Origin of the sequence: Klebsiella sp. HMSC25G12 (genome assembly GCF_001807705.1) — a bacterium.
In the GTDB taxonomy this organism is placed as follows: Bacteria; Pseudomonadota; Gammaproteobacteria; order Enterobacterales; family Enterobacteriaceae; genus Klebsiella; species Klebsiella variicola.
Genome location: NZ_KV789826.1, coordinates 1 through 53,236, shown reverse-complemented (window position 1 = coordinate 53,236; position 53,236 = coordinate 1). Strand labels below are relative to the sequence as shown.

52 protein-coding genes, 2 pseudogenes and 1 other annotated feature are annotated in these 53,236 nt (G+C 57.3%); of the genes and pseudogenes, 30 read left to right on the top strand and 24 right to left on the bottom strand.

Annotated features, from left to right (window positions below; genetic code table 11):
• Positions 1 to 30 precede the first annotated feature (30 nt).
• From HMPREF3096_RS05500 to HMPREF3096_RS05480, 5 genes and pseudogenes are all read right to left on the bottom strand, one after another.
• Positions 31 to 240 (bottom strand): annotated as a pseudogene (locus HMPREF3096_RS05500) (transposase); the annotation flags it as partial.
• Between the two features lie 128 nt (positions 241 to 368).
• A complete protein-coding gene (gene lspA / locus HMPREF3096_RS05495) occupies positions 369 to 836 on the bottom strand; it encodes a signal peptidase II (RefSeq protein ID WP_028697018.1) in 468 nt (155 codons plus the stop codon).
• A 107-nt stretch (positions 837 to 943) separates the two neighbouring features.
• On the bottom strand, positions 944 to 2,383 hold the full coding sequence (gene lnt / locus HMPREF3096_RS05490) for an apolipoprotein N-acyltransferase (RefSeq protein ID WP_070544326.1): 1,440 nt from the start codon (positions 2,381 to 2,383) through the stop codon (positions 944 to 946).
• Positions 2,384 to 2,677: 294 nt separating this feature from the next.
• Complete coding sequence (locus HMPREF3096_RS05485; protein ID WP_023294897.1) at positions 2,678 to 3,439, bottom strand: ZIP family metal transporter; 762 nt, start codon at positions 3,437 to 3,439, stop codon at positions 2,678 to 2,680.
• Between the two features lie 142 nt (positions 3,440 to 3,581).
• Complete coding sequence (locus HMPREF3096_RS05480; RefSeq protein ID WP_031693306.1) at positions 3,582 to 4,478, bottom strand: cation efflux transmembrane domain-containing protein; 897 nt, start codon at positions 4,476 to 4,478, stop codon at positions 3,582 to 3,584.
• A gap of 98 nt (positions 4,479 to 4,576) precedes the next feature.
• On the opposite strand from HMPREF3096_RS05480, the gene cadR reads away from it, so the two are divergent.
• The 11 genes from cadR to HMPREF3096_RS05425 all read left to right on the top strand — a co-directional run bounded on the left by cadR (position 4,577) and on the right by HMPREF3096_RS05425 (position 15,465).
• Positions 4,577 to 5,011 (top strand): Cd(II)/Pb(II)-responsive transcriptional regulator, encoded by a 435-nt coding sequence (gene cadR, locus HMPREF3096_RS05475; RefSeq protein WP_008175821.1) that lies wholly within the window; start codon positions 4,577 to 4,579, stop codon positions 5,009 to 5,011.
• A gap of 262 nt (positions 5,012 to 5,273) precedes the next feature.
• Entirely contained in the window at positions 5,274 to 5,651 is a 378-nt protein-coding gene (locus HMPREF3096_RS31745) for a hypothetical protein (RefSeq protein ID WP_306464267.1), read from the top strand.
• Positions 5,648 to 6,019, top strand: a complete 372-nt coding sequence (locus HMPREF3096_RS05465) for a hypothetical protein (RefSeq protein ID WP_023294894.1) — start codon at positions 5,648 to 5,650, stop codon at positions 6,017 to 6,019. The genes HMPREF3096_RS31745 and HMPREF3096_RS05465 overlap by 4 nt, the downstream gene beginning before the upstream one ends.
• 738 nt (positions 6,020 to 6,757) lie before the next feature.
• Entirely contained in the window at positions 6,758 to 7,798 is a 1,041-nt protein-coding gene (gene pstS / locus HMPREF3096_RS05460; RefSeq protein WP_012543307.1) for a phosphate ABC transporter substrate-binding protein PstS, read from the top strand.
• A gap of 128 nt (positions 7,799 to 7,926) precedes the next feature.
• The gene (pstC, locus tag HMPREF3096_RS05455) at positions 7,927 to 8,886 is read left to right on the top strand and encodes a phosphate ABC transporter permease PstC (protein WP_004145004.1); all 960 of its coding nucleotides are present in this window, start codon (positions 7,927 to 7,929) and stop codon (positions 8,884 to 8,886) included.
• The gene (pstA, locus tag HMPREF3096_RS05450) at positions 8,886 to 9,776 is read left to right on the top strand and encodes a phosphate ABC transporter permease PstA (RefSeq protein ID WP_008806730.1); all 891 of its coding nucleotides are present in this window, start codon (positions 8,886 to 8,888) and stop codon (positions 9,774 to 9,776) included. Before pstC ends, pstA begins: the two co-directional genes overlap by 1 nt.
• Positions 9,777 to 9,823: 47 nt before the next feature.
• Entirely contained in the window at positions 9,824 to 10,597 is a 774-nt protein-coding gene (pstB, locus tag HMPREF3096_RS05445; RefSeq protein WP_004145006.1) for a phosphate ABC transporter ATP-binding protein PstB, read from the top strand.
• Positions 10,598 to 10,647: 50 nt separating this feature from the next.
• Entirely contained in the window at positions 10,648 to 11,373 is a 726-nt protein-coding gene (gene phoU / locus HMPREF3096_RS05440; protein WP_004145007.1) for a phosphate signaling complex protein PhoU, read from the top strand.
• Between the two features lie 482 nt (positions 11,374 to 11,855).
• Positions 11,856 to 13,490: a carbohydrate porin gene (locus HMPREF3096_RS05435; RefSeq protein ID WP_008806731.1), complete on the top strand. Its 1,635-nt coding sequence runs from the start codon at positions 11,856 to 11,858 to the stop codon at positions 13,488 to 13,490.
• Positions 13,491 to 13,528: 38 nt separating this feature from the next.
• The gene (locus HMPREF3096_RS05430) at positions 13,529 to 14,695 is read left to right on the top strand and encodes an alpha/beta hydrolase-fold protein (RefSeq protein ID WP_012969244.1); all 1,167 of its coding nucleotides are present in this window, start codon (positions 13,529 to 13,531) and stop codon (positions 14,693 to 14,695) included.
• Between the two features lie 50 nt (positions 14,696 to 14,745).
• The gene (locus HMPREF3096_RS05425; protein WP_008806733.1) at positions 14,746 to 15,465 is read left to right on the top strand and encodes a glucosamine-6-phosphate deaminase; all 720 of its coding nucleotides are present in this window, start codon (positions 14,746 to 14,748) and stop codon (positions 15,463 to 15,465) included.
• A gap of 79 nt (positions 15,466 to 15,544) precedes the next feature.
• Here the strand turns inward: HMPREF3096_RS05425 and yieH are convergent, their stop codons facing one another.
• Entirely contained in the window at positions 15,545 to 16,210 is a 666-nt protein-coding gene (yieH, locus tag HMPREF3096_RS05420; protein ID WP_012543308.1) for a 6-phosphogluconate phosphatase, read from the bottom strand.
• A 170-nt stretch (positions 16,211 to 16,380) separates the two neighbouring features.
• Between yieH and HMPREF3096_RS05415 the strand changes: the two genes are divergently transcribed.
• The gene (locus HMPREF3096_RS05415; RefSeq protein WP_048293624.1) at positions 16,381 to 17,718 is read left to right on the top strand and encodes an NCS2 family permease; all 1,338 of its coding nucleotides are present in this window, start codon (positions 16,381 to 16,383) and stop codon (positions 17,716 to 17,718) included.
• A gap of 45 nt (positions 17,719 to 17,763) precedes the next feature.
• On the opposite strand, the gene HMPREF3096_RS05410 is transcribed toward HMPREF3096_RS05415, so the two are convergent.
• From HMPREF3096_RS05410 to rpmH, 10 genes are all read right to left on the bottom strand, one after another.
• Positions 17,764 to 18,330 (bottom strand): NADPH-dependent FMN reductase, encoded by a 567-nt coding sequence (locus HMPREF3096_RS05410; protein ID WP_008806736.1) that lies wholly within the window; start codon positions 18,328 to 18,330, stop codon positions 17,764 to 17,766.
• Between the two features lie 36 nt (positions 18,331 to 18,366).
• Entirely contained in the window at positions 18,367 to 18,936 is a 570-nt protein-coding gene (locus HMPREF3096_RS30345) for a 4'-phosphopantetheinyl transferase family protein (protein WP_162493349.1), read from the bottom strand.
• Between the two features lie 309 nt (positions 18,937 to 19,245).
• Positions 19,246 to 20,205 carry an HTH-type transcriptional regulator YidZ gene (gene yidZ / locus HMPREF3096_RS05400; RefSeq protein ID WP_004151541.1) on the bottom strand — a complete coding sequence of 320 codons (960 nt, stop codon included), beginning with the start codon at positions 20,203 to 20,205 and terminating at the stop codon, positions 19,246 to 19,248.
• Positions 20,180 to 21,358 carry an MFS transporter gene (locus tag HMPREF3096_RS05395; RefSeq protein ID WP_016162022.1) on the bottom strand — a complete coding sequence of 393 codons (1,179 nt, stop codon included), beginning with the start codon at positions 21,356 to 21,358 and terminating at the stop codon, positions 20,180 to 20,182. Before HMPREF3096_RS05395 ends, yidZ begins: the two co-directional genes overlap by 26 nt.
• Before the next feature lie 99 nt (positions 21,359 to 21,457).
• On the bottom strand, positions 21,458 to 21,877 hold the full coding sequence (locus tag HMPREF3096_RS05390) for a GNAT family N-acetyltransferase (RefSeq protein ID WP_012969248.1): 420 nt from the start codon (positions 21,875 to 21,877) through the stop codon (positions 21,458 to 21,460).
• 119 nt (positions 21,878 to 21,996) lie between these two features.
• Positions 21,997 to 23,361, bottom strand: a complete 1,365-nt coding sequence (gene mnmE, locus HMPREF3096_RS05385; protein WP_008806740.1) for a tRNA uridine-5-carboxymethylaminomethyl(34) synthesis GTPase MnmE — start codon at positions 23,359 to 23,361, stop codon at positions 21,997 to 21,999.
• Positions 23,362 to 23,483: 122 nt separating this feature from the next.
• Positions 23,484 to 25,130, bottom strand: coding sequence for a membrane protein insertase YidC (yidC, locus tag HMPREF3096_RS05380; protein WP_008806741.1), 1,647 nt, complete (start codon positions 25,128 to 25,130; stop codon positions 23,484 to 23,486).
• Positions 25,131 to 25,132: 2 nt separating this feature from the next.
• Positions 25,133 to 25,390 (bottom strand): membrane protein insertion efficiency factor YidD, encoded by a 258-nt coding sequence (gene yidD / locus HMPREF3096_RS28740; protein ID WP_004151536.1) that lies wholly within the window; start codon positions 25,388 to 25,390, stop codon positions 25,133 to 25,135.
• A complete protein-coding gene (rnpA, locus tag HMPREF3096_RS28735) occupies positions 25,354 to 25,713 on the bottom strand; it encodes a ribonuclease P protein component (RefSeq protein WP_004151535.1) in 360 nt (119 codons plus the stop codon). The genes yidD and rnpA overlap by 37 nt, the downstream gene beginning before the upstream one ends.
• Before the next feature lie 15 nt (positions 25,714 to 25,728).
• Entirely contained in the window at positions 25,729 to 25,869 is a 141-nt protein-coding gene (rpmH, locus tag HMPREF3096_RS28730) for a 50S ribosomal protein L34 (protein ID WP_000831330.1), read from the bottom strand.
• A 621-nt stretch (positions 25,870 to 26,490) separates the two neighbouring features.
• Here rpmH and dnaA point away from each other — a divergent pair.
• From dnaA to HMPREF3096_RS05335, 8 genes are all read left to right on the top strand, one after another.
• A complete protein-coding gene (dnaA, locus tag HMPREF3096_RS05370; protein ID WP_012540254.1) occupies positions 26,491 to 27,894 on the top strand; it encodes a chromosomal replication initiator protein DnaA in 1,404 nt (467 codons plus the stop codon).
• Between the two features lie 4 nt (positions 27,895 to 27,898).
• Entirely contained in the window at positions 27,899 to 28,999 is a 1,101-nt protein-coding gene (gene dnaN / locus HMPREF3096_RS05365) for a DNA polymerase III subunit beta (protein WP_008806743.1), read from the top strand.
• A gap of 146 nt (positions 29,000 to 29,145) precedes the next feature.
• Positions 29,146 to 30,219, top strand: coding sequence for a DNA replication/repair protein RecF (gene recF, locus HMPREF3096_RS05360; RefSeq protein ID WP_008806744.1), 1,074 nt, complete (start codon positions 29,146 to 29,148; stop codon positions 30,217 to 30,219).
• A 28-nt stretch (positions 30,220 to 30,247) separates the two neighbouring features.
• Positions 30,248 to 32,662, top strand: coding sequence for a DNA topoisomerase (ATP-hydrolyzing) subunit B (gene gyrB / locus HMPREF3096_RS05355; RefSeq protein WP_012540255.1), 2,415 nt, complete (start codon positions 30,248 to 30,250; stop codon positions 32,660 to 32,662).
• A gap of 200 nt (positions 32,663 to 32,862) precedes the next feature.
• Positions 32,863 to 33,675 (top strand): sugar-phosphatase, encoded by an 813-nt coding sequence (gene yidA, locus HMPREF3096_RS05350; protein ID WP_008806746.1) that lies wholly within the window; start codon positions 32,863 to 32,865, stop codon positions 33,673 to 33,675.
• Between the two features lie 149 nt (positions 33,676 to 33,824).
• Positions 33,825 to 34,907, top strand: coding sequence for a hypothetical protein (locus HMPREF3096_RS05345; protein WP_074193343.1), 1,083 nt, complete (start codon positions 33,825 to 33,827; stop codon positions 34,905 to 34,907).
• On the top strand, positions 34,904 to 36,037 hold the full coding sequence (locus HMPREF3096_RS05340; protein ID WP_032731528.1) for a BamA/TamA family outer membrane protein: 1,134 nt from the start codon (positions 34,904 to 34,906) through the stop codon (positions 36,035 to 36,037). The genes HMPREF3096_RS05345 and HMPREF3096_RS05340 overlap by 4 nt, the downstream gene beginning before the upstream one ends.
• A gap of 77 nt (positions 36,038 to 36,114) precedes the next feature.
• The gene (locus HMPREF3096_RS05335) at positions 36,115 to 37,341 is read left to right on the top strand and encodes a DUF3748 domain-containing protein (RefSeq protein WP_008806749.1); all 1,227 of its coding nucleotides are present in this window, start codon (positions 36,115 to 36,117) and stop codon (positions 37,339 to 37,341) included.
• 1 nt (position 37,342) lies between these two features.
• Here the strand turns inward: HMPREF3096_RS05335 and HMPREF3096_RS05330 are convergent, their stop codons facing one another.
• Entirely contained in the window at positions 37,343 to 37,675 is a 333-nt protein-coding gene (locus tag HMPREF3096_RS05330; RefSeq protein WP_004151524.1) for a YceK/YidQ family lipoprotein, read from the bottom strand.
• A gap of 245 nt (positions 37,676 to 37,920) precedes the next feature.
• Positions 37,921 to 37,996 (top strand) — a sequence feature (ROSE (Repression Of Heat Shock gene Expression) occurs in the 5'-region of heat shock genes and acts as an RNA thermometer to modulate expression.).
• On the opposite strand from HMPREF3096_RS05330, the gene ibpA reads away from it, so the two are divergent.
• The 3 genes from ibpA to HMPREF3096_RS05315 all read left to right on the top strand — a co-directional run bounded on the left by ibpA (position 37,990) and on the right by HMPREF3096_RS05315 (position 40,755).
• Complete coding sequence (gene ibpA / locus HMPREF3096_RS05325) at positions 37,990 to 38,403, top strand: small heat shock chaperone IbpA (RefSeq protein WP_004151523.1); 414 nt, start codon at positions 37,990 to 37,992, stop codon at positions 38,401 to 38,403. (Overlaps the previous feature by 7 nt.)
• A 116-nt stretch (positions 38,404 to 38,519) precedes the next feature.
• A complete protein-coding gene (ibpB, locus tag HMPREF3096_RS05320; RefSeq protein ID WP_008806750.1) occupies positions 38,520 to 38,948 on the top strand; it encodes a small heat shock chaperone IbpB in 429 nt (142 codons plus the stop codon).
• Positions 38,949 to 39,093: 145 nt separating this feature from the next.
• Entirely contained in the window at positions 39,094 to 40,755 is a 1,662-nt protein-coding gene (locus tag HMPREF3096_RS05315) for a putative transporter (RefSeq protein WP_032731527.1), read from the top strand.
• Here HMPREF3096_RS05315 and HMPREF3096_RS05310 read toward each other — a convergent pair.
• On the bottom strand, positions 40,723 to 41,469 hold the full coding sequence (locus HMPREF3096_RS05310) for a GntR family transcriptional regulator (protein ID WP_008806752.1): 747 nt from the start codon (positions 41,467 to 41,469) through the stop codon (positions 40,723 to 40,725). The two genes, HMPREF3096_RS05315 and HMPREF3096_RS05310, sit on opposite strands and share 33 nt — an antisense overlap.
• A gap of 298 nt (positions 41,470 to 41,767) precedes the next feature.
• Here HMPREF3096_RS05310 and HMPREF3096_RS05305 point away from each other — a divergent pair, with 298 nt between their 5' ends.
• The 5 genes from HMPREF3096_RS05305 to HMPREF3096_RS05285 all read left to right on the top strand — a co-directional run bounded on the left by HMPREF3096_RS05305 (position 41,768) and on the right by HMPREF3096_RS05285 (position 46,006).
• Entirely contained in the window at positions 41,768 to 43,390 is a 1,623-nt protein-coding gene (locus HMPREF3096_RS05305) for an alpha-glucoside-specific PTS transporter subunit IIBC (protein WP_008806753.1), read from the top strand.
• Positions 43,387 to 44,709: a 6-phospho-alpha-glucosidase gene (locus tag HMPREF3096_RS05300; RefSeq protein WP_008806754.1), complete on the top strand. Its 1,323-nt coding sequence runs from the start codon at positions 43,387 to 43,389 to the stop codon at positions 44,707 to 44,709. Before HMPREF3096_RS05305 ends, HMPREF3096_RS05300 begins: the two co-directional genes overlap by 4 nt.
• Positions 44,710 to 44,809: 100 nt before the next feature.
• Positions 44,810 to 45,157: a YidH family protein gene (locus tag HMPREF3096_RS05295; protein WP_002923305.1), complete on the top strand. Its 348-nt coding sequence runs from the start codon at positions 44,810 to 44,812 to the stop codon at positions 45,155 to 45,157.
• Positions 45,147 to 45,509 carry a DUF202 domain-containing protein gene (locus HMPREF3096_RS05290; protein WP_008806755.1) on the top strand — a complete coding sequence of 121 codons (363 nt, stop codon included), beginning with the start codon at positions 45,147 to 45,149 and terminating at the stop codon, positions 45,507 to 45,509. Before HMPREF3096_RS05295 ends, HMPREF3096_RS05290 begins: the two co-directional genes overlap by 11 nt.
• Positions 45,510 to 45,583: 74 nt before the next feature.
• Positions 45,584 to 46,006, top strand: a complete 423-nt coding sequence (locus tag HMPREF3096_RS05285; RefSeq protein ID WP_032731525.1) for a radical SAM protein — start codon at positions 45,584 to 45,586, stop codon at positions 46,004 to 46,006.
• Between the two features lie 3 nt (positions 46,007 to 46,009).
• Here HMPREF3096_RS05285 and dsdA read toward each other — a convergent pair whose 3' ends face one another.
• On the bottom strand, positions 46,010 to 47,338 hold the full coding sequence (gene dsdA, locus HMPREF3096_RS05280) for a D-serine ammonia-lyase (protein ID WP_070544325.1): 1,329 nt from the start codon (positions 47,336 to 47,338) through the stop codon (positions 46,010 to 46,012).
• A gap of 17 nt (positions 47,339 to 47,355) precedes the next feature.
• Positions 47,356 to 48,693: a D-serine transporter DsdX gene (gene dsdX / locus HMPREF3096_RS05275; RefSeq protein ID WP_012967014.1), complete on the bottom strand. Its 1,338-nt coding sequence runs from the start codon at positions 48,691 to 48,693 to the stop codon at positions 47,356 to 47,358.
• A gap of 91 nt (positions 48,694 to 48,784) precedes the next feature.
• Here dsdX and HMPREF3096_RS30800 point away from each other — a divergent pair.
• Together HMPREF3096_RS30800 and dsdC are read left to right on the top strand one after the other, a co-directional pair.
• Positions 48,785 to 48,904, top strand: a pseudogene (locus HMPREF3096_RS30800) (hypothetical protein); the annotation flags it as partial.
• Between the two features lie 13 nt (positions 48,905 to 48,917).
• A complete protein-coding gene (gene dsdC / locus HMPREF3096_RS05270; protein ID WP_032731523.1) occupies positions 48,918 to 49,841 on the top strand; it encodes a DNA-binding transcriptional regulator DsdC in 924 nt (307 codons plus the stop codon).
• A gap of 119 nt (positions 49,842 to 49,960) precedes the next feature.
• On the opposite strand, the gene emrD is transcribed toward dsdC, so the two are convergent.
• The 4 genes from emrD to tisB all read right to left on the bottom strand — a co-directional run bounded on the left by emrD (position 49,961) and on the right by tisB (position 52,880).
• On the bottom strand, positions 49,961 to 51,145 hold the full coding sequence (gene emrD, locus HMPREF3096_RS05265; protein WP_012540264.1) for a multidrug efflux MFS transporter EmrD: 1,185 nt from the start codon (positions 51,143 to 51,145) through the stop codon (positions 49,961 to 49,963).
• A 175-nt stretch (positions 51,146 to 51,320) separates the two neighbouring features.
• Positions 51,321 to 52,154: a DMT family transporter gene (locus HMPREF3096_RS05260; protein ID WP_012967016.1), complete on the bottom strand. Its 834-nt coding sequence runs from the start codon at positions 52,152 to 52,154 to the stop codon at positions 51,321 to 51,323.
• Positions 52,155 to 52,223: 69 nt separating this feature from the next.
• Positions 52,224 to 52,670, bottom strand: a complete 447-nt coding sequence (locus tag HMPREF3096_RS05255; RefSeq protein WP_012540266.1) for a GNAT family N-acetyltransferase — start codon at positions 52,668 to 52,670, stop codon at positions 52,224 to 52,226.
• 90 nt (positions 52,671 to 52,760) lie between these two features.
• Entirely contained in the window at positions 52,761 to 52,880 is a 120-nt protein-coding gene (gene tisB / locus HMPREF3096_RS05250; RefSeq protein WP_004145059.1) for a type I toxin-antitoxin system toxin TisB, read from the bottom strand.
• Between the last annotated feature and the right edge of the window lie 356 nt (positions 52,881 to 53,236).

Below are 53,236 nucleotides of genomic sequence, written 5' to 3'. Positions count from 1 at the left end.
GGGTGGGTCAATTTTCCATCAGCGCCAACACATGCGCACGACGTGGAACTTATCGACCACGATACGGGCCTGTGGCAGCACCGTCTGGAAGGCGCGGCGGTAGGGCTTCCACATGTCCATGCTGACGATCTCGACCTGGTGGCGGTTGGCCATGCTCATGAGGCGTCTTGTCACCCTCTCTTGCTGACGACCGGGTAGCAGGTCCAGCAGGGTGCGCTCTTCCAGATTGGTTAGGATGCAGCAGAGCCCTTGGCAGCAGTCGTGCATCAGGAACGTACAGCTGGCTCATGAAGGCGTGCCGCCTTATCAAGGCCCAGGACGCGCCTATTCCGGAAGTCAAGCATGCGATAGCGAAGACGCTAGGCGATTCAGCGGCGGCGGCTGCCTGGTTGATGTCGTATTTCCGCCCAAATAAAGAGGGCGACACCGAGGAAGATCCATACGTCCGCTAGGTTGAACGATGGCCAGTGCCACTGGGCATAGTGAAAATCGAGAAAATCCTCTACGTAGCCTAACCGCAAGCGATCTGCGACATTGCCCAACGCGCCGCCGAGGATCGCACTGAGGGCGAGCCGATAACTCAGTACGCGTGGTGAACGCCAAAGCCAGTACACCAGTAATATCGAGATAACCAGGGCCAGTCCGATGAAAAGCGGCTGCTGCCAACCGCCGACATCCGCGAGAAAGCTGAAGGCCGCCCCCGTATTGTGGCGGTGGACCCAATTGAAGAAGGGTGCGGCAGGCACGCTTTCACCATGCGCTAGCATGGTGCTGGCAAGGTACTTGCTCGCCTGATCGACAAACAGTAACAGGAGCGAGAGCCACAGCCAGCGCATCGCCTTTCCCGGCTCGTGGGCTTTCTCTGCGAGCCGACTGCCATAAGTAGACATATCCCCTTCCTCCTGACCCAATCTAGAATTTGCTCGCTGCTAAATAACAAGCGTCATGTACCCAACCGATGATGCCGACGAATTCGACGGAGCAGGAGCAGGCCGAGTCCGAGTGCGGTCAGGCCAAGAACAGGCCAATCCCGCCAGCGTACATAAGGGGGCGCGCCAGTTCGCGGTGTCACTTCGGCGCTGAGGGTGGCCACTTCGAACTGCGGAGCACGCTTGAGCACTTTGCCCTCATGATTGATGGCTGCTGTGATACCGGTGTTCGTGGCTCGAAGAAGGTCACGTCCGGTTTCGATGGCACGCATGCGTGCCATCTGGAAATGCTGGAGGGGGCCGAGCGAGCTGCCGAACCAGGCATCGTTGCTGACATTCACCAGTAACTGCGCTTCGGGCAGAAGCTCAGTGACTTCGGCACCAAAGACCGCCTCGTAGCAGATGAGTGCCCCTACGGGCACCCCTGCTGCATTCAGGACGTGCGCTTCCCGTCCCGGTGTGAAGTCGGACATGGGCGCCCCGAGCACGTCGAGGGCCGACCCCAAAAGATCCCGAAACGGAACATATTCACCGAAGGGCACCAGGTGGCGTTTGTAGTAGAAGCCTGAGGGATCGGAGAGGCTTACCACGGCGTTGTAGGTACGGCCCTCCGCCTCGCGTACCGGGACGCCAATCATTAACGATGTGCCTGCCTGATCGGCTAACGCCTCAAGCTCAGCAAGATATGCTTTGGCCTGGTCATGCCACATCGGGATTGCCGCTTCTGGCCAGATCACGATATCGGCTCCGAGATGCTGCGCGGTAAGCGCCTGATAGCGCTCAAGTGTGATGTCCCGGTATCTCGGGTCCCATTTCTTGTCTTGCGCGATGTTTCCTTGCAAGAGGACGACATCGATCGGGTCAGCGGCTGGCTGCGTCCATTCACGATCCAGCAGTTGCAAGCCGGCGAGGGTAGCGACTAACACGGCACCGACTACCGCAGCACGGCGCAGGCTTGGCCCCTGGACAACCCAGGCAAGCCCGCCAGCGAGAAGTGCCACCAGTAAACTCACGCCAAGCACGCCAAAGACGGGAGCGATAGTGGCAAGTATGGTGTCGGTCTGGCTGTAGCCAATGAAGAGCCAGGGAAAGCCGGTCAAGAACCAGGTGCGCATCCATTCACTCAGCACCCATGCCGCAGGTAGCCCTAGCCAGAGTGCCATTGCATCCATCTCAGGGCGCAGGCAGCGCACGAGGTACGCGACGCCCCATGGAAAGAGGGCGAGCAGCGAGACAAAGGCCGCCGTGACTAACACCGCCACCACGGGGCCATTGCCGTACTGGCTAATGCTGATAAAGACCCAGGAGACACCCACGCCGAAGTAGCCAAGGCCAAAGAGGTAGGCCGACCACAGCGCCTGACGCCTTGAAGACTGCGCGGTCAGGACAAAAAATGTTGCCAGAGCGATCACCGCAAGCCATGCCCAGCCCACAGGGGCAAAGGCAAGCGGCATGGCGCCTCCAGCAAGTAGAGCCATCCCCCCTGTCAGAAGCGGCTTATAGCGCACGCCCGTGTATAGGCTAGAGGGTAGCGCGCACTTATCACCCAATGCTCTCTCGCCTCCGAATCCAGGATCAACCCTGTGGCTCATGCTTTCTTGCTCCGCTTAATCAAGCTGCGTCAATTCATTCGGCCGGCTGGCCAGGGTGGCAAAGTGAATGTTTCTGGACTCGACTAGGTGCGCCGTAAGCTGGGAGCTGCTTCGTATTCGGCCAGCACGACAGTGGCTGTGTTGGGGAGCAGTACGTTAGCTTTGCGATACCACCCCTTCCAAGCCCGCTGATACCAGAACGAACAGGACGAAGCCGCCTATGAAAGCCAGCGGTGAGATGTGCGTATCGTCACCGCTCTCGTGAGCCTCGGAGACCATATCTTCGATGGCAGCGACCGTGAGAAGGCCTGCCGTGAACGTCAGTGCCGCTAGCTTAAATGCCTCCGTCTGGTTCCTGAGTACGAAGTAAGCAAAGACGGCTGCCGAGAGCACAGGAATCGCGAAGGAAGCAGAGAGCAGTATCCGCTTGCTACGAGGGATTCCTTTATCTTTCATGGTGGCGATCGTCGCAAAGCCCTCAGGAACATCGGCGAGAACCTGACCCGCCGCCAGGATTATCGCGACCGACGGTGAGACCGCCGACCCCGCCCCGATCAGGAGGCCATCGCTGAACAGGTCGATGGATACGGCGATATAGATCATCCAGACACTCGTCTGACCGCCTTCTCCCTGCTGGCCTTGTCGCTTCTGGAGACTCTCAACGAGCTTCTCGATACCTACGTAAGCAATGCCGCCCAGCGCGAAAGCGAGGGCGATTACCCAGGCTGAGAGGTTCTCTAGCACGCGCGGCATGATTTCAACCGCCACCACCGCAATGACGAGGCCGGCAGCGCCGTGAAGGGCGTAATTGAGACGGCGCCCGGTAGTTCGGGAGGCCTCCGCAGCGAGCCCACCACTAAAATTGCCTAAGGCGGGCAACAGCGCCAGGCCGAGTACCAGCCAGATACTATCCATCATCTTCCTTCCTTGGTTGATTCCTAGATACGCTACCTTGCTGGCTCCGAGCCTTCGCGCTATATGCTGTCGTTCAGGCCTAGCGCGCTTGTACAGCCACTTCGATCAAGTGTCCCAGGCATCGATAGCTGCGTACCGTGCAGCCTCACCCCTTGAGCGCCAGGATGCGCCGAGCGCCGTTGAGGACGATCAGGCCCACGATGGTACCGATAATCAGGTCAGGGTAGCTGGACCCCGTCCAGGCGACCAAGGCACCGGCGGCGATGACGCCCATGTTGATCACCACATCATTGGCCGAGAATATCCAGCTTGCCTTCATATGCGCGCCGCCTTCGCGGTGCTTGGATATCAACAGCAGGCAACCGGTATTGGCGATCAACGCGACGAAGGCGATCGCCATCATCATCAGCGATTCAGGCTCACTACCGAAAACAAAGCGTCGCACCACCTCGACGAGTACGCCGATAGCCAAAATCAGTTGCAGTACCCCTGCCAGATGCGCGGCACGTACCTGCATTTTCGCACTGCGCCCTACGGCATAGAGAGCCAGGCCATAGACGGCTGCATCGGCAAACATATCCAGGGAATCAGCGATCAGGCCGGTAGACTGGGCGATCAGGCCAGCAGTCATTTCCACCACGAACATGATCGCATTGATACCGAGCAACACGCGCAGAGTGCCTGACTCCTGCGTAGCAGAGACTGCCGAGCTCTTAGCGGCCTTGATCGTCTCTGGGTCGGCAATGACGGTTTCCTGAAGAGAGGCGCCTAGCCCCAAGGTCGCCAGTTTCGCGGTAATGGGCTCAGCCTCGCCGTCATGCACGACCTCCAATCGGCGGTTCGACAAGTCGAAGGACAGCGTTCGAATCTCATCAAAGCCGTTCAGCGCCAAGCGGATCATCCGTTCTTCTGAGGGACAATCCATCTTCGGCACAGCATACACGCTGACCCATTCCCCTGACGCTTCGGAGGAGACCGGCATATCGGTATCCGCTGCAGGCGTTGCATCGCAGCTACATGGGCCACCACAGGCTTTACTCACGATACGGCTCCAGTTAACCAACATAGATTGCTAGTATTAAAAACTATATAGCTACTATAAGGTCAATGGGACAGATGATCCGTTGAGGAGTAAGCCTGATGCGCATTGGTCAGTTAGCCCAGATAGCGGGTATCGACACGCAGACGATCCGCTTCTATGAGCAGCAGGGCCTGTTGCCGCCGCCAGAACGGCAGGAGAATGGTTACCGTGTCTATACCGAGAAGCATGGCGAGTGGCTTGCCTTTATCCGCCGCTGCCGAATTCTGGACCTGTCACTGACAGAGATTCGCGAGCTACAGAGCTATCAGGACGACCCTCGCCAGCCCTGTACCGCCGTCAACGCCATGCTCGATGACCACATCTCTCATGTGCGGTCGCAGATAACTGCTCTGCAAGCGCTTGAGCAACAACTCGTTTCACTGAGGGCGAGTTGCAACGAGGGTCGGGAGATCAATGCCTGCGGCATCCTGACGGGGATCAGCGAGGAGAGCAAACAACAGCTGTATAGGGCTAGCTCAGGCCGTAAGGACTGAGCAGAGACATGCCGGACCTTGCAGTGACATTGTGAATGCATGGTGTGTTGATCGCGAAGCCTCACTGCGTATCTCGGCATGCGAACCTGGGCGTTGCTGCAAACTTGCAGGGGCCGTGAAGAAGAGTCGTCATCAACCAGGTAATCCGCTGAGCTGATGGTTGGTTCCGTCATCATGATATGAGCCAATCAACCAAAAAATCCGGATACCCGCCAGGTCAAGCAAGCCGCGCCGCTCCAGATTCGGCGGCTGGTCGAGCTCGATGACTGGTTGGCTGCAGCGATCGCTGCGGCGCATGCCCGGGGCGATGGAGCGGCAGCGCTTCGCCACCAACGGGACCGAGCGCTGGTGCTGCTCGGATTCTGGCGTGGCTTTCGCGGCGATGAACTGCTGCGGCTGCTGGCGAACTCACGAGCGCACCGCGCTGGCCAGCGCGTCGCCGGAAGCTCTATGCGCCCATCTGCCTCTACTGGAAAACCAGGTCAGCAACGTCTGGTCGATGGGTAAGGATGGCCGCTCCTACTGGCCCATCAAGCGCCAGGCCGCCACGGCGGATCGCATTGCCAACCACAAGGGACGCAATCCGCAAGAGCGCGCCTCCCTGAAAAAGCGTCTGCTGCGCAAGTGGATGAGCAAATGAACCTGTCCACCATCGAGGCGCTGGCTATCGCTTGGGCGCGAATCGCTGAAGAAGCAGAACTCCCAGCCGGCTACGAGGGCACGGCGACGCCAGAGGCGCATCGGGCCTGCGAGGTGATCCAGGAGCGGATTCGAGAGCACGTCGTCGCCACCAATGACATGCGGCTGTTCGGCCTGCTGCACCTGCTTGGGCAGGCGTCGCTGCGCATGGAGCAAGCGCTGTGGCCGGAAGAATATGCGCGGATGACCCGCGAGGTCGAGGAAGCTCTCCGAGAGGCCGACGACCCCAACGCCAAGTCGTACACCCACGAAGAAGTCATGCGGGCGATGCAGGAACTCATCGACCAAGCGCGAGACAAGCCATGTTGATCGGCTGACGGAAATTTCTGGGTTTCCGGCTTACAACCCCTCAACGAAGGATTTCGCATGATCCGTTTTTTTTGGCGATCACGCTCGGCCTGATGGTTGGCTGCTCGTCGAGTTCAAGTGCGATCTGATCAGTGAGCGGTAGCGCAAGTGGATCGCCTCAGCCAAGCAGCGTTGTTGCCGGCGGCCGGAAGAAAGCCTTGAACTAGTAGCGGAAAGGATGAAACTTTATTTTTACGATTCTCAGCATTTTCCAAGGTTGAGCGAAAATTAGGATGATACTTTAATGATTCCGGCCTCCATCCCCACAAAACGCTTGCAGATGGCAGAATTGAAATAAGTCATTGTTTTAAATGGATTTTTGCAGGAATTGCTACGTTGCAGGGTCCTGTAGTTAGGATGACACTTTATTTTCCTCCCACAGGGCTGCCGGCGGCGGCCCTTTTTATTTTCACCTGCTGTTTATTACCGAACTTGCGCGAAATATTTTGGCTGGCGGTAGGTGACAAACGAACGTTTTGCGGTCCGATTTCGCTGTCATAAAAAGAAAATTATTCTGTCATTGCACGGTCATGATTACAGATAACTATCTGAGTTATATATTTATTATTTGCTGTAAAATCCCTTCTTTCGGCCTGTCATAAAACTGTCATAATTCGTACATTTTACTGTCACCTCTTTGACCTATTTTGCTCACCATAGCCTCGAAACAATGATTTACGAATCCCAGCAGGAGACATTATGAACGTTATGCGTACCACCGTCGCAACAGTTGTCGCCGCGACCTTATCGATGAGCGCTTTCTCTGCCTTCGCAGCAGCAAGCCTGACTGGCGCAGGCGCAACTTTCCCTGCGCCGGTGTATGCCAAATGGGCTGACACCTATCAGAAAGAAACCGGCAATAAAGTGAACTACCAGGGTATTGGTTCCTCTGGTGGCGTTAAGCAGATTATTGCCAACACCGTTGATTTCGGTGCTTCTGATGCTCCGCTGGCTGATGACAAACTGACCCAGGAAGGTCTGTTCCAGTTCCCGACCGTGATTGGCGGCGTGGTACTGGCGGTTAACCTGCCTGGCGTGAAATCCGGCGAACTGGTGCTGGATGGCAAAACCCTCGGTGATATCTACCTGGGTAAAATTAAAAAATGGGATGACGCAGCGATCGCTAAACTCAACCCGGGCCTGAAGCTGCCGTCGCAGAACATCGCCGTGGTCCGCCGCGCCGATGGTTCCGGTACCTCCTTCGTCTTCACCAGCTACCTGTCCAAAGTGAATGAAGAGTGGAAATCGAAAATCGGCGCCGGCTCTACCGTTAACTGGCCAACCGGCCTGGGCGGTAAAGGCAACGACGGTATCGCCGCCTTTGTTCAGCGTCTGCCGGGCTCGATTGGTTACGTTGAATACGCTTACGCCAAGCAAAACAACCTCGCGTATACCAAGCTGGTCTCTGCCGACGGCAAGCCGGTTAGCCCGACTGAAGACAACTTCGCTAACGCCGCAAAAGGCGTTGACTGGAGCAAGTCTTTCGCTCAGGACCTGACCAACCAGAAAGGCGAAAATGCATGGCCGATCACCTCAACCACCTTCATCCTGGTGCATAAGGCGACCAACAAGCCGGAACAGACCGCTGAAGTGCTGAAGTTCTTCGACTGGGCGTATAAAAACGGCGGGAAAGAAGCGAATGCGCTGGATTACGCGACGCTGCCGGAAAGCGTGGTAGAGCAGGTTCGCGCGGCATGGAAAACCAACGTCAAAGACAGCAGCGGTAAAGCGCTGTACTAACAGTAGATTTTTGACGAAGATGGCGGGGGCGTTCAGGCGCTGCCCGCCCTACGGTTCAGACTGTAGGCCCGGGAGCGAACGCCACCGGGCATTTATTCGAACAAGTTTTAATACGTAAAGAGTAATCTATGGCTGCAACCAAGCCTGCATTTACCCCTCCGGGGAAAAAGGGTGACATGATTTTCAGTGCGCTGGTAAAACTGGCTGCGCTGATTGTGCTATTGATGCTGGGCGGCATCATCGTTTCCCTGATCATCTCTTCCTGGCCGAGCATTCAAAAGTTTGGCTTTGCTTTTTTGTGGACCAAAGAGTGGGATGCGCCCAACGAAATCTTCGGCGCGCTGGTACCGATTTACGGAACCCTGGTGACCTCCTTTATCGCGCTGCTGATCGCCGTCCCAGTGAGCTTTGGCATCGCGCTGTTTCTGACCGAACTGTCCCCCGCCTGGCTCAAGCGTCCGCTGGGCATTGCGATTGAGCTGCTGGCGGCAATCCCGAGTATCGTGTACGGCATGTGGGGCCTGTTTATTTTCGCCCCGCTGTTTGCGACTTACTTCCAGGAGCCGGTCGGTAACGTCCTGTCGACCATCCCGTTCGTCGGCGCGCTGTTTGCCGGCCCGGCGTTTGGTATCGGTATTCTCGCCGCTGGCGTCATTCTGGCCATCATGATCATCCCTTATATCGCCGCGGTCATGCGTGATGTTTTCGAACAGACGCCGGTGATGATGAAAGAGTCGGCCTATGGCATCGGCTGCACCACCTGGGAGGTGATCTGGCGCATTGTCTTACCGTTCACCAAGAATGGGGTGATCGGCGGGGTGATGCTCGGTCTGGGCCGCGCGCTGGGTGAAACCATGGCGGTAACTTTTATTATCGGCAACACCTACCAGCTCGACAGCATCTCGTTGTATATGCCAGGGAATAGTATTACCTCCGCGCTGGCTAATGAGTTCGCCGAAGCGGAAACCGGCCTGCACGTGGCGGCGCTGATGGAGCTGGGCCTGATCCTGTTCGTTATCACCTTTATCGTTCTGGCCGCGTCTAAGTTCATGATTATGCGCCTCGCGAAGAATGAGGGGGCACGCTAATGGCGACCATTGAATTGCAAACCTCTACCGAGCTGGCGGAGTCCCGTCGCAAGATGCAGGCCAAACGTCGTATGAAGAACCGTATCGCTCTGGCGCTGTCGATGGCGACCATGGCGTTTGGTTTGTTCTGGCTTATCTGGATCCTGATGGCGACGATAACCCGCGGTTTCGATGGCATGAGTCTGGCGCTCTTCACCGAAATGACGCCGCCGCCGAATACGGCGGGCGGTGGCCTGGCTAACGCCCTCGCCGGCAGCGGCCTGCTGATCCTGTGGGCAACCGTCTTTGGTACGCCGCTGGGTATCCTTGCCGGAATTTATCTGGCGGAGTATGGCCGCAAATCGGTGCTGGCGGAAATCATCCGTTTTATCAACGATATTCTGCTTTCCGCGCCGTCTATCGTGGTCGGCCTGTTTGTCTACACCATCGTGGTGGCGCAGATGCAGCACTTCTCGGGCTGGGCGGGCGTTATCGCACTGGCGCTGCTGCAGGTGCCTATCGTTATTCGTACCACCGAAAACATGCTGAAGCTGGTGCCGGATAGCCTGCGTGAAGCGGCCTATGCGCTGGGGACGCCGAAGTGGAAGATGATCTCGGCGATCACCCTGAAAGCGTCCGTCTCAGGGATTATGACCGGGATCCTGCTGGCTATCGCCCGTATCGCCGGGGAAACGGCGCCGCTGCTGTTCACTGCGCTGTCCAACCAGTTCTGGAGCACCGACATGATGCAGCCGATTGCTAACCTGCCGGTGACCATTTTCAAATTTGCCATGAGTCCGTTTGCGGAGTGGCAGCAACTGGCATGGGCCGGGGTATTGATTATCACCCTGTGCGTCTTGCTGCTGAACATCCTGGCGCGCGTTATCTTCGCCAAGAAGAAACACGGTTAATTTTTTGCGGCGCAGCGACTGCTGCGCTGAATGAGGAAGAGATAGAGATGAGTATGGTGAATACAGCTCCGGGTAAGATTTCAGTTCGTAACCTGAACTTCTACTACGGCAAATTCCATGCCCTGAAGAACATCAACCTGGATATCACCAAAAACCAGGTGACGGCGTTTATCGGTCCGTCAGGCTGTGGTAAATCCACCCTGCTGCGCACGTTCAACAAAATGTTCGAACTGTATCCGGAGCAGCGTGCGGAAGGCGAGATCCTGCTGGATGGCGACAACATTCTGACCAACACCCAGGATATCGCCCTGCTGCGCGCTAAGGTTGGCATGGTGTTCCAGAAACCAACGCCGTTCCCGATGTCCATTTATGACAATATCGCCTTCGGCGTGCGCCTGTTTGAAAAGCTGTCCCGTGCCGATATGGACGAGCGCGTGCAGTGGGCGCTGACCAAAGCCGCATTATGGAACGAAACCAAAGATAAACTGCACCAGAGCGGGTATTCTCTCTCCGGTGGCCAGCAACAGCGCCTGTGCATCGCGCGCGGTATCGCGATCCGCCCGGAAGTGCTGCTGCTTGATGAGCCGTGCTCCGCGCTGGACCCGATCTCCACCGGGCGTATCGAAGAGCTGATCACCGAGCTGAAACAGGACTACACCGTCGTTATCGTGACTCACAACATGCAGCAGGCTGCGCGTTGCTCCGACCATACGGCATTTATGTATCTTGGCGAGCTGATTGAGTTCAGCAACACGGACGACCTGTTCACCAAGCCCGCAAAGAAACAAACTGAAGATTATATTACTGGCCGCTACGGTTGATTTGCCCTTGTGCTTTCAGGCTCTCACCAGTTGGGCAATCAGGAGACACCATGGACAACCTAAATCTTAACAAACATATTTCCGGCCAGTTCAACGCTGAACTGGAGTATATCCGCACCCAGGTGATGACCATGGGTGGGCTGGTGGAGCAACAGCTTTCTGATGCGATCACCGCCATGCATAACCAGGACAGCGATCTGGCGAAACGCGTCATCGACGGCGACAAGCAGGTCAACATGATGGAAGTGGCGATCGACGAGGCCTGCGTGCGCATCATCGCCAAGCGCCAGCCGACCGCCAGCGACCTGCGCCTGGTGATGGCGATCATCAAGACTATCGCTGAGCTGGAACGCATCGGCGACGTGGCGGATAAAATCTGCCGCACCGCGCTGGAGAAGTTTTCCCAGCAGCACCAGCCGCTGCTGGTGAGCCTCGAATCGCTGGGCCGTCACACGGTGCAGATGCTGCATGACGTACTGGATGCGTTTGCGCGTATGGATCTCGACGAAGCGGTACGTATCTATCGCGAAGATAAGAAAGTCGACCAGGAGTATGAAGGCATTGTGCGCCAGCTGATGACCTACATGATGGAAGACTCGCGCACTATCCCCAGCGTCCTGACCGCGCTGTTCTGCGCGCGCTCCATCGAGCGTATTGGCGACCGCTGCCAGAATATCTGCGAATATATTTTCTACTTCGTCAAAGGTCAGGATTTCCGTCACGTTGGCGGCGATGAGCTGGATAAACTGCTCGCCGGCAAAGATCCGAAAGAGTAATAATCATTCTGTCTAATTCTGGTAAATGGCTTTATCAGAATTAGATATGATTTATCTCGTGGCAGCGAGATTGCTGAGATTATCGTCACAATTAACAATCTGCCCGTTTGAGTTATTCATTTTATCGCGTAACAATCAACGCCCACTCCTGAGCTTAAACGCTCAGGGTGGTTTAAACGGATTGTGACTGCGACAGCAGGCAAAACCTGATATTTCCCCTACGGCGGCGGTATCAGGTTTTTTTGTTTTATGCGGGCCGATAATGGCTGAATGAGGGTTGCTACCGCGATGTGCGGGCAAAACCTGAAGAGGATTATCTGTTAAGGCAGATGGTCTTCTTCAGGTTTTTTTTTGCTTTTGTCTAACTGCAAAAATAACAGCCGCCGCGACCTCAAACGGTATGGATAGGGCTATTAGAACCTGCGCGGGATGGTTGTTGCTGTCGTGTTTTATTTACGCCAATGCTTATATAAAGGAATATTATGATGAGAAAAAACAGGATCGCTTCGGCGATAGTCTTGCTGGCGCCTCTTTGTTATTCCACCACTCTGATAGCAAGCCCGTTGACGGTGGAGCAACGACTTGAGCTGCTGGAGAAAGCGCTCAAAGACACGCAAAAAGAGCTCAAAAAATATCAGGACCAGGAGAGAAAAAGAGACCAGATTTGGGCCTCATGGTCTCCTCCTGCGGAAGGTCAGAAGCGTAAGACAGGGGTGGCGGCCGCCGGTCCGAAAACGGCGGTTAAACCGGATGCGGTGCTGGTTAAAAATCAACAACCTGCCACGGATGGCGCGCCAGCCTACAGCGCGATGACGCTGAAAGATTTTAGCACGTTCGTGAAAGATGAAATTGGCTTCAGCTATAACGGCTACTTCCGTTCCGGCTGGGGCACCGCCTCGCACGGCTCGCCAAAATCGTGGGCGATCGGTTCGCTTGGCCGCCTGGGCAATGAATATTCCGGCTGGTTCGATCTGCAGCTGAAGCAGCGGGTGTTTCAGGAAGGTGATAAACGCGTTGATGCCATCGTGATGCTCGACGGGAACGTCGGCCAGCAGTACTCCTCAGGCTGGTTTGGTGACAATGCCGGCGGCGAAAACTACATCCAGTTCTCGGATATGTACGTTAACACCAAAGGGTTCCTGCCGTTTGCCCCGGAAGCCGATTTCTGGGTCGGCAAACACGGGGCGCCAAAAATCGAAATCCAGATGCTGGACTGGAAAACGCAGAGAACCGATGCGGCGGCCGGCGTGGGGCTGGAAAACTGGCAGGTGGGCGCCGGGAAATTCGATATCGCATTGGTCCGCGAAGATGTCGATGATTACGATCGTTCTTTGAGCAATAAGCAGCAAATTAACACCAATACTCTGGACGTTCGCTACAAAGAGATTCCGCTGTGGGATAAAGCCAGCCTGATGGTCAGCGGACGCTATGTCGCCGCGAATCAAAGTTCCTCAGAGAAATATAAAGAGGGCAATGAAGGTTATTATCCGTGGAAAGATACCTGGATGGCAGGCACTTCGTTAACACAGAAATGGGCAAACGGCGGCTTTAATGAATTCTCTTTCTTACTGGCGAATAATTCTATTGCCAGCAGCTTCTCGCGCTATGCCGGATCCAGCCCCTATACCACCTTTAACGGCCGCTATTATGGCGATCATACCAATGGCACCGCCGTGCGCTTAACCTCGCAGGGGGAAACCTATTTACGCGATGACGTTATTATGGCGAATGCCATCGTCTACTCCTTTGGTAACGATGTCTATAGCTACGAAACCGGGGCCCACTCCGATTTTGAATCCATTCGCACGGTCCTGCGACCGGCTTATATCTGGGATAAATATAACCAGACCGGCGTTGAGCTAGGATACTTCAAACAGCAAAACAAAGATGTTACCGGCAAGAAATATAACGAGTCCGGCTACAAGACCACGCTGTTCCATACCTTCAAAGTCAATACCAGTATGCTGACCTCGCGCCCGGAAATTCGCTTCTATGCCACCTATATTAAAGCGAAGGATATCGACCTGGATAAGGCAGCGAATAATACCACCAGCATTTTTGAAGACGGTAAAAACGATCAGTTTGCCGTGGGGGCGCAGGCGGAAATCTGGTGGTAAGACGATAACAGAACGGACACAACGGAAGAGGACTAACGATGAAACGACATGCAATGTATTTCGCACTGGCGCTGGCGGGCGCGGCATTTACCCTCCAGGCGGCGCCATTACCCGCGATGCCGGATCCCACCCTGCCGGTGAGCCACTTTATTACCCAGGTTAACGCGGATAAGAGTATCACTTATCGCCTGTTTGCTCCTGATGCCCGGCGGGTGTCGGTAGTGACCGGCGCCACGCCGGACTCCTTTGTCTCACACGACATGACCAAAGAGGCTCAGGGGGTGTGGACATGGAAAAGTGAGCCGATGAAACCCAATCTCTATGAATACTATTTCGATGTGGATGGCTTCCGCTCGGTGGATACCGGCAGCCGCTATCAGAAGCCGCAGCGCCAGGTGAATACCAGTTTGATTCTGGTACCTGGTAGTATTCTCGACGATCGGGCGGTCGCGCATGGCGATCTGCGCACCCTCACCTATCACTCGAAGGCACTGAACGCCGAACGTCGTCTCTATGTCTGGACGCCGCCGGGCTATAGCGGAACCGGCGATCCGCTGCCGGTGCTCTATTTCTATCATGGCTTTGGCGACAGCGGTCTGTCGGCCATCGATCAGGGGCGTATCCCGCAGATCATGGATAACCTGCTGGCGGAGGGCAAAATCAAGCCGATGCTGGTGGTGGTCCCGGATACCGAAACCGATACCCCGGAAGCGATAGCGGAAAACTTTCCGCCGCAGGAGCGGCGCAAAAACTTCTATCCGCTCAATGCGCAGGCGGCGGATAACGAGTTGATGCAGGATATCATTCCGCTGATCGATACCCGGTTTAACGTGCGTAAAGATGCCGACGGCCGGGCGCTGGCTGGCCTGTCACAGGGCGGTTATCAGGCGCTGGTTTCCGGAATGAACCATCTGGATAGCTTTGGCTGGCTCGCCACCTTTAGCGGCGTCACGACCACGACAGTGCCGAATGCCGGCGTGGAAGCGCAGCTGAAGCAGCCTGACGCGATCAATAAGCAGCTGCGCAACTTTACCGTGGTCGTCGGGGAAAAAGATTCCGTCACCGGCAACGATATCGCGGGTCTGAAACGCGAGCTGGAAAAACAGAAGATCAACTTCGACTATCACTCGTATCCTGGCCTGAACCATGAAATGGACGTCTGGCGCCCGGCCTACGCCGAGTTTGTGCAGAAACTGTTTAAATAACCGTTAGGGGGGCCTTCAGCCCCCGTTTTGTGCTTGTGAAGGACGACAAGATGAAAATGATTGTGACCGAAGATTATGAAGAGATGAGCCTGGTCGCCAGCCATCATGTTCTGGGCTATATCACGGCACCGCGGCGGGTGAATCTCGCCGTGACGGCCGGCAGCACGCCAAAGCGGATGTATGAGCATCTAACCGCCGCCGTGAAAGGCAAAGCATTCTATGATCGGGTGCACTATTACAACTTCGATGAGATCCCCTTTCGCGGCCAGTCGCGAGAAGGCGTCACGATATCTAATCTGCGCCAGCTGTTTTTTACCCCGGCGCAGATCAAAGAAGAGAACATTCACAAGCTGACGCTGGACAACGCCGCTCAGCACGATCGCCAGCTGGAAGAGGCTGGCGGCCTTGATCTGATGGTGCTGGGGCTGGGGGCTGACGGCCATTTTTGCGGCAACCTGCCGAATACCACCCGCTTTCATGATCAGACGGTCGAAGTGCCGATTCATGGGGAAATGATTGGTATTGTCGCTAACGGCGAGATGGGCGGGGATTTTTCCGTCGTGCCCGATAGCTATGTCACCATGGGGCCGAGAAGCGTGATGGCGGCAAAAAATCTGCTGTTGATCGTGAGCGGCGCGGCGAAGGCGCAAGCCCTTAAGCAGGTGGTTGAAGGCCCGGTCAGCGAGCAGGTGCCGGCGTCGGTGCTCAAATTACACCCTTCACTGGTGATTATTGCCGATAAAGCGGCAGTCACTGAATTGCAGCCATAACCAGTCGCTGATTCTATTCCCCGCTTGCACAGACGCTTAGCGGGGCTACATCGATGCCAACGTGCCGCTCACCAGGCCCTTAACGCGTGATATCCCAGCCGCGCGCTTGCCACAATGCCGGCAGCTCTGCCAGATCGGTAAAGGTCGTCACTTTGGGATGATCGATCGGCTGGTTATGCGGATCGGCGCAGAAATAAAACACCTCCATGCCGGCGGCAATCCCCGACTGAGCACCGGCGCTGGAGTCATCCACCAGGATACAGTTTTCGGCTTTTACCTGCATGGCCTCTGCCGCATGAAACATCAGCGCCGGGTCAGGCTTCCAGCGCTGAATATCATAGCCGCTGTACAAGCGGTCAGCGAAATGGTGCAGCAGGCCGGTGCGGCCAAGAGAGTGCTGCATTTTACTGACCGGACCATTGGAGACCACGCACATCGGGACGCTTACCGCATCCAGCAGCGCCTGGGCTCCGGCAATCACCTCCAGTTCGCTATCAAACAGGCGAGCGACCTCCGCACGGTAAATTGGCTCCAGCGTCGCTTTTTGCAGGTTAACGCCATGCTCAACGTTGATGGTGTCGATAATTTCGTACAGCTTCACCCCTTTGAAGCGCTTAAAAATCTCGGCAAGGTCCAGCGTAATGCCGAATTCCTGGAACATGTGAACGTAGGCGCGGGAGCAAATCACCTCACTGTCGACCAGTGTGCCGTCACAGTCAAAAAATACTGCTTCTGGTTGAGTCATAGTCTTTCCGTATTAACAAGTTTAACGTTTTCGTCATGCCCAATGCCGCGACGCAATCGTTGCCGTATAAGCAAAATAAATGAAAAAAATTACCATACAACTGCGCCGGGTGCCCTGTTTTGGTATAGGATAGCCTCGAATTTTCCCTCCTTTACGTTCGGAAACCGATAATGAGTCAACAACAAACCAGCCAGTCTTCTGGCCAGGGTCTGCTGGAGCGCGTATTTAAACTGCGCGAGCACGGCACCACAGTGCGCACGGAAGCGATCGCCGGTTTCACCACGTTCCTGACGATGGTGTATATCGTTTTTGTTAACCCACAAATTCTTGGCGTAGCGGGCATGGATACCAGCGCCGTGTTTGTGACCACCTGTCTGATTGCTGCGTTCGGCAGTATCCTGATGGGCCTGTTCGCGAACCTGCCGGTGGCTCTTGCGCCGGCGATGGGTCTGAACGCCTTCTTCGCCTTTGTGGTGGTGCAGGCGATGGGCCTGCCGTGGCAGGTAGGCATGGGCGCGATTTTCTGGGGCGCCGTCGGTCTGCTGCTGCTGACGGTTTTCCGTGTACGCTACTGGATGATCGCCAATATTCCGGTGAGCCTGCGCGTCGGTATCACCAGCGGTATCGGCCTGTTTATCGGCATGATGGGTCTGAAAAATGCCGGGGTTATCGTCGCTAATCCGGAAACGCTGGTCAGCATTGGTCATCTGACCTCCCACAGTGTGCTGCTGGGCATACTGGGCTTCTTTATCATCGCGATTCTGGCATCACGTAACATTCATGCCGCGGTCCTGGTGTCTATTGTGGTCACCACCCTGCTGGGCTGGATGCTGGGCGATGTGCACTACACCGGCATCGTCTCCGCGCCGCCGAGCGTGACGTCGGTGATTGGTCATGTCGATCTGGCGGGCTCCCTGAACCTGGGCCTGGCCGGCGTGATCTTCTCGTTTATGCTGGTCAACCTGTTTGACTCCTCCGGGACGCTGATTGGCGTCACCGATAAAGCGGGTCTGGCTGATGCACAGGGTAAATTCCCGCGCATGAAGCAAGCGCTGTTTGTCGACAGCGTCTCGTCCGTTGCCGGTTCCTTTATTGGTACCTCTTCGGTGACCGCCTATATCGAATCCTCCTCCGGCGTTTCCGTGGGCGGACGCACCGGCCTGACCGCCGTTGTCGTTGGGATCCTGTTCCTGCTGGTTATCTTCCTGTCACCGTTGGCAGGGATGGTTCCGGCCTATGCCGCCGCCGGCGCGCTGATTTACGTTGGCGTACTGATGACCTCAAGCCTGGCGCGCGTGAAGTGGGATGACCTGACGGAAGCGGTACCGGCGTTTATCACCGCGGTGATGATGCCGTTTAGCTTCTCAATCACCGAAGGTATCGCCTTAGGCTTTATCTCTTACTGCGTGATGAAGATCGGTACCGGCCGTCTGCGCGAGCTCAGCCCGTGCGTGATTATCGTCTCGCTGCTGTTCGTGCTGAAAATTGTCTTTATCGATGCACATTAATCCGCACGCATGATGAAAAAGCCCGGCATCGCTGCCGGGCTTTTTTTATGCTTTAACCCGCCGAATATAGTCGCCAAAGGCGGTCAGCTGGCCACGCAGATGGTCGAGGGTGCTCTGATCGACTACTTCACCCGACTGCGGATCCACTTTGTTCTGGATGACGCCGCCCATAAATTCCGGTTTATTCATTACCATCGCATCAAGGAAGACCAGAATCTGGCGCAAATGATACTGGCAGCGCGCACCGCCGATGGCGCCCATTGAGCTGGTCTGAATCAGTACCGGTTTGCCGGACAGCGGCTGCTCGGGCAGGCGTGACAGCCAGTCGATAGCGTTTTTCAGGCCGCCAGGCACGGAATAGTTATACTCGGGAGTGACGATCACCACGCCATCCGCTTCGCGGATCTGTTGCGCAATATCCTGCACGCGCTGTGGGAACCCCTCTTCCTCCTGCATATCAGCATCGTACAGCGGGATATCACCGATCGACGGCAGCGCGGAGATATCCATGCCCGCTGGCGCGATGCCGGGCAGGGTGCGCGCGACCATTCCATTAAACGACCCTTTGCGCAGGCTGCCGAGTAACGTAACCACTTTTAAGGTATCTGACATGATTGCTCCTTTGTATCATGATGCCGGCAAAACCGGTCAATTGAGGGATAAGGTTTTTTCCATCGGTAAGCTGGTAAAACGCATCAGACGGGCCGACGGTTCGCGTGCGCGCTGCTGAGCATCCGGCAGGCTGCGCCATTCGCCCCCCTTAGCATCATATTCCCAGACCTTCAGCGAGCCGATATTTGGGCTGGCGGCAATCGACCACACCAGCAGCGATTCGGCATCACAGACGGCTTCGATCGGCTGGCTACCGGCGGTGCGCAGGCGGCCAGAACCCGGCAGCAGCTGCGTTGATGCTTCGCCGGTCAGTTTCAACACGCTTCGCCGCAGGGCCACCAGCTGGCTACGCGCTTCATCCGGGTCATGCTGAATGTTAATCCACAGATTTTCATTGTTACTGAAATTGTGCCGGTCGGCGTCGTGACCACGCACCGTGCGCTGCAGTTCCATGTCGAGGCCACAATCCCCCTCGGTGGTCAGCGCGACGCCAACAATATTGCCAGTATAAGAGATAGAGAAGCGAGGAAGATGACGATCGCTAAAAACCGGTCGGCCATTGGCTTCATTGATGATTTCAGGCAGCTCGCTGATACCGTAAAGCATAAACAGCAGTTCGGCGAGTAGCGAACGCGAAGCGCGAAAGCGAGCCTGGCGGTATTCAGGGAGTAGGCGTGCGGATTGATGACAGGCCGCTGACAAACGTGTCGATAGCGGCTCCCCGGTACTAAGTATCCCTCTTGCAAAATGCGTTGCCATACGTCGCTCCGTGAGTAATGGTCTGGATAAAATTGCGGGCGCTATTATCGCCTGGTATTAACAGGTTTTAATGCCGAAATCCCCCCTTGAAAAGGGAATTTGTTTGAATTTTACAAATTCTTGCGCAAATAAGGGGCGATAGACACGAAACAAGGCTTACAGCGTACCGGAATAGAGTGCTTTCAGCGTATCTCTAAGCCAGACGAGCTTCGGGTTGTAGCTGTTGCGCTTATGCCATAGCAGGGTGAAGGGAACGCGCAGCTTTTCCAGATGCTGCGCCTCCAGCGGTAGCGGCCGGGAGACTAGCGGCAGCTGGTGCTGCTGATTATAGTGCTGGCAGTAGCGCGGCGCGGTAGCCAGCATGGTGTGTTGCGGTTGAGCGGCCATAAAAAGCGATTGTTCAAACCCTGGCACGGTCAGCGCCACGTTACGCTTATACCCCAGCTCCTGCAGCACATCGTCCAGCGCCCAGGTATCGCGTTGTTCCCAGCAGATAGTGATATGCGGATAGCGTAAGAATGCCGCCAGATCCCACTCTTCCCTGAGCGCTGGATGATCGGCGCGCAGCCAGACCTGCGGCAGGTCGGTGAACAGTACCTCAAAATCGATATACCACGGCAGCAGGCTCAGCAGCTCCCGCGACTGTGGATGGCTTTCACGCCCGCAGAAGCCGATATCCACCTCGCCGCGAATGATGGCGTCCAGCGAGTCGTAGTCCCAGTTGCGCAAACGAATCAATGCCTGCGGATAGCGCTGATAGATGCGCTGGGAGAGGGTATTAAACAGGATCATCAGCAGCGGCGTTTCCGCCGCCAGCTCGAATTTGAGGCCGCTGGGCATGGTGTGGTGTGGTTTATCGAGGATCTGGTTGCCCATCTGCATCCAGTCCGCCAGATCCTGCTCCATGCTGCTGACCAGCGGCGTAGGCGCCAGACCCAGCGGGGTTTTCACAAACAGCGGGTCGTCAAACCAGGCGCGCAGTTTGGCCAGCGACTTGCTCACCGCTGACGGCGAAACGTTCATCCGCTTCGCCGTACGGGTAACGCTGAGCTCCTGGGTCAGGAGCTGCAGGCAGAGGAGTAAATTAAGATCAAGACTCGACAGCGGCTTCTTCATCGTATTGCGCAACCCGCGGCGGGGTGACGACCAGTAATAAAACAAGGCTCACTATGCTACAGGCAATGAGTATCCCGATCAGCATATTCATTGCGCTGAGTCCGATGATGGCGGCGAGCCAAATCCACAGCGATGAACCGCACACCTGCGCGATGCCGAGGACCGAACTGGCGACGCCCGCGCGCAGTGTGAACGGCCCCAGCGCCTGGCTCATTGCGACGCCGAATCCAACGGAGAAGCCGGCGCAAATCATGCCCAACCCGATCAGGGTGAGGGTCTGGCGGGTGGCGAGGCTCAGCGCCAGGCCTGCCGCCAGGAACAGTACCTGCGAAGTCAGCATTAAGGTGCGGGGGGTAAACAGCGACAGGGCGAACGGCGTCGAGAAGGAGACCGCCATGCTGATCATCGCCATCAGGGCCATCGCCATTGAGTAAGTTCCCCGATCGAACCCCATCTCTTCCATCATCAGAACCGGAGAGACGTTCACGTAGGTCAGGATCGCCGTCACGCTGAGGGTGGTAATGAGAATGCGGCTGAGAAAAAAGCGGTTCAGCAGCGACTCACTGCCGCCATGCTGCGGTGTCGCAGTCTGCGGAGGTGCCGTCGGGCGCGTCTCGCGCAGGATAAAGACCGACAGCAAACCGACCATGACGCCCATGCCGGTCATGGTGTAGAACAGGCTCTGCCACGGATATTTCAGCATAATCAGGTGGCCAAGCACCGGCGCCAGGACGGGGATAATGCAGGTAATGCCGTTGAGCAACGACAGCACCTTGGCGCGGCGGCGATCGTCCAGCGTATCGCGCAGGATAGCGAAAGCCACCACGTAGCAGCTGCCGGCGCCGATCCCCTGGATAAAGCGTCCAACGAGGAAGTGGCTGCTGGCGTGCGCCTGGGCGCAGAGCAGGGAGGCGACAACAAAGATCACCGCGCCCACAATGGCGACAGGCTTACGTCCTGACCGGTCGGCGATGCGACCAGCAAACAGCATCGCGGAAGCCATACCGGCCAGATAGACTGAAAAGGCAATATGTAATTGCGCCTCGCTGGCCCCCAGGTCCTGAGCAATACGCGGCAGGCCGACCAGATACATATCGATGCCGGAGGGATAGAGCAGAACCAGGGCGAAACTGCAGAGAAGAAAGCGTGTCATGGGATCCTCGCGATGTGAATGGCGTTCAGCATAGTGAGGAACGCGCCACAAGACGAGTTGCCATTTGGACAACGCTCTTTTCCTGGCAGGAAACGCGAGTTAACGACTCCGGGTACGCCAGACGCGGGCCATCCCTTCGCTTTCCGGCCGAACGCTTTCAAAGCCGAACTTCGCATACAGCTCCGGCACATCCGCCACCAGCGTAACGTAGGCCCCGTCAAAGGCGTTAGCGTCCAGCCAGGCGATCAGCTTCTCCATCACCAGCCGGCCAAGGCCTTTTCCCTGATGAGCCGGATCGACGGCGACGTCGACAATATCGAAATTAATCGCGCCGTCGCCGACGATGCGTCCCATCGCGATCGGCGTCTCCTGCCAGAGGATATGTACGCCGTAACAGCTATGCGGCAGCCCGGCTCTGGCGCCTTCCAGGGGGCGTGGCGACATGCCTGCCGCCACCCGCAGGTGGCAAAACGCTTCGGCGGAGGGCACCTTCTCGATCACGGTATATTCAACGGTCATGCTTTAGTCTCGTGGTAAAAGGGGAGATAAAAGTAGAGAACGTTGCGCCGCAAAGGGCAAGAAAAAACCCGCATTAACGCGGCGTTAATGCGGGTGAGTGAACGTTTACGGACTAAACGTTATTTGCCGATACAGAAGCTGGAGAAGATGCGGCCCAGCAGGTCGTCGGAGGTGAACTCCCCGGTGATCTCGCTCAGCGCCTGCTGCGCGAGGCGCAGCTCTTCCGCCAGCAGCTCCCCGGCCCAGGCGCCCAGCAGCTGGGCTTTGCCCTGCTGCAGATGGTTCGCCGCCTCTTCCAGCGCCTGCAGGTGACGGCGGCGGGCGAGGAAGCCGCCTTCCATGCTGGTATCAAAGCCCATGCTCTGCTTAAGGTGGTTCCGCAGCACCTCCACGCCTTCGCCGGTTCGCGCCGACAGGCGGATCAGTGAGTGGCCATTGACTTCGCTGAGACCCAGCGCTTCGCCAGTGACGTCGGCTTTATTGCGCACCACGGTAATCGGCAGTTTAGCGGGCAGGCGCTCGATAAAGTCTGGCCAGATCTCCGCCGGATCAACGGCGCTGGTGGTGGTGCCGTCGACCATAAACAGCACCCGATCCGCCTGCTCAATCTCCTGCCAGGCGCGCTCGATGCCGATACGCTCCACTTCGTCACTGGCGTCGCGCAGGCCCGCGGTATCGATGATATGCAGCGGCATGCCGTCGATATGGATATGCTCGCGCAGCACGTCGCGGGTGGTGCCCGCAATGTCGGTGACGATCGCCGCTTCGCGGCCCGCCAGGGCGTTGAGCAGGCTCGATTTACCGGCATTAGGTCGCCCGGCGATCACCACTTTCATCCCTTCGCGCAGCAGACTGCCCTGGCGAGCTTCCGCGCGGACGGCGTCGAGGTCGGCCATCACGCCGTTCAGCTGGGCTTCAATTTTGCCGTCGGAGAGGAAATCAATTTCTTCATCCGGGAAATCGATCGCCGCTTCCACGTAGATGCGCAGGTGAGTGAGCGCTTCCACGAGGTGGTTAACCCGCGCGGAGAAGGCCCCTTGCAAGGAGTTCAACGCCGAGCGCGCCGCCTGTTCTGAACTGGCGTCGATGAGGTCGGCGATGGCTTCTGCCTGCGCCAGGTCGAGCTTGTCGTTGAGGAACGCGCGCTCGGAAAACTCGCCCGGCCTGGCGATGCGTACGCCGGGCAACGTCAGAATACGTTTGAGCAGCAGATCGAGAATGACCGGGCCGCCGTGGCCCTGCAGCTCAAGCACATCTTCGCCGGTAAAGGAGTTCGGCCCGGGGAACCACAGCGCAATCCCTTGATCCAGCGGCGTACCGTCAACGTCGTTGAACGGCAGGTAGTCGGCATAACGCGGCTTCGGCAGCTTGCCCAGCACCGCCTGCGCGACATCGCGCGCCTTAAGGCCGGAGATACGCAGGATGCCCACCCCACCGCGTCCCGGAGGGGTTGCCTGGGCGACGATAGTGTCGTTATGGCTCATGGTGACTCTCTATGTAGATGTAAAAAAGGCGGTCCATTGACCGCCTTCTCTGGCATTAACGTTACCGTAACTACTCTAAATTATCCAAGTCGCAGATGCGTTGGCTTGAAGAATGAAGAGTATCAGGATTTCTTCTTCTCGCGGCTATGCAGGCCACGCTTCTCCAGACCACGGTAAATCAGCTGCTGCTGAATAATGGTGACCAGGTTGCTGACGATGTAGTACACCACCAGGCCAGACGGGAACCACAGGAAGAACACCGTGAAGATGACCGGCATAAAGGTCATGATCTTCTGCTGCATCGGGTCGGTCACGGTGGTTGGCGACATCTTCTGGATGAAGAACATGGTCGCGCCCATGATGATCGGCAGGATGTAGTACGGGTCTTGTGCAGACAGGTCGTGGATCCACAGGATAAACGGCGCATGACGCAGTTCAACCGAGGCGCTCAGCATGTAGTACAGCGCAAGGAAGATCGGCATCTGAATAATCAGCGGGAAGCAGCCACCCAGTGGGTTCACTTTTTCCGCTTTATACAGCGCCATCATCTCCTGGCTTTGACGTTGTTTATCGTCGCCCAGACGCTCGCGCATGGCCTGAATCTTCGGCTGCAGCATACGCATCTTCGCCATGGAGGTGTACTGCGCTTTGGTCAGCGGGTACATGATGCCACGAACGATAAAGGTGATAACGATGATCGAGAAGCCCCAGTTGCCGAGGAAGCTGTGGATGAATTTCAGCAGCTTAAACAGCGGTTGGGAGATGAACCACAGCCAGCCGTAGTCGACGGTCAGATCCAGGTGCGGCGCAACGGCAGCCATTTTGTCCTGAATAGCCGGGCCGACCCACAGCACGCTCTGCAGTTTGTCGGTTTGACCAGGCTGCACCAGTACCGGCTGCGATTTGTAGCCAATAGCCACAATGCCGTTGCCGAGGTTAGCGGTGTAGAAGTTATTCGTTCCATTATTCTGCGGCACCCACGCGGTGGTGAAGTACTGCTGCAGCATGGCAACCCAACCGTTCTTGGTGCTGACGTTCAGGTTTTCGTTGTCCAGAATGGTATCGAATTTATATTTTTCGTATTTCGTATCTGAAGTCGAGAACGCTGCGCCACGGAAAGTATGCATCGTGGACAGGCCGCCGGTCTGCGTATCGCGACTGGTCGGCAGCGCCGCGGTCTGCTTCAACTGACCGAAGGTCGAGACTTCCAGAGGCTTCTCGCTGGCGTTCTGCACGCTATAACCGACGTTCACCGCATAGCCGCCACGTTTCAGGGTGAAGGTTTTGGTGAAGACGTTGCCGGCTTTGTCGGTGTAGGTCAGCGGAATGACGATTTCATCCTGGCCATCTGCCAGCACAAACGCCTCTTTATCGACGCTGTACAGCGGACGCGGGCCATTCGCCGGGTTATCCGGACCGTCACGGCCGGTTAAGCCGCTCTGCGCCTGGTAGACAAACTGCGGCGTGGTTTCCAGTAACTGGAACGGTTCGGTCGACTTCAGCGTTTTTGGATACGCCAGAAGCAGCGCCTGCTCAATATCGCCACCGTTGGTGTTGATAGTCAGTTCAAGCACGTCGGTTTTAACCGTAATCAGTTTCCCCTGGCCACTGGCCGGTACGCCCTGGTCGGCGGCGCTACCCGCTGCTGTGGTCGTAGTCTGCGTGGTCTGCTGCTGGGGCTGCGGATTTTTGTCCTGCTCCCAGGCTTGCCAGATCATGAAAGACACGAACAACAAAGCGATGATAAGAAGATTGCGTTGCGAATCCATCGTTAGTGTTCTCTGGTATCAAATGGTCCAGGCGGGACGGGATCGTCACCACCAGGGTGTAAAGGGTGGCATTTTAATACGCGTTTCATTGTCAACCAACTGCCTTTTATCACACCAAACCTGCGTAAGGCCTCAATTCCGTATTGAGAACAGGTTGGGGTGAAACGACAATGCGGCCCGAGTAGCGGACTAATCAGGCGCTGATAAACTCTAATCAGGCCGATCAGGACCCGCGAGCCAGGCGACAATGGCGGCGCCATAATTTTTCCAACGCTTCCGAGAGAGCACGGTTATCGAGGTCGGCAACCCCTCTTTTCGCCACCACCACGAAATCCATTGGCGGGAGTTCATGTTGACGCAAACGAAAACTTTCACGCGTCAGACGTTTAATCCGATTGCGTTCATGTGCGCGTTTCACGTTTTTCTTGGCGACGGTGAGACCGATGCGGGGATGCCCCAGCGAATTCAGGCGGCCGAGGATGGTGATTTGCGGCGTGCCAGCCCGTTGTGGCTGCTGGAAGACGAAAGTGAAATGACTGGGAGTTAACAAGCGTAACTCCCTGGGAAATGCGAGCTTAACCACGCAGGGTTAGCTTTATTACTTGGAAACGGTCAGACGAGCGCGGCCTTTAGCACGACGACGTGCCAGAACCTGACGACCATTTTTAGTAGCCATACGAGCACGGAAGCCGTGAGAACGGTTGCGCTTCAGTACAGACGGTTGAAAAGTGCGTTTCATGGCGATTTCTACCTAAACTTGAATAAATTCACTGACTTTTGCGTAGACCCGAACGAACTTCGAACGACTTACGCCTCAGCGTGGGTGATTAAAGAGGCCGGATTGTAATAATTGTACACTCCGGAGTCAATTCTCTTTCCTTATTTCTCGCACCTCGTCGCACAAAAAATAAGCTGAGACGCGTGACGAAAACGGGCATTACGCGCCGGGTGGGGGATTATACGGCCTGGCCAGTAAAGCGCAAGGATCCTGAAGGATCTTTGTTAGATCGTTTCCGCCCAAAACCAGCATAGCTCATTAATTTTTCCAATATGCGGCGGAAATCGTGCTTCACTCTCCCCAGGATCGATTACACTTACCCGGTTTCGATCCTTCCTGTGGATAAATCGGGAAGAATCTGTTGAGAAACACAAGATCTCTTTCTCAGTTTAGGCTATGATCCCCGGTCCCGATCGCGATCCACGGATCCGCAACGGGTAATAACCGCAGATAGCGGTTCGCACGTCACCCCTTTTGTGCAGGGGCTTTTCGGCTAATGCAGGGTCTTGTCGACGTGTGCCAACAATCATGATTGTTTCTGTTTTTCTTTGATATCGATTTTATGTTCGAGTGGAGTCCGCCGTGTCACTTTCGCTTTGGCAGCAGTGTCTTGCCCGATTGCAGGATGAGTTACCAGCCACAGAATTCAGCATGTGGATCCGCCCATTGCAGGCGGAACTGAGCGATAACACGCTGGCACTGTATGCGCCAAACCGTTTTGTGCTCGACTGGGTAAGGGACAAATACCTCAATAATATCAATGGACTCCTCAATGACTTTTGCGGTGCTGATGCCCCGCAGCTGCGTTTTGAGGTGGGTGCTAAGCCAGCCAGCTCGCTGCAGAAAGGAGCGGTAAGCCCGGCTGCGGCGGCCATTCCGGCGGCGCAGGTGCAGACCGCGCGCGTGGCGCCGACGATCGTGCGCCCAGGCTGGGATAATGTCCCGGCGCCAGCGGAGCCGACCTACCGCTCTAACGTTAACGTGAAACACACGTTTGATAACTTCGTCGAAGGTAAATCTAACCAGCTGGCCCGCGCGGCGGCGCGTCAGGTGGCGGATAACCCGGGCGGGGCCTACAACCCACTGTTCCTTTATGGCGGCACCGGTCTGGGGAAAACCCACCTGTTGCACGCGGTGGGTAACGGCATTGTGGCGCGTAAGCCGAACGCCAAAGTGGTCTATATGCACTCCGAGCGTTTCGTCCAGGACATGGTCAAAGCGCTGCAAAACAACGCCATCGAAGAGTTTAAACGCTACTACCGATCCGTTGACGCCCTGCTGATCGATGACATTCAGTTCTTTGCTAATAAAGAGCGATCCCAGGAAGAGTTTTTCCACACCTTCAATGCCCTGCTGGAAGGTAATCAGCAGATCATCCTGACGTCGGATCGTTATCCAAAAGAGATCAACGGCGTAGAAGATCGTCTGAAATCCCGCTTCGGCTGGGGTCTGACGGTGGCGATCGAGCCGCCGGAGCTGGAAACCCGCGTCGCGATCCTGATGAAAAAAGCCGATGAAAACGACATTCGCCTGCCGGGCGAAGTGGCGTTCTTTATTGCCAAGCGACTGCGCTCAAACGTGCGTGAGCTGGAGGGGGCGCTGAACCGCGTTATCGCCAACGCCAACTTCACCGGCCGGGCGATCACCATCGATTTCGTGCGCGAAGCGCTGCGCGATCTGTTGGCGCTGCAGGAAAAACTGGTCACCATCGACAATATTCAAAAGACGGTGGCGGAGTACTACAAGATTAAGGTAGCGGATCTGCTGTCCAAGCGCCGCTCCCGTTCGGTGGCGCGTCCTCGCCAGATGGCGATGGCGCTGGCCAAAGAGCTGACCAACCACAGCCTGCCGGAAATCGGCGATGCGTTTGGCGGCCGCGACCATACCACCGTGCTGCACGCCTGCCGTAAGATTGAGCAGTTGCGTGAAGAAAGCCACGACATTAAAGAAGATTTTTCCAATTTAATCAGAACATTATCCTCGTGACGCTATGAAATTTACCGTAGAACGTGAACATTTATTAAAACCGCTGCAACAGGTGAGCGGTCCGTTAGGTGGTCGTCCGACGCTGCCCATTCTCGGTAACCTGCTGCTTCAGGTCGCGGACGGCGCGCTGTCGCTGACCGGTACCGATCTTGAAATGGAGATGGTGGCGCGCGTGGCGCTGGTTCAGCCGCACGAAGCGGGCGCAACGACCGTTCCGGCGCGTAAATTCTTTGATATCTGCCGCGGCCTGCCGGAAGGCGCGGAGATCGCGGTTCAGCTGGAAGGCGATCGGATGCTGGTGCGTTCCGGCCGCAGCCGCTTCTCGCTGTCGACGCTGCCTGCTGCCGATTTCCCGAATCTGGATGACTGGCAGAGCGAAGTGGAATTTACCCTGCCGCAGGCGACCATGAAGCGTCTGATCGAAGCCACTCAGTTCTCGATGGCGCACCAGGATGTTCGTTACTACTTAAACGGCATGCTGTTTGAAACCGAAGGCAGCGAACTGCGCACGGTGGCCACCGATGGTCACCGCCTGGCGGTCTGTTCGATGCCGCTGGAAGCGTCGCTGCCGAACCATTCGGTGATCGTGCCGCGTAAAGGGGTGATTGAGTTGATGCGGATGCTCGACGGCGGCGATACCCCGCTGCGCGTGCAGATTGGCAGCAACAATATCCGCGCTCATGTGGGCGATTTTATCTTTACGTCGAAGCTGGTTGATGGCCGTTTCCCGGATTATCGCCGCGTATTGCCGAAAAATCCGGATAAACATCTCGATGCTGGCTGTGACATTCTCAAGCAGGCCTTCGCCCGCGCGGCAATCCTCTCGAACGAGAAATTCCGCGGCGTGCGGCTGTACGTCAGCGAAAATCAGCTGAAAATCACCGCTAACAACCCGGAGCAGGAAGAGGCGGAAGAGATCCTTGACGTGACCTACGCCGGAACGGAGATGGAGATTGGCTTCAACGTTAGCTACGTGCTGGATGTGCTCAATGCGCTGAAATGCGAGAATGTGCGCATTCTGCTGACGGATTCGGTGTCGAGCGTGCAGATTGAGGATGCGGCTTCGCAATCCGCAGCCTATGTCGTCATGCCTATGAGATTGTAGTGGAAAATATCGGGCTATCTTACTTGCCATTTTCAACCTGGGCTGTGCTCGCCCCTGTCACGTACTTCGTGTACGCTCCAGGGTCTGCGCGCAGTCCGCGTTGAAACTGGCTGCGCCGATAACGCCCTGGCCCAAAGAACGCTGATATGTCACTGACGCGCTTGCTCATCAAAGACTTCCGCAATATTGAAAGCGCGGATCTCGCTTTATCTCCCGGCTTTAACTTCCTGGTTGGCGCGAACGGCAGCGGCAAAACCAGCGTGCTGGAAGCTATCTATACGCTCGGTCATGGCCGGGCGTTTCGTAGTTTGCAAATTGGCCGGGTGATCCGCCACGAGCAGGAGGCTTTTGTCCTGCACGGCCGCCTGCAGGGCGAAGAGCGGGAAACCGCCATCGGCCTGACCAAAGACAAACAGGGTGACAGCAAGGTGCGCATCGACGGCACTGACGGCCACAAAGTGGCGGAGCTGGCGCACCTGATGCCGATGCAGCTGATCACGCCGGAGGGGTTTACTTTACTCAATGGCGGCCCCAAATACAGAAGAGCATTCCTCGATTGGGGATGTTTTCATAACGAAGCCGGATTCTTCACCGCCTGGAGCAACCTGAAGCGCCTGGTCAAGCAGCGCAACGCCGCGCTGCGTCAGGTCAGCCGCTATGCTCAGCTGCGACCGTGGGATCTGGAACTCATTCCGCTGGCGGAACAAATCAGCCGCTGGCGTGCCGAATACAGCGCCGCTATCGTCGAAGACATGGCGGATACTTGTCAGCAATTTTTACCGGAATTCACGCTCACCTTCTCTTTCCAGCGCGGTTGGGAAAAAGAGACCGACTACGCGGAGGTGCTGGAGCGGAATTTCGAGCGCGACAGAATGTTAACCTACACCGCCCACGGCCCGCATAAAGCGGATTTCCGTATTCGCGCCGACGGGGCGCCGGTGGAAGATACCTTGTCGCGCGGGCAGCTTAAGCTGCTGATGTGCGCCCTGCGTCTGGCGCAAGGTGAGTTCCTCACCCGCGTCAGCGGGCGGCGCTGCCTGTACCTGATAGATGATTTTGCCTCGGAACTTGATGATGCCCGCCGCGGTCTGTTATCCAGCCGCCTGAAAGCGACGCAGTCGCAGGTTTTCGTCAGCGCGATCAGCGCTGAACACGTTATGGACATGTCGGACAAAAATTCGAAGATGTTCCGCGTGGAAAAAGGTAAAATAACGGATTAACCCAAGATTAAATGAGCGAGAAACGTTGATGTCGAATTCTTATGACTCCTCCAGTATCAAAGTCCTGAAAGGGCTGGATGCGGTGCGTAAGCGCCCGGGTATGTATATCGGCGACACGGATGACGGCACCGGTCTGCACCACATGGTATTCGAGGTTGTGGATAACGCTATCGACGAAGCGCTCGCGGGTTACTGCAAAGATATCGTTGTCACTATCCACAGCGATAACTCCGTCTCCGTACAGGATGACGGTCGCGGCATCCCAACCGGCATTCACCCGGAAGAGGGCGTCTCCGCAGCGGAAGTTATCATGACCGTCCTGCACGCCGGCGGTAAATTTGATGATAACTCCTATAAAGTGTCCGGCGGTCTGCACGGCGTAGGCGTCTCGGTGGTTAACGCCCTGTCGCAGAAGCTGGAGCTGGTTATCCAGCGCGATAACAAAGTCCACAAACAGATTTATGTGCACGGTGTACCGCAGGCGCCGCTGGCGGTGACCGGCGAGACCGATAAAACCGGCACCATGGTGCGTTTCTGGCCGAGCCATGAAACCTTCACCAACGTTACTGAATTCGAATATGACATCCTGGCAAAACGTCTGCGCGAGCTGTCGTTCCTGAACTCAGGGGTCTCTATCCGCCTGCGCGATAAGCGCGACGGCAAAGAAGATCATTTCCACTACGAAGGCGGCATCAAGGCGTTCGTTGAGTATCTCAACAAGAACAAAACGCCGATCCATCCGAATATCTTCTATTTCTCCACCGAAAAAGACGGTATCGGCGTGGAAGTGGCGCTGCAGTGGAACGACGGTTTCCAGGAAAACATCTACTGCTTTACCAACAACATTCCACAGCGTGACGGCGGTACTCACCTGGCGGGCTTCCGCGCGGCGATGACCCGTACCCTCAACGCCTACATGGATAAAGAAGGCTACAGCAAAAAAGCGAAAGTCAGCGCCACCGGCGACGACGCGCGTGAAGGTCTGATCGCCGTGGTATCGGTGAAAGTGCCGGATCCGAAATTCTCCTCACAGACCAAAGACAAACTGGTCTCCTCTGAGGTGAAGTCGGCGGTAGAACAGCAGATGAACGAACTGCTGAGCGAATACCTGCTGGAAAACCCATCCGATGCCAAAATCGTGGTCGGCAAAATTATTGACGCCGCGCGCGCCCGTGAGGCCGCACGTCGCGCCCGTGAAATGACCCGCCGTAAAGGCGCGCTGGATCTGGCAGGCCTGCCGGGCAAACTGGCGGATTGCCAGGAACGCGACCCGGCGCTGTCTGAACTGTACCTCGTGGAAGGGGACTCCGCGGGCGGCTCTGCTAAACAGGGTCGTAACCGTAAGAACCAGGCGATCCTGCCGCTGAAGGGTAAAATCCTCAACGTTGAGAAAGCCCGCTTCGATAAAATGCTCTCTTCCCAGGAAGTGGCGACGCTGATCACCGCCCTTGGCTGCGGCATCGGCCGCGATGAGTACAACCCGGATAAACTGCGCTATCACAGCATCATCATCATGACCGATGCGGACGTCGACGGCTCGCACATTCGTACCCTGCTGTTGACCTTCTTCTACCGTCAGATGCCGGAAATCGTCGAACGCGGCCATGTCTACATTGCCCAGCCGCCGCTGTACAAAGTGAAGAAAGGCAAGCAGGAACAGTACATTAAAGACGACGAAGCGATGGATCAGTATCAGATCGCTATCGCTCTTGACGGTGCGACCCTGCATACCAACGCCAATGCGCCGGCGCTGGCGGGCGAACCGCTGGAAAAACTGGTTGCCGAGTTCAACGCCACCCAGAAAATGATTGGCCGCATGGAGCGCCGCTTCCCGAAAGCGATGCTGAAAGAGCTTATCTATCAGCCGACCCTGACCGAGGCCGATCTGGCTGACGAGCAGAAGGTAACCCGCTGGGTGAACACCCTGGTTTCCGAGCTGAATGAGAAAGAGCAGCACGGCAGCCAGTGGAAATTTGATGTCCGCGAGAACAGTGAATTGCAGCAGTTTGAGCCGATTATCCGCGTCCGTACCCACGGGGTGGATACCGACTATCCGCTGGATAACGAGTTCATCATGGGGCCGGAATATCGCCGTATCTGCACCCTGGGCGAGAAACTGCGCGGCCTGATGGAAGAAGATGCCTACATCGAGCGCGGCGAACGCCGTCAGCCGGTAGCCAGCTTCGAGCAGGCCCTAGACTGGCTGGTGAAGGAGTCCCGTCGCGGTCTCTCCATCCAGCGCTATAAAGGTCTGGGCGAGATGAACCCGGATCAGCTGTGGGAAACCACCATGGATCCGGACAGCCGCCGCATGCTGCGCGTAACCGTTAAGGATGCGATCGCTGCCGACCAGCTGTTCACCACCCTGATGGGCGATGCCGTTGAGCCGCGTCGCGCCTTTATCGAAGAGAACGCCCTGAAAGCGGCGAATATCGATATTTAAGTCGCGTATTTCCCGGTAACGCGTTTTACCGGGGCAACAGGATGTATAAGCCCGGTCGCATCGCGTGACCGGGCTTTTTTTTGCTGCTAAAAGGGGATTCTTCGCTCCCGCTTCCATCCCCCTTTCTGCCCGACACTTTTACTGTTTTTTGAGCGGAATCGCGTTAGCATGAGGGAAGACTCATCTTACCCGGGGATCCTATGGCTATTAAACTGATTGCAATCGATATGGACGGCACGCTGCTGCTGCCAGACCATACCATCTCTCCTGCGGTGAAAGCCGCCATCGCCGCGGCGCGCGAGCGGGGTGTCAACGTGGTGCTGACCACTGGTCGCCCTTACGCTGGCGTCCACAGCTATCTGAAAGAGCTGCATATGGAGCAGCCGGGTGATTACTGCATTACCTACAATGGCGCGCTGGTGCAGAAGGCCGGTGACGGCAGTACCGTTGCGCAAACCGCGCTAAGCTATGACGACTATCGTTTCCTCGAGCAGCTCTCCCGCGAGGTTGGCTCTCACTTCCACGCGCTCGATCGCAACACGCTCTACACCGCGAACCGCGATATCAGCTACTACACCGTCCACGAATCCTACGTGGCGACCATCCCGCTGGTGTTCTGTGAAGCGGAAAAAATGGACCCTGAGATCCAGCTGCTGAAGGTGATGATGATCGATGAGCCGGCGATCCTGGATAAGGCCATCGCCCGTATCCCGGCGGAAGTGAAAGAGAAGTACACCGTGCTGAAAAGTGCGCCGTACTTCCTCGAAATTCTGGATAAACGCGTCAATAAAGGCACTGGCGTGAAGTCCCTGGCCGATGCGCTGGGTATCAAACCGGAAGAGATTATGGCGATTGGCGATCAGGAAAATGATATCGCGATGATTGAGTTTGCCGGCGTCGGCGTGGCGATGGATAACGCCATTCCCGCGGTCAAAGAAGCGGCGAACTTCATCACCAAATCTAACCTCGAAGATGGCGTCGCCTTCGCCATTGAAAAATACGTTTTAGCGTAAGCGTTCTTCAGGCCCGGCGTTGTCCGGGCCGATCTTCTCTTTTTTCATGAACAGATGTTAATCCGCATTTAAATCCCTTATTCCGTACAGGGGATTCTATAAGCTACCCGCCCTCTTTTTCGCCATGCTTCACTAACATCATAATTTTCATGAATATATACCACCGTTTGATGTTGGTTGCGCTGCCATTCGCCTCTGTACAGATTTGCGTGGCCGCGGAATCAACGGCGCCGCTTGAGCCGGTATACGCCTATCACGGCGCAGAACCGGCGGATCTGCCTGCGCCGGTAAAAACCGAGACCGCAGTAGCGGAACCAAACGCGATATTGCCTTTTTTAGGCGATGAGGCCAGAAAGCGCGGCTACGTCCTGCCGCTGCCGTTCGGCGTCAGCATGAACTATATGGATATGCGGCAGAATATTAATGTCGACAGCATTAACTTCACCGGGCTGTCGCTGGATGGCCGTAACATCGATTGCGGTAAGGATCCTGTCTGCAAACACGCCGTGAAGAACATTTTCGCTAATGGGCCGGTCTCGCTGGATAACGCCTTCCAGATTGGCGTCGGTAATACGCGGGAAAGCAGCAAAACCGAGACGCTTAAGCTGGATGCCTGGCTGCTGCCATTTATGAACGTTTATGGCCTCGTCGGACACACCGAAGGACATTCGATTTCGCAGATTGCCGTCGGCCTGAAGGGGCCGAATGGTAAAGTGGTCCCCCTGCCGGGGATGCAGGATCTCGACTTTCGCCTCGATTTTAAAGGCACCACCTACGGGATGGGCACCACCCTGGTGGGCGGCGTCGGCAACTGGTTTACCGTGCTGGACGCCAACTACACGCAAACGCGCTTTGATATCCTCGACGGCAGTATCGACGCGTTTACCTTTTCGCCACGCGTAGGCTATCGTTTCAATACGCCATCGGTCGATACGCTGCATCTCCCCGCCGGAAAGCTGAACCTGTGGGTCGGCAGCATGTATCAGGATGTGCAGCAGGAGTTTAAGGGCAGCCTTAACGATCTCTCAATGCCGTCGCCGATGCTGCAAAATATGGTCAATCTGGCCAATCAGGACAATAACGGCCGCTTCGATGTGAAACAGCATTTACAGTCGCCGTGGAACGTACTGGTGGGCGCGCAGTACGAGCTGACGCAGCATTTCAATATTACTACCGAGTTTGGCTTTGCCGAACGTAACAGTTTTTTTATCGCCGGTGAGTATCGCTTTTGAGCCGACTGTTTATCCTTTTTCTGCTGCTGATGGCCTACCCGACAGGCAGCCAGGCCGAGACGCTCAGCCGCGAGAAAATCGACGGCTGGCTGCAGCATCTCGGCGCCAGCGATAAGTTCGAGGCCAGCAAAGGCATCGACTGGGGCGTGATGCCCGGTCCGTTCTATACGCCGGAGCTGGGGCTGGGCATCGGCACCGCGGTCGTCGGCATGTATCGCCCCGATCCGCAGGATACCACCAGCCAGAATTCCACCCTGACGCTCAGCGGCTACGCCAGCTCCACCGGCGCGTTTGGCCTCAGCGTGAAAAACTACGCCTTTTTCGACAACGATCTGTGGCGCGTATTTGTTGAAGGGTCGATGGCCAATACCCCGACTTACTACTGGGGGCAGGGTTTTCACGCCGGATATAAAGACAACGAGAAGGAAAAATATACCGCCCAGGTGCTGACCCTGCGCCCGACAATCTACCGGCAACTGATCGACAATGTTTATCTCGGCGCGGGGTGGTCGCTGGCGGCGCAGAATGCCGATGAGATGGACCACGACGATTTACCGAAAATAGAAAGTACCCCACAGGGACCGTCGGTATTCAGCTCTGGCGCCAGCATCGATATCAACTGGGACGATCGCGACTTTGTCCCCAACCCGCGCCGGGGCCAGTATGCCAACTTCCGCTACACCCATTACGCCCCCGGGTTAGGCAGCGATACCCGTTTTGATGAATTTCAGCTGCACTATAGTCATTATCATGCCCTGAGCGAGAAAAGCGTGCTCGCCTGGGAGGCCGATGGCGCCTTCACCCAAGGGGATGTACCGTGGAGCATGATGCCCCTGCTGGGCAGCGACGAGCGGATGCGCGGCTACTATCAGGGGCGCTACCGGGATAAAAACGTCGTTAGCAGCCAACTGGAATACCGTCGGCAGCTCACCTGGCGGCACGGGATTGTGGCCTGGGTCGGGGCGGGAACCATGGGGCCGTCGCTGTCATCGCTGAACAATGGCCGCTGGCTGCCTACCGGCGGCGTTGGCTATCGTTTCGAGTTCAAGCCGCGGGTCAATATCCGTCTTGATTACGGCATCGGCAAAGGCAGCAGCGGGTTCTATTTCCAGGTTGGAGAAGCGTTTTAAGCACATTGTCGGGCATTCAACCCCGCGCGGATTGCGGTATGCTAACGCCACTCTTATATCGGCCCGGTCAGCACGCCATGAAACAAGTTACCTTTGCCCCTCGCAACCACCAGCTCACTAACACCCGCACCTGGACCCCCGACAGCCAGTGGCTGGTGTTCGACGTCCGCCCGTCCGGCGCGTCGTTCACCGGTGAAACCATTGAGCGAGTGAACGTAAACAGCGGTACTGTGGAGACCGTCTATCATGCCACGCAAGGCGCGCGCGTTGGCGTGGTGACCGTGCATCCAACCCAGGAGCGCTATGTGTTTATTCATGGCCCCGAGCAGCCGGATGCGCAGTGGCAGTATGATTTTCATCATCGCCGCGGGGTGGTGGCCTTTCAGGGGGCCGTCGAGAATCTGGACGCCATGGACATTACCGCCCCTTACACGCCCGGCGCGCTGCGCGGCGGCAGCCACGTCCATGTCTATAGCCCCAATGGTCAGTTCGTCAGCTTTACCTATAACGACCACGTGCTGCACGAGCGCGACCCGGCGCTGGACTTGCGCAACGTCGGCGTGGCGGCGCCATATGGGCCGGTGACGCCGCAGGGAAAGCATCCGCGCGAATATAGCGGCAGCCACTGGTGCGTGCTGGTAAGCCGCACGACACCGACTCCCGTGCCGGGCAGCGATGAGATTAATCGGGCCTATGAAGAGGGCTGGGTCGGGAACCATGCGCTGGCGTTTATTGGCGATACCCTGGCGGAAAATGGCGATAAAGTGCCTGAGCTGTTTATTGTCGATCTGCCGCAGGATGAAGCCGGCTGGAAGCAGCCTGGCGGGGCGCCGCTGGCCGGTACCGCAACCACAATGCCGGCGCCGCCGGCGGGCGTCAGTCAGCGTCGTTTGACCTTCACCCACCATCGCCGCTACCCGGGACTGGTGAACGTCCCGCGCCACTGGGTGCGCGCCAATCCCCAGGCGACGGCGATAGCCTTTCTGATGCGCGATGACGCCGGCGTGGTGCAGCTGTGGCTTATTTCACCGCAGGGGGGCGAGCCGCGTCAGTTGACGTATCATGCGTCGGGTATCCAGTCGGCGTTTAACTGGCATCCATCAGGAGAGTGGCTGGGCTTTGTGCTGGAGGATCGGATTGCCTGCTGCCATGCCGGCACAGGCGATATCACCTTTTTAACCAAGGTGCATGCGCATGCGCCCTCGGCTGATGCGATCGTCTTTTCGCCAGACGGTAAACAGATTGCCTGGATGGAGGAGGTGGACGGTTATCGCCAGCTGTGGGTCACACAGACCGGACGATAACTTACTGGGCAGGCATCGGCGCTGGCGGTATCACCGAGTTGGTCGCCAGCGTGGCCTTCTCGCTTTTTTCGACCCGTGATTTGATTGAGCTGTCGGTGCGGAACATATCCCACGGCAGCAGCAGGGTATCCATGACGGCGGTGAACGGCATATCCAGCGCCACCAGTGATTTCACACCCCAGTTGGTATCGCTGTCTCCCAGCGTTTGCGCACTGGATCGCGTGCCCGGATAGGTTCCCTCTTTGCCACCGGTATGTGACATTACGCTGGAGCAACCGCTCAGGCTTATTATCCCGCTGAACAGGACCAGCTTTAACAGTCGTCTGCTTTTCATTGTTCTTCCATCGTCGTTTCGGGCGTTGAGATAACCTTTCAGCGGTTATATCGGGCCAACCCGTGAATGCATAGCGTTATTGCGCCGCACTGTGGCGGGCATCGCACTTTGCTTTTTGTGCTCCTCCCCCCAGTCTAAGCAATCATCGGCAAACTGCAAAAAAATTCGCCCTCAATCCCTTGAAAAGCACGGGGAGAAACCCATTTTATAGGTGTAACCCACTGAGAATACGCCTGAGGGGTATTCCGGATTACCGCGGCCTGTCCACGATGGAAGGTCATTTGATTCTCGCTGATTTTCAGGAGCTATTTACTATGCGTAACTTCGATCTCTCCCCGCTATATCGTTCAGCCATTGGTTTCGACCGCCTGTTCAACCTGCTGGAAAACAATCAAAGTCAGAGCAACGGCGGCTATCCTCCGTATAACGTCGAGCTGGTAGACGAAAACCACTATCGCATCGCTATCGCGGTGGCTGGCTTTGCTGAAAGCGAGCTGGAGATCACGGCCCAGGACAATCTGCTGATCGTCAAAGGCGCCCACGCCGCCGAGCAGAAAGAGCGGACCTACCTGTATCAGGGGATCGCCGAGCGTAACTTCGAGCGCAAATTCCAGCTGGCGGAAAATATTCACGTCCGCGGCGCCAACCTGGTGAACGGCCTGCTGTACATCGATCTGGAACGCGTGATCCCGGAAGCGAACAAGCCGCGCCGCATCGAAATCAACTAATTGTCCGTTTCAGGCCGCGTGGCGGCCTGATGTCACAACCTGCTCGCCGTCAGGGAGCAGATGCGAATTTACAGAATTCGCAGGTATCCACTCGCTTCTTAGAAGGAGAAAACACTATGCGTAACTACGATTTATCCCCCCTGCTGCGTCAATGGATCGGTTTTGACAAACTGGCCAACGCCCTGCAAACCGCCGGTGAAAGCCAGAGCTTCCCGCCCTATAACATCGAAAAAAGCGACGATAACCACTATCGCATTACCCTTGCGCTGGCCGGTTTCCGTCAGGAAGATTTGGATATTCAACTGGAAGGCACCCGTCTGGTGGTGAAAGGCACGCCGCAGCAGCCGGAAAAAGAGACCACATGGCTGCACCAGGGGCTGGTGAGCCAGGCCTTCAGCCTGAGCTTCACCCTCGCCGACAACATGGAGGTCTCTGGCGCGACTTTCACCAATGGCCTGCTGCATATCGATCTGACCCGCAATGAGCCTGAGCAGATTGCCCCGCAGCGTATCGCCATCAGCGAACGACCGGCGCTAAATAGCTAATAAAGTAACCTACTGATAAGGCCCCGTTTTTCGGGGCTTTTTTGTGCCGGTCTGTTTGCTGGTATTGTGCGCCAGGCGGCATACAACCCGTCTGGCAGCGGTCATAATCCCTTTAGTTAATGGTGTTATTCACAGGGACGATACCATGAGTGAGATAGCATTGACGGTCAGCGTGCTGGCGCTGGTGGCGGTAGTGGGGTTGTGGATCGGCAATGTCAAAATCCGCGGCGTCGGCTTTGGCATTGGCGGTGTCCTGTTTGGCGGGATTATTGTCGGCCACTTTGTCGATCAGGCGGGTGTCGCCCTCAGCAGCCCGATGCTGCATTTTATTCAGGAATTCGGCTTGATCCTGTTCGTCTACACCATCGGTATTCAGGTGGGGCCGGGCTTTTTCGCCTCGCTGCGGGTCTCAGGCCTGCGGCTCAATCTGTTCGCTATCCTTATCGTTATCCTCGGCGGCCTGGTGACCGCGGTGCTGCATAAACTGTTCAATATTCCTCTCCCGGTGGTGCTCGGTATCTTCTCCGGTGCGGTGACCAACACGCCAGCGCTGGGGGCCGGGCAGCAAATTCTCCGCGATCTCGGCGTACCGTTCGAGGTGATCGATCAGATGGGGATGAGTTACGCGATGGCGTATCCGTTCGGCATCTGCGGCATTCTGCTGACCATGTGGCTGGTGCGCCTGTTCTTCCGAATCAATGTGGAGAAAGAGGCCCAGCGGTTTGAAGAGAGCAGCGGCAACGGCCACGCTCATTTGCACACCATTAACGTGCGGGTGGAGAACCCCAACCTCAACCAGATGGCGATTCAGGATGTGCCGATGCTCAATAGCGACAACATCGTCTGTTCGCGGCTGAAGCGCGGTGAGCTGTTGATGGTACCTGCTCCGGGCACCCTTATTCAGGCGGGCGACCTGTTGCACCTGGTGGGGCGACCTGAGGATCTGCACAATGCGCAGCTGGTGATTGGCCAGGAGGTGGCCACCTCGCTGTCGACGCGCGGCACCGATCTGAAAGTCGAGCGGGTGGTGGTCACTAACGAAAAAGTGCTGGGGAAGAAAATACGCGATCTGCACGTCAAACAGCGCTATGACGTGGTGATCTCCCGGCTGAATCGCGCTGGCGTCGAGCTGGTGGCCAGCAGCAGCGCCAGCCTGCAGTTTGGTGACATCCTCAACCTGGTCGGCCGTCAGGAGGCGATTGACGCCGTGGCCGCCGAGCTGGGTAACGCTCAGCAGAAGCTGCAGCAGGTCCAGATGCTGCCGGTGTTTATCGGCATCGGACTCGGGGTACTGCTGGGGTCTATCCCGTTGTTTATTCCTGGCTTTCCTGCCGCACTGAAGCTGGGGCTGGCCGGTGGGCCGCTGATTATGGCGCTGATCCTCGGGCGTATCGGCAGCATCGGCAAGCTGTACTGGTTTATGCCGCCGAGCGCCAACCTGGCGCTGCGCGAGCTGGGGATCGTGCTGTTTCTGGCGGTGGTCGGGCTAAAATCGGGGGGCGACTTTGTCGCGACCCTGACCCAGGGCGAGGGTCTGAGCTGGATCGCTTACGGCATTTTCATCACCGCCATCCCGCTGCTGACGGTGGGGATCCTCGCGCGCATGCTGGCAAAAATGAACTATCTGACGCTGTGCGGCATGCTGGCCGGCTCCATGACCGACCCACCGGCGCTGGCCTTCGCCAACAATCTGCACGCCACCAGCGGCGCGGCGGCGCTCTCTTACGCCACCGTCTATCCGCTGGTGATGTTCCTGCGGATTATCACCCCGCAGCTACTCGCCGTGCTGTTCTGGGGGCTGAGCTAGCGGGCTTTGCGCCTGGACGCGGCGCAGGTGGTAATCCACCTGATACTCGCTGGCGTTGCGGAACATGACGGAATAGTTAAGAAACTCGCCGCTGTCGCTGTAGGAAAGGGAGGTAATACGCAGCAGCGGCGTCTGCTCAGGGACATTCATTGAGCGCGCCAGCTGCTTGTCCGCCAGCACTGGCGTCAGCGTTTCATAATTCCCGCTGATGATGATCCCGCACTCCTTCTCAATATAATCAAATTTCGAACCCTCCAGATGGCTCAGCGACAGGTTGCGGAACAGCTTCACTGGCATATAGCTATCCTCCAGCATCAGCGGCTTGCCATCGACGTAGCGCACCCGCCGTGAGAAGTAGATCCGTTCATCAATTTTAATCCGCAGCAGGCTGGCGATGGCCGGCGGAGCAGGCATCACCTCGAAGGCCAGCACCTGACTCACCACCTCTTTACCCTGCTTGCGCAGCACTTCCGCCAGGCCAGTGAGATTGCTGGTTTCATGATGGACGTCCTTACGCGCCACGAACGTCCCCGAGCCGTGGCGACGCACAACCAATCCCCAGTCCACCAGCAGGTCGATGGCTTTGCGGATAGTCATGCGCGCCACCCCGAACTCCTCGGCCAGTTTTTTCTCTCCCGGTAGCGGGCTACCGATGGCGAAGTCGGCGGAATTCAGCCGCAGCCGCAGGCGGTCAGCAATGGATTTGTAGATCACCAGTAGTCCTCTTGTGCAGGAAAGTGGAATGTCGCTGTCTTCTCTTTTCGTTAAAAAAATAGATTTATTACAAGTAATTAATACTCATTCATTTCGTTAATTCCACTGTCTGACTTATCGATGTCTAACTTTGGTTATCGAAGTAGACGACTTTGGCCAAATTAAAACCATGAATGGGATCACGAATCGCAACGGCGCGACATGTTGTCGGACGGGCAAATTTCTATTCTCGAGTCAGGCCGGTAATCAAGAAAAAGAAGGCCACTCACCCTACGAGTTGTTACATGAGGATTTTCAAATGCTCAGTCAAATACAACGCTTTGGCGGCGCCATGTTTACTCCGGTTTTGTTGTTTCCTTTTGCCGGAATCGTGGTCGGTATCGCCATCATGCTGCGCAACCCGATGTTCGTCGGCGAAGCGCTGACCGCACCCGACAGCCTGTTTGCCCAGATCGTTCACATCATTGAAGAGGGCGGCTGGACCGTCTTTCGTAATATGCCGCTGATTTTCGCCGTCGGTTTGCCGATCGGCCTGGCGAAACAGGCCCAGGGCCGGGCCTGTCTGGCGGTGCTGGTGAGTTTTCTCACCTGGAACTACTTTATTAACGCCATGGGGATGACCTGGGGCCACTTCTTCGGCGTCGACTTTTCCGTTGAACCCACGGCAGGCAGCGGCCTGACGATGATTGCCGGGATCAAAACCCTCGACACCAGCATTATCGGCGCCATCGTCATCTCCGGTCTGGTGACGGCCCTGCACAATCGCTATTTCGATAAACCCCTGCCGGTGTTCCTCGGCATCTTTCAGGGATCATCGTTTGTGGTCATTGTCGCTTTCCTCGCGATGATCCCCTGTGCCTGGTTGACCCTGCTCGGCTGGCCAAAGGTTCAGCTGGGCATTGAATCGCTGCAGGCCTTCCTGCGCTCAGCCGGGGCGCTTGGGGTGTGGGTCTACATCTTCCTTGAGCGCATTCTGATCCCCACCGGCCTGCACCACTTCGTCTATGGCCCGTTCATCTTTGGCCCGGCGGTGGTGGAGGGCGGTCTGCAGGTCTACTGGGCGGAGCATCTGCAGGCGTTCAGTCAGAGTACGGAACCGCTGAAGACGTTGTTCCCGGAGGGCGGCTTTGCTCTGCACGGTAACTCGAAAGTGTTTGGTTCGGTGGGGATTGCGCTGGCGCTCTACTTCACTGCCGCGCCGGAAAATCGCGTCAAGGTCGCCGGCCTGCTGATCCCCGCCACCCTGACCGCGATGCTGGTCGGGATCACCGAACCGCTGGAGTTCACCTTCCTGTTCATCTCGCCGCTGCTGTTCGCCGTTCACGCGGTGCTGGCGGCGACCATGGCGACGGTGATGTACATCTGCGGCGTGGTAGGCAATTTCGGCGGCGGTCTGCTCGACCAGTTCTTGCCGCAAAACTGGATCCCGATGTTCCATCACCACGCCTCGATGATGTTCATTCAGATAGGCATCGGCCTCTGTTTCACCGCCCTCTACTTCGTGGTCTTCCGCACCCTGATCCTGCGTCTGAACCTGAAGACGCCTGGCCGGGAAGAGAGCGAAATCAAGCTCTACAGCAAGGCCGATTACCAGGCGGCACGAGGTAAAACCACGGCCGCCGCCGCGCCAGAGACCCGGCTGGGTCAGGCCGCTGGCTTCCTGCAGGCCCTCGGCGGCGCCGACAACATTGAAAGCATCAACAACTGCGCCACCCGACTGCGCATCGCGCTGGTCGATATGGCGAAAACGCAAAGTGACGACGTCTTTAAAGCGCTGGGCGCCCACGGGGTAGTACGCCGCGGCAACGGGATTCAGGTCATCGTCGGCCTGCACGTTCCCCAGGTGCGCGACCAGCTGGAAAACCTGATGAAAGATTCTCTTTCGACCGAACATACCACCATGACGGAGGCAGTATCATGAAAAAATTCTCAGTTGTTATCGCAGGCGGCGGCAGCACCTTCACCCCGGGCATTGTTCTGATGCTGCTGGCAAACCAGGATCGTTTTCCGCTGCGGTCGCTGAAATTTTACGACAACGACGGCGCGCGTCAGGAGACCATCGCCGAGGCGTGCAAAGTGATCCTCAAAGAGCAGGCGCCGGAGATTGAGTTCAGCTATACCACCGATCCGCAGGCGGCGTTTACCGATGTTGATTTCGTCATGGCGCATATCCGCGTCGGTAAATATCCGATGCGTGAACAGGATGAGAAAATCCCGCTGCGCCACGGCGTGCTGGGCCAGGAGACCTGCGGTCCGGGGGGGATCGCCTACGGTATGCGCTCTATCGGCGGCGTGCTGGAGCTGGTGGATTATATGGAAAAATATTCGCCGAACGCCTGGATGCTTAACTACTCCAACCCGGCGGCGATTGTGGCGGAAGCCACCCGACGTCTGCGGCCGAACGCCAAAATCCTCAATATCTGCGATATGCCGATCGGCATTGAAGGGCGGATGGCACAGATTGTCGGCCTCAAAGATCGCAAACAGATGCGCGTGCGCTACTACGGCCTCAATCACTTCGGCTGGTGGACATCGATTGAGGACCTCGACGGCAACGATTTGATGCCGAAACTGCGTGAATATGTGGCGAAATATGGCTATGTGCCGCCCTCTAACGATCCGCACACCGAGGCCAGCTGGAACGATACCTTTGCTAAAGCGAAAGACGTGCAGGCGCTGGATCCGCAGACCATGCCGAACACCTACCTGAAATATTACCTGTTCCCGGACTACGTGGTGGCTCACTCCAACCCGGAGCGTACTCGCGCCAATGAGGTGATGGATCATCGGGAGAAAAACGTCTTCAGCGCCTGCCGGGCGATTATTGCCGCCGGGAAATCCACCGCTGGCGATCTGGAGATTGACGAGCATGCGTCGTATATCGTCGATCTGGCGACGGCCATCGCCTTTAACACGCAGGAAAGGATGCTGCTGATTGTGCCAAACAACGGCGCGATCCATAACTTTGACGCTGACGCGATGGTGGAGATCCCTTGTCTGGTGGGTCACAACGGACCGGAACCGCTGACGGTTGGCGACATCCCGCACTTCCAGAAAGGGATGATGAGCCAGCAGGTAGCAGTGGAAAAACTGGTGGTCGATGCCTGGGAACAGCGCTCTTACCACAAGCTGTGGCAGGCGATTACCCTGTCGAAAACCGTACCGAGCGCCTCGGTGGCGAAAGCGATCCTCGACGACCTGATTGCGGCCAACAAAGATTACTGGCCTGAGCTGCATTAATCCCCGCTGTTTGACCGGCGCCCGCGGGGCGCCGGTTCTTCTCCCCGGTTCCTGATTTACGCTATGCTGAAGCCTGCAGCGCGATGAACAAGGAACTGTAATGAAAATCTCCCGCCTCGGCGAAGCGCCGGATTACCGCTTTTCGCTGGCTAACGAACGCACCTTTCTGGCGTGGATCCGCACGGCGCTCGGTTTTCTCGCCGCCGGCGTCGGCCTTGACCAGTTAGCGCCGGACTTTGCCACGCCGCTGATCCGTGAAATTCTTGCCCTGCTGCTGTGTCTCTTTGCCGGCGGCATGGCCATCTATGGCTATCTGCGCTGGCTGAATAACGAGAAAGCGATGCGTCTGAAACAGGACCTTCCCTATACCCGCACGCTGCTGGTGATTAGCATCCTGCTGTTGGCGGTGGTGGCCGCGGTGATGCTGCTGGTGGTGTATGGCGGATAAACGCCGGGCGCGGCGGGAAGGCGATCCGGGACTACAGCCAGAGCGCACCTCGCTGGCCTGGTTTCGCACTCTGTTGGGCTATGGCGCGCTGATGGCGCTGGCGATTAAACACAGCTGGCACCGCGCCGGCCTGCCGTTCTGGCTGTCGATCGGCGTGTTGGCGATAGTGGCGGTGATCCTCTGGGGCTATACCCGCCGTCGTCATCTGATGGACGTCGACGATAGCGATTTTTTACAGCCGCGGGCGGTTCGTGACAAATTTTTGATCGCACTCGCAGTACTTTCTCTGGCATTCCTGTTTGCTGTTACTCACCTTCAACCGATCGTTTTATTCATTAGGGATATGTCATGACAGGATGTCCGGCGAATTTGCCTCTCACTCATGCCCCCGGCCAGCAACATGACACTCCCTTTCAGGCTGTCGTGGTGGAGGCGCATCATTGCCATCAGCCGCAGGCGTTCTATGCACAACTGCGTCAACAGGGTCTCACCGCTATCCATTTTATTCCGCAGCTGGCGGCCGGCGACGCCGCGCTCTGGGGGGAGTTTCTCTGCACTGTCTTTCACCGCTGGGTGCGGGAAGATATTGGGCGCATCCATATTTTGCTGTTTAGTGAGACGCTGAGCGCCTGGTGCGGCGAGACGCTGACCCAGCCAGGCGCGCCAGCGGCCAACAGCACCTGCTACGGCTGCCCGTGGTTGCGCCTGTGCCGCTGCGGCGAACAGGAAGACCCGCTGTGCGCGGGTTACCGGCAGTTCTACGATCTTAGCGGGCCCTATATGCGAGTGATGCGGGACTTGCGCCGACAGCAGCGGCCGCCAGAGGCGCTGATGCCGCTGCTGCGCTGAAGATTAGCGCCCCTTCGCCAGATATTGCGCCATCTCCTCTTCCGGCACCATGCCGCCGCCGGTGGCCCACACCAGGTGGGTGGCCTGCTGCAGCTGTTGTTCACTCAGACCTTGTAGCTGATGGTACGCCTGGCTGGCGCAGACCCGCTGCGGCCCGGCCATTCCGGCCAGCGCGGACGGTTCAAGGCGAATGTTTTCCGCTGTCGCCAGCCAGCCCAGCATGTCGTACATCGTCTGATCATCAAGGGTATAGAACCCGTCGAGCAGGCGCTCCATTGCCCGGCCAACGAACCCGGACGCCCGGCCGACCGCCAGACCGTCGGCGGCGGTCAGGTTATCAATGCCTAAATCCTGCACCGCTATCTGGTCGTGGAGCCCGGTATAGACGCCGAGCAGCATGCAGGGCGAGTGGGTCGGTTCGGCGAACAGGCAGTGAACGTTGTCGCCGAAGGCCAGCTTCAGGCCGAATGCCACGCCGCCGGGGCCGCCGCCAACGCCGCACGGCAGGTAGACGAACAGCGGGTGATCGGCATCGACCACGCGCCCTGCTTTGGCAAACTGCGCCTTCAGGCGCTCGCCGGCTACGGTATAGCCGAGGAACAGCGTGCGCGAGTTTTCATCATCAATGAAAAAGCAGTTCGGGTCGGATTCCGCTGCCTTGCGCCCCTGTTCGACGGCGACGCCGTAGTCCTCTTCGTACTCAACGACCGTCACGCCGTGGCTGCGCAGTTTGGCTTTTTTCCACGCCCGGGCATCCGCCGACATATGTACCGTAACCTTAAAGCCGATGCGCGCGCTCATGATGCCGATCGACATCCCGAGGTTGCCGGTGGAGCCGACAGCGATGCTGTACTGGCTGAAGAACTGTTTAAATTCCGGTGTCAGCAATTTGCGATAATCATCTGCGGTGGTGAGCAGTCCGGCCTCCAGCGCCAGCTTTTCCGCATGGGTCAGCACTTCATAAATCCCGCCACGCGCCTTAATGGAACCCGAAATCGGCAGGTGGCTGTCTTTTTTCAGCAGCAGATCGCCGCTAATCGGCTGGCCGAACTTTTGCTCAAGGCTGCGTTTCATTGCCGGAATGGCAACCACTTCCGATTCGATAATCCCGCCGCTGGCGGCCGTTTCCGGGAAAGCTTCCGCCAGATAGGGCGCGAAGCGCTGAAGGCGGGCATGGGCGTCTTGCACATCGTCGGCGGTCAGACCGACGTAAGGTAACCCTTGCGCCAGGGTGGTGGTGGCTGGGTTAAACCAGGTGGTTTCTTTCAGGGCGATCAGATCCTGCACAAGCGGGAAGGTCGCGGTTAAGGTGGTCAGGTCAGCGTGTTTCATCATACGTCTCTTTGCGCTCAGATAATGAAAGAAAGCAGGAAGGTGGCGGCCAGTGCAAGTAGTGACGCGATAAATGTCGCTGTCGTGTAGTACTTGAACGTTTCGCTGAGGCTGGCGCCGCAGTACTGTTTTACCAGCCAGAACAGGGAATCGGTGACGATCGTGCAGCCAATGGCGCCGGAACCGATGGCAATGGCGATGATCTCCGGGCTTACGCCAGGATAAAGCGGCAGCATCGGCGCAACGATGGCGGTAGCGCCCATCATCGCCACGGTAGCGGAGCCGACGGCGGCGTGCAGGATAAGCGCCACCAGCCAGGCCAGCAGAATCGGATGCATATGCAGATTCGAGAGGATCACCGCCAGGCTATCGGCCAGGCCGCTGGATTTCAAAATCGCGTTGAACGCGCCGCCAGCGCCAATAATCAGCAGGATGTTGGCGATCGATCCGAAGCCGTTTTCAGTATGAGTCAGCAGGACGCCCATCCCCATCTGCCGACGAATGCCGAGAATGTAATAGGCGACAAAAACGGCAATAAACATCGCGGTGATGGGGTTGCCGATAAATTCCAGCACTGTATACAGCGTGCCGCCTTGCGCCATATTCAGTTCAGCGACGGTTTTCACCAGCATCAGCCCAATCGGTAACAACACGGTAAATAGCGTAGCGCCGAGCGAGGGCAGCGTCGATTCTTCGCGAACGTCGAGGTTGGAAAACTCGGCTGGCACCGATTTAAACGGCAGGCGGTTGCCGAGCAGCCTGAGGAACAGCGGGCCGCCGACCAGCGAGGCGATCAGACCGACCAGCAGGCCATAGACGATAACCGTCCCGATATCGGCGCCCAGTTTATTCGCCACGAACAGCGCAGCCGGATGCGGCGGCACCACGCAATGCACCGCCATCAGGGCCGTACACAGCGGAATAGCCAGCTTCAGCAGCGAGGTATTGGTTTTTTTAGCGATGGAGAACGCCAGCGGGATCAGCAGCACCACGCCGACTTCGACAAACAGGGTAATACCGCAGATCAGGCCGACCAGCACCATAATCACGTCCGCCGACAGCCAGCGGCAGCGCTGCAGCGTCAGGCCGATGCGCTCCGCCGCGCCGGAGACTTCCATCATCTTGCCGAGGATGGTACCGAGACCGATCACCGCCGCCAGGAAGCCCAGCGTGCCGCCGATCCCACTCTCAATGGCGTTGACCATCTCCAGCGGGCCCATCCCCATCATCGCCCCGACGAAAAAGCTCGCCAGCAGCAGCGCCAGAAACGGATGAAACTTCAGTTTGACGATCGTTAAGACGATTAACACGATGCTAATCAGCAGCGTGCTCACAACCCAGATTTGCGATTCCATACCCCACCTCGCCGTAAGTAACGTGTGGTTATTGAACAGAAACTCGGCATGGGCTGACAAACGATATAAATGGCCTTTCAGGTGAGCCAAATTGAATCAAAAAGGTGATTTAGCTCTAAAATTGACCTATAAATATGCTATGGGTCAAATTAATTCATCCTTGAGCGGAAGTTCTGGCGTTATTTTTTTATCATCCAGATCCCCTTTTTTGCCAGGAGCGCATAATGGATGTACTCAAAACCTTAGGTACCCGGTTGCTCAACGGCTGGCAACTCTCCAGGCTGTCGACGTTTGAGGTGGCGGCGCGGCACGAGTCGTTCGCCCTGGCCGCAGACGAGCTTGCGCTCACCCCAAGCGCCGTCAGTCACCGGATTAATCAGCTGGAAGAGGAGCTGGGGATCCAGCTCTTTGTCCGCTCGCACCGCAAAGTGGAGCTGACGCGAGAAGGGAAGCGCGTTTACTGGGCGCTGAAGTCGTCGCTGGATGGCCTCAATCAGGAGATTCTGGACATCAAAAACCAGGAGCTCTCTGGCAGCCTGACGGTCTATTCGCGCCCGTCGATAGCCCAATGCTGGCTGGTGCCGGCGCTGGGGGATTTCACTCACCGCTACCCGGCCATCTCGCTGACTGTGCTGACCGGCAACGATAACGTCAACCTGCAGCGGGCGGGTATCGATCTGGCAATCTATTTTGATGATGCGCCGTCGTCGCAGCTGAGCCATCATTTTCTGATGGATGAGGCGATCGTGCCGGTATGTACGCCGAATTACGCCCGCCAGCTGCAGTTAACGCAGCATCCTGACAATCTGCGCCACTGCACACTGCTCCACGATCGCCAGGCATGGAGCAATGATTCCGGCACCGATGAGTGGTATAGCTGGGCGCAGAAATTTGCGGTGGAACTGCCGCCATCATCGGGCATTGGCTTCGATCGTTCTGATTTAGCGGTGATTGCGGCGATGAATCATGTGGGGGTAGCGATGGGGCGTAAACGGCTGGTGCAGAAGCGGCTGGAGAGCGGCGAGCTGATTGCGCCTTTTGGCGACATGACGCTGAAATGCCATCAGCATTATTACGTGACGACCCTGCCGGGCCGTCAGTGGCCGAAAATCGACGCTTTTATCGAATGGCTGCACAGCCTGACCTGAAAAGAGGTGAGCAACGGCTCGGTGCCTGATAATCGCCCGGCGGCGCTGCGCTTGCGCGGGCCTACAGTCCGGTAGCCCGGATAAGGCGTCAGCCGCCATCCGGGGAACGACCGCCGCGCTTATACCGGCTGCTGATGGTGGGTGAAGCGCGAGGCCAGCGGCAGCCAGCACAGCAGAATCAACAGGCCCATCAGCATCATCAGCAGGCCGAGGCTGCCCTGACCAGTTTGCGGCATCATCGCCGACAGCCAGGCCAGCACGCCGGAGCCGATATTCTGCAAGCCGCCCACCAGGGCCCCGGCGGTACCGGCGAGAAACGGGAACGGCTCCATCGCGCCGCTGGTGGCCAGCGGGAATAACATCCCGGCGCCGAAGAAGAACAGCGCCGCCGGCACCAGCAGGGTCCAGACGGTCATGATGCCCAGCAGTCCAGGGATCCACATCATCAAACCTGCCAGCAGGCAGCAGATCACCGACTGCCACATCAGCGTCGGGAAACGCTTGTTCGGCCGGCCGGCAAACCACGCGCCGAAGAACGCCGCCGGGATCGGCAGAATAAACAGAATACTCACCGCCATGCTGCTCAGGCCGAGCACCGCGCCCATCAGCACCCCGGAACAGGCTTCGAACACCGCAATCCCGGCCAGGCCGCCGATCAGCATCAGCAGATAGCAGTTAAACGCCCCGGTACCGAACAGCGTTTTGTAGCTGGTCAGGAGTTTGGTGCGTGGCGCCCCTTCCGGGCGCGTTTCCGGCATCCACTTCGCCATGCTGAAGGTCACGCCCGCGCACAGCACCAGCAAGAAGGCGTAGCAGGCGCGCCAGCTCCACAGGGTGTCGAGGATGCCGCCGAGCAGCGGCGCAATCAGCGGGCTGACCAGAATACCCATATTTAACAGGCTATTGGCATGACGCAGCTGCGCGCCTTCGTACAGGTCGCGGGGCAGGGTGCGCGCCATTACGCCGCCGACCCCGGTGCCCATCCCCTGCATGGCGCTGGCGGCGATCAGCACCGGCAGGCTATGGGTGGTAATAGCTACCAGCGTCGCCAGCATAAAAATCGACATCCCGACGAGGATCACCGGACGGCGACCGACGCGGTCCGAGAGCGGGCCGTAGAACAGCTGTGAAATACCATAGGTCAGCAGATAGGCCGCCATCACGCTTTGTACCGCCCCTTCGCGGACGTTCAGCGCGACCGCCATGTCGGCAATAGCCGGAATATAAATGGTCTGCGCCATCTGGCCGACGGCCACCAGCAGTACCAGCATCAACAACAAATTGAAGTTCTTATGCCGTTTCATGTCGATGAATACTTTGCGAGTAAAGAGAAATAAAGAATATGTGACTGGCACATCCCGTAAACGATGGAGGAATCTACCATATTAAAATGACAGGACAACTGCAAAGCGCCGATTGTTGAGGGAATTCCAGGCAGATTATGTAAACAGGAACGGCAACTAATGTTGCCATTTCAGGCTACGCCAGGCGCAGGAGGATCGCCCCGGCGGCAATCCCGCAGGCGGCCACGATGCGCAGCGGCATCAGTTGTTCTTTCAGAACGATAAAGGCGATCAGCGCGCCGAACAGAATGGAGGTTTCACGTAGCGCGGCGACCACCGCCAGCGGGGCCTGGGTCATCGCCCATAGTGCCAGGCCGTAGGAGCCCATGGTGCCGACACCGCCGAGGATGCCCTTTTTCCAGTGCTGACGTAAATAACGACTGGCCTCTCGCCGTCGCGCCACCATGGCCCAGCACAGCAGGCAGAAACCGTTCATAAAAAAGGTCCACAGGGTGTAGCCTAGCGCCGAGCCCGCCAGCCGGACGCCGGTGCCGTCCACCAGTGTATATCCCGCGATAAAGCAGGCATTGATCAGCGCCAGCACGATGCCTTTGCGGGAGCTAACGCTGCCGTGAAAGGCCATCGCCAGAATCGCCAGGCAGATAACGCCGATGCCCAGCCAGGCCAGCGGCGACAGACGATCGCCTAGGAACAGCACGCTTATCGCCGCGACCAGCAGCGGCGCGGTGCCGCGCATCAGCGGGTAGGTCTGGCTCATATCCGACACCTGATAGGTCTTCGCCACCAGCACCGTATACACCACCTGTAACGCGCACGACGCCAGCAGATAGGGGGCGCTGGCAAGCGCGGGCTGCGGGGCAAAGGGCAGCATCACCAGGGCGATCAGCGCGGCCGAGCCGCTGACGCCGATCGCCGCGTACATTTTATCGCCGCTGGCTTTGACGATAGCGTTCCAGCTGGCGTGCAGCAGGGCGGCGAACAGCAAAATGCAGAATACGGTGAGGGTCATCGCAGACAGGTTCAACAGTGAAGGTCACCGGAATGTAACACGCGCCCGCGCTGCCTGCCAGCGGGGGGGTTAAAGCGAACAAAACAGGCGATGTGTCACCCGCGGTTCATCGTACACCGGGCGAAAACCAAGCCTTTCATAAAAGGGCCAGGCCTGCGCCGGGGCATGGGTGTTAAGAAAATCGAACCAGGCGCTGGAGTGGGTAATGACCGAGACCAGCAGCTGCTGGCCGATGCCCCGGCGACGGTAACGTTCGCTAATGTAGAGATGGCGAATGCGCCCAACCCGCGGCTGCGGACTGAAGGGATCGCTATTGATGCCGCATACCCCTACCAGCTGGTGGTTGACGAAGGCGCCCAGCAGCGTTTCGCCCGGCGCGTTAAAGCGGTTTTTGCCGCTCTGCCAGTTTTCCGCCAGGCGGCGCAGCATGTTGAAATGCTGTTCAAGGCTTTCAGTGCGCAGCGCAACGAACCCCGGATCGTCCGGCGTTGTGGCGGCAATTAACAGGGGTGGCATAGTTTCCTCCATCAAGTCATCCCGGGACGCCCGGCGGGCGCCTGCAGGGGGGCGGTTTCCCGCCCCCCTCAGGTGCGACTTGAACCTGAATCAGCGGAACTGTTTCAGGACTGCATCAAGTAGTTGCAACACAGCAACCATGAGTTTCAGGATTAAAATAATAATATCCATTCCGCCCATACGCGCGTCTCCTGTGGTTAAGGAGCACAATAAGCTGACGTACCTTTCCGCTGCCCGTTGCCAGCTTATCCCTGCCTGTCGCCGGCGGCGTCTGCCCTGGCCGATAGTTCATCCTTTCCATGAACGGCTTCCCGGCCCGCCGCCTGCAACGACAGGGGTGCGCAGCGCTGAGCCACGCGTTGCCGCGCGGGCCAGTGACTGCACGTTGTTGACGTAACACAGTGTGCTCTCTCGGGGTTAAGGCACTGACGGCACCACCCGTTTCAGCCAGGACTTCGTTGCGCCGGTCAAACTTGCGGCCCCCGAATGGCACAAAGTGAACACACCCAGTATAGATAAATACTGTATGGATGAGGGTCTTCCCTTGTTGTGGTGGCTGAAGGCAT

What these genes read in the sequence shown, in the direction of transcription:
- ibpA (WP_004151523.1), top strand. Translation starts at nt 37,990, where the DNA reads ATGCGTAACTTCGATCTCTCCCCGCTATATCGTTCAGCCATTGGTTTC.
- HMPREF3096_RS05410 (WP_008806736.1), bottom strand. Translation starts at nt 18,330, where the DNA reads ATGTCAGATACCTTAAAAGTGGTTACGTTACTCGGCAGCCTGCGCAAA.
- HMPREF3096_RS05260 (WP_012967016.1), bottom strand. Translation starts at nt 52,154, where the DNA reads ATGACCCTCACCGTATTCTGCATTTTGCTGTTCGCCGCCCTGCTGCAC.
- pstC (WP_004145004.1), top strand. Translation starts at nt 7,927, where the DNA reads ATGGCTGCAACCAAGCCTGCATTTACCCCTCCGGGGAAAAAGGGTGAC.
- gyrB (WP_012540255.1), top strand. Translation starts at nt 30,248, where the DNA reads ATGTCGAATTCTTATGACTCCTCCAGTATCAAAGTCCTGAAAGGGCTG.
- phoU (WP_004145007.1), top strand. Translation starts at nt 10,648, where the DNA reads ATGGACAACCTAAATCTTAACAAACATATTTCCGGCCAGTTCAACGCT.
- dsdA (WP_070544325.1), bottom strand. Translation starts at nt 47,338, where the DNA reads ATGAAACACGCTGACCTGACCACCTTAACCGCGACCTTCCCGCTTGTG.
- HMPREF3096_RS30345 (WP_162493349.1), bottom strand. Translation starts at nt 18,936, where the DNA reads ATGCTTTACGGTATCAGCGAGCTGCCTGAAATCATCAATGAAGCCAAT.
- emrD (WP_012540264.1), bottom strand. Translation starts at nt 51,145, where the DNA reads ATGAAACGGCATAAGAACTTCAATTTGTTGTTGATGCTGGTACTGCTG.
- HMPREF3096_RS05430 (WP_012969244.1), top strand. Translation starts at nt 13,529, where the DNA reads ATGAAACGACATGCAATGTATTTCGCACTGGCGCTGGCGGGCGCGGCA.
- HMPREF3096_RS05290 (WP_008806755.1), top strand. Translation starts at nt 45,147, where the DNA reads ATGGCGGATAAACGCCGGGCGCGGCGGGAAGGCGATCCGGGACTACAG.
- yidZ (WP_004151541.1), bottom strand. Translation starts at nt 20,205, where the DNA reads ATGAAGAAGCCGCTGTCGAGTCTTGATCTTAATTTACTCCTCTGCCTG.
- rpmH (WP_000831330.1), bottom strand. Translation starts at nt 25,869, where the DNA reads ATGAAACGCACTTTTCAACCGTCTGTACTGAAGCGCAACCGTTCTCAC.
- HMPREF3096_RS05315 (WP_032731527.1), top strand. Translation starts at nt 39,094, where the DNA reads ATGAGTGAGATAGCATTGACGGTCAGCGTGCTGGCGCTGGTGGCGGTA.
- HMPREF3096_RS05300 (WP_008806754.1), top strand. Translation starts at nt 43,387, where the DNA reads ATGAAAAAATTCTCAGTTGTTATCGCAGGCGGCGGCAGCACCTTCACC.
- cadR (WP_008175821.1), top strand. Translation starts at nt 4,577, where the DNA reads ATGCGCATTGGTCAGTTAGCCCAGATAGCGGGTATCGACACGCAGACG.
- HMPREF3096_RS31745 (WP_306464267.1), top strand. Translation starts at nt 5,274, where the DNA reads ATGACTGGTTGGCTGCAGCGATCGCTGCGGCGCATGCCCGGGGCGATG.
- HMPREF3096_RS05335 (WP_008806749.1), top strand. Translation starts at nt 36,115, where the DNA reads ATGAAACAAGTTACCTTTGCCCCTCGCAACCACCAGCTCACTAACACC.
- HMPREF3096_RS05425 (WP_008806733.1), top strand. Translation starts at nt 14,746, where the DNA reads ATGAAAATGATTGTGACCGAAGATTATGAAGAGATGAGCCTGGTCGCC.
- mnmE (WP_008806740.1), bottom strand. Translation starts at nt 23,361, where the DNA reads ATGAGCCATAACGACACTATCGTCGCCCAGGCAACCCCTCCGGGACGC.
- HMPREF3096_RS05295 (WP_002923305.1), top strand. Translation starts at nt 44,810, where the DNA reads ATGAAAATCTCCCGCCTCGGCGAAGCGCCGGATTACCGCTTTTCGCTG.
- dnaN (WP_008806743.1), top strand. Translation starts at nt 27,899, where the DNA reads ATGAAATTTACCGTAGAACGTGAACATTTATTAAAACCGCTGCAACAG.
- yidD (WP_004151536.1), bottom strand. Translation starts at nt 25,390, where the DNA reads ATGGCGCCGCCATTGTCGCCTGGCTCGCGGGTCCTGATCGGCCTGATT.
- HMPREF3096_RS05415 (WP_048293624.1), top strand. Translation starts at nt 16,381, where the DNA reads ATGAGTCAACAACAAACCAGCCAGTCTTCTGGCCAGGGTCTGCTGGAG.
- yidA (WP_008806746.1), top strand. Translation starts at nt 32,863, where the DNA reads ATGGCTATTAAACTGATTGCAATCGATATGGACGGCACGCTGCTGCTG.
- HMPREF3096_RS05395 (WP_016162022.1), bottom strand. Translation starts at nt 21,358, where the DNA reads ATGACACGCTTTCTTCTCTGCAGTTTCGCCCTGGTTCTGCTCTATCCC.
- pstS (WP_012543307.1), top strand. Translation starts at nt 6,758, where the DNA reads ATGAACGTTATGCGTACCACCGTCGCAACAGTTGTCGCCGCGACCTTA.
- pstB (WP_004145006.1), top strand. Translation starts at nt 9,824, where the DNA reads ATGAGTATGGTGAATACAGCTCCGGGTAAGATTTCAGTTCGTAACCTG.
- HMPREF3096_RS05255 (WP_012540266.1), bottom strand. Translation starts at nt 52,670, where the DNA reads ATGCCACCCCTGTTAATTGCCGCCACAACGCCGGACGATCCGGGGTTC.
- HMPREF3096_RS05435 (WP_008806731.1), top strand. Translation starts at nt 11,856, where the DNA reads ATGATGAGAAAAAACAGGATCGCTTCGGCGATAGTCTTGCTGGCGCCT.
- dsdX (WP_012967014.1), bottom strand. Translation starts at nt 48,693, where the DNA reads ATGGAATCGCAAATCTGGGTTGTGAGCACGCTGCTGATTAGCATCGTG.
- HMPREF3096_RS05345 (WP_074193343.1), top strand. Translation starts at nt 33,825, where the DNA reads ATGAATATATACCACCGTTTGATGTTGGTTGCGCTGCCATTCGCCTCT.
- lnt (WP_070544326.1), bottom strand. Translation starts at nt 2,383, where the DNA reads ATGCCGCTTGCCTTTGCCCCTGTGGGCTGGGCATGGCTTGCGGTGATC.
- HMPREF3096_RS05465 (WP_023294894.1), top strand. Translation starts at nt 5,648, where the DNA reads ATGAACCTGTCCACCATCGAGGCGCTGGCTATCGCTTGGGCGCGAATC.
- HMPREF3096_RS05390 (WP_012969248.1), bottom strand. Translation starts at nt 21,877, where the DNA reads ATGACCGTTGAATATACCGTGATCGAGAAGGTGCCCTCCGCCGAAGCG.
- recF (WP_008806744.1), top strand. Translation starts at nt 29,146, where the DNA reads ATGTCACTGACGCGCTTGCTCATCAAAGACTTCCGCAATATTGAAAGC.
- HMPREF3096_RS05330 (WP_004151524.1), bottom strand. Translation starts at nt 37,675, where the DNA reads ATGAAAAGCAGACGACTGTTAAAGCTGGTCCTGTTCAGCGGGATAATA.
- yidC (WP_008806741.1), bottom strand. Translation starts at nt 25,130, where the DNA reads ATGGATTCGCAACGCAATCTTCTTATCATCGCTTTGTTGTTCGTGTCT.
- HMPREF3096_RS05305 (WP_008806753.1), top strand. Translation starts at nt 41,768, where the DNA reads ATGCTCAGTCAAATACAACGCTTTGGCGGCGCCATGTTTACTCCGGTT.
- yieH (WP_012543308.1), bottom strand. Translation starts at nt 16,210, where the DNA reads ATGACTCAACCAGAAGCAGTATTTTTTGACTGTGACGGCACACTGGTC.
- pstA (WP_008806730.1), top strand. Translation starts at nt 8,886, where the DNA reads ATGGCGACCATTGAATTGCAAACCTCTACCGAGCTGGCGGAGTCCCGT.
- HMPREF3096_RS05485 (WP_023294897.1), bottom strand. Translation starts at nt 3,439, where the DNA reads ATGATGGATAGTATCTGGCTGGTACTCGGCCTGGCGCTGTTGCCCGCC.
- ibpB (WP_008806750.1), top strand. Translation starts at nt 38,520, where the DNA reads ATGCGTAACTACGATTTATCCCCCCTGCTGCGTCAATGGATCGGTTTT.
- dsdC (WP_032731523.1), top strand. Translation starts at nt 48,918, where the DNA reads ATGGATGTACTCAAAACCTTAGGTACCCGGTTGCTCAACGGCTGGCAA.
- lspA (WP_028697018.1), bottom strand. Translation starts at nt 836, where the DNA reads ATGCGCTGGCTGTGGCTCTCGCTCCTGTTACTGTTTGTCGATCAGGCG.